Raw genomic sequence first — 57,671 nt, 5'->3', positions numbered from 1 at the left:
GCATTCGCACGGCGAATGAATGGTTCTGCTGATGCAAGCGACCTGACCATGGCTGATTTTGAAACGACTATTTCGCGTTTGGTGCCGATGAGCAAAATGCGCAAGGACGAGTTTACAAAGCTGCGTGATTGGGCCAATCAAAATGCAATCAGCGCTTCGGCTGTGGTGGCCGGTCAAAATGATACGGAGACGCAAATCGGCGGCCGGCAGATTGATTTTTAATCTGCTTGGGTTTCCTCGCTGATGACATCAGGTCCGTGGATATCAGCCCAGCAAAAGTGACCTGCCGTGGGGCGGAAAGGTGATTTCGCGTCGCTGGTGGGAATGGATATGTCCCCGTTTTTCGTACCCATGGCCTTGGTTCTCCAGGTCCCTGTATTCGGGACATATCCATTGGCGATGGCGACGGAAAGTCACCTTTCCGCTCTTACAGCGGGTCACTTTTGCTGGGCGGCAAAAGTAACCAAAAACGCCTGCGTTCCGACATCCGGCCCTACGCTGCGCTCCGGGTTCCCTCGCTCCGGCATCGCTCCATCGGGCACGCGCCGACGGGCCATCCTGGCCCAACGGCGCTTGGCGGGCATCCATGCCCGCCATCCCGATTCCGCGATACCTCCACTCGGCCTACTGACGGCCCGCGGAAAATCAAAAGCAAGATCAAAAGCCAAAGCCAAAGCCAAAGCCAAAGCCAAAGCCAAAGCCAAAGCCAAAGCGAGGAGCGAGACAGGCCCTGTGTCGGCTTTCACTCCATTGAAGACTTGTGTAGATACCGATGCATCAGCTCAGAAGCCATTTCCCACGACCGCTCAGGAAATTAAACCTCGGCGTGGATCCTGAAGCCCGCATTACTGGTGTAGTCTGACAGCAAAAAGCCATACCGCATTTCCCCAGGCGACACCCGTTTCATCAGGAAACCGCAATGTTCGAGATAGATCGCAACAGCAAAGTGCTGTTGGTGGACCAGATCCGCAACGCCATCATCGCCCGGATCGAAGCCTTCCAGTGGGTCCAGGGCAGCCGCCTGCCGTCGGTCAGGGCCCTGGCGCGGCAGCTGGGCGTGAGTATCTTCACGGTCAGCAGTGCCTACGAAGACCTGGTCGCGCAGCGGGTGATCGAGTCTCGTCCCGGCGCCGGCTACTACATCCTGCCCACCGACCCGGCAGGGGCCAAGCACCTGGAAAAGATGGTGCCGCCGTCCAGCCTGCACGCCGGTTTCCTCTACCGCGCGCTGGACCCCTCGCAATACGACACGCCGGTCAGTTCCGGCTACCTGCCGCCGTCCTGGCTGGCCGATGCGGTGCCGGCCTCGGTCACCGGCCGGCTGATCCGCAGCACCCTGTCGTGCAGCGTGCCGGCCCCGGCGGCGGGCAGCCAGGAGCTGCGTTCGGTGATCGCCAAGAAGCTGCGCGAGCTGCAGATCAATGCGTCCAGCAGCCAGATCGTGGTGAGCATCGGCGCTACCCATGCGTTTTCGCTGATCCGCAACGTCATGCTCGAACCCGGCGATTACCTGCTGGTGGAAGACCCCAGCTATCTGTTGCTGCAACTGAAGCTGATCAAGGACCGCGACTTCAACATCATCACCGTGCCGCGTACCGTCGATGGCCCGGACCTGGATGCGATGGAGGCGATGGTCAAGGAGTTCCGTCCCAAGCTGTTCCTGACCCAGACCCTGGTGCACAACCCCACCGGCGGCAACACCTCGCCGGCCAAGGGCTTCAGGATTCTGTCGCTGGCGCAGAAATACGATTTCCACATTGTCGAGGACGATATCTTCGGCGCCCTGTGCGCCCGCCAGACCCTGCGCCTGAGCAGCCTGGACGAGTGGAACCGGACCTTCTACCTCAGTGGCTTCAGCAAGGTGCTCAGCCCGGCGCTGCGCCTGGGCTACGTGGTGGCGCCGCCGGCGTTCGTCGAGCGCCTGGTCGAGCAGAAGATGTACAACGTGCTGTGCGGCTCGTCGCTGGACGAAACCATTGTCGCCTACACGCTGGAGTCGGGGCGCTACCAGCACCATCTGGATGCCTTGCGCCAACGGGTCATGCAGGAACGCACGCGGGCCCGGGAATGGCTGGGCAAGTTGGGCGTGGAGTTCGACGAGGGGGCAGCCGAAGGCCTGTTCCTCTGGGCGCGCTTCCCTGCGCAGGTGGATCTTCGCCGGCTCATCGAGCAGGCGCACGACGCGCGCATCTTCCTGGCGCCGGGGTCACTGTTCAGCAATACCCGCGACTACGACCAGTACCTGCGCCTCAACGTCAGTCACTGTAACGACCCGCGTTTCCGGCAATTCCTCGATGCCCATCTATGCAGCGAAACTGCCAGCGCTTGAAGTAGTCCGCCAGCGTGCTGACCTTGCCCAGGTCCTCATAGGAATAGATGACGCCATTGAGGATCTGCACCACGTCGTTGTCGCGCAGAGTCGGGATGAAGCTGTCTTCGAGGATCTCCGAGCCATTGACGGTCAGGCTCAGGTCATCGATCCAGTACAGCGGCTTGCCGTCCTGGCCGGACCAGATGCGGCTGTCGGCATAGAAGGACTTCAGCGCCAATCCATTGGTTTGCATGGGCATATCGTTGATCCTGGTTCGACTGATTGAAAGGTGGGTCATGGTTCACGCCTTGCGCAGCGCGCGAAAGCGCAACCGGGTCGCATCCACGGTCCAGCGCCCGCAGCAATCGAGCAGGTCGCCGACCAGTTCGTCGCTGACTTCTTCCACGAACGCCTGGCGCAGCGCTGCCGGTACCGCACTCAGGTAAGGGCTGTAGTGTTGTTCGAGCCACTCGCCGAGGGGCCGGTCCAGCGCCATCGGGCGCTCGAACCAGCTGATGTAGCTGACATGGAAACCGACCTGTTCCAGGACCCGCTGGTACTGGTGGGCGCTGGGCAGGTAGTCGTGGTCCATGCCGCGCGGGTCGATCGAGCGACGTTCCAGGGCTCCGCGCAGGGCCTGGCGAATCAGCGCGCCGTGGGCGCGGCCGGCGAACTCGCCGACGAAGCGGCCACCCGGCTTGAGGGCCATGAAGGCGCCACCGGCGACCAGCTCGGCCTGGTGCATTTCGTTCAGTGCGTCATGGCTGAACACGGCATCGAATTCCTGATGAAAATACAGCTCCTCGGCGTTGCCGCGCTTTACCTCCAGCCCACGCGAGCGGGCGGCCAGCACCCGTTCCGGACTGACATCGAAGCCCACCACTTCGGCGCCCTGGCTGGCCAGGTGCGCGCTCAGACGGCCATCGCCACAGCCGATATCCAGCACCCGCTCGCCCGCCTTGAGCGCCAGCAGGCCGACCACGCCCTCGGCGTGGTGGACGAGGCACGGTGGGAGCGGCTCTGGCGGTTCGCTGCCGGGGCGGAAAAAACTCGGAGCACTCATCAAATGAATTCCATCGGATACAGGGATGAAAAAGTGCGCGCCGGCGAGCCGACGCGCACGGTGTTCAGATGCGCTTGGACAACCACACCAGCACGATCACCACGGCGCACACCACCGGGGTCAGCCAGTTCCAGGCCTCACCCATCAGCCAGATCGAGAAGGCGAAGGTGAAGAACGGTTGCAGCAGCTGCAGCTGGCTGATGCGCTGGATACCGCCCAGGGCGAGGGCGCGGTTCCACGAGAAGAAGCCCAGCAGCGAGTTGATCAGGGCCAGGAACAGCAGGGCGGCGACGCCCTGGCCAGGCAGGTTGGCGATGGTCTCGCCGTCGTAGAGGAACAGGCTCACCGGCAGCAGCACCGGCAGGCTGACCACCAGGGTCCAGCACATGACCTGCCAGCCCGGCAGTTCCTTGGACAGCGCGCCGCCCTGGGCATAGCCGAAACCGGCCAGCAGTACGGCGCCGAGCAGGGCCAGGTCACCGATGTAGATGTCCTGCACGTCGGACTTGATCACGGTGTACGCCAGCACTACCAGGAAGCCCAGGCCCGACACCGCCCAGAACGCTTTCGACGGCCGGGTGCCGGTGATCAGGGTACCGAAGATCGCGGTGGACAGCGGCAGGGCGGCAAGCACCACGCCACCGTGGCTGACCGGGACGTACTGCATACCCAGCGCGGTGAGGACCGGGAAACCGTAGACGATGCCGGTGGAGGTCAGCAGCATGCGCTTGATCTGCGAGCCGTTGGGCAGCTTGGCGCGGCCGATGATCAAGAACGGAATGGCCGCGAACGCCGCCAGTACCGAGCGGAAAAAACCGACCTGGAGGGCGCTCAGGTCGCCGGCGAGCATCTTCGCCGCCGGCAGGGTCATGGCAAACGCCGCGACCGAGATGAGTCCGAGGAAATAGGCCTGCAGGTCCTGGTTCTTGGTGTCCTGGTAGCTGGCGACTGTACTTTGCGTCATTGCAACGGTTCCTTCTGGCTAGACCGGTAAGGCATCCGCCCGTCATGGGCGGATGCGCACGCCGGTCAGATCTGTTTGTTGTTCAGGTTCGGTTTGTCCAGCGGGCTCTTGCTGAGGAAGAACACCAGGGATGTGCGCGTACCGCTTTCCACCTTGCGCACGCCGTGGGGGATCTCGCAGCGGTTGATCAGCACGTCGGCGTAGCCGGTCTTGAGCAGGCTTTCCTTGCCTTCGTAGTCGACGAAGAACTCACCGCCGCCGTACTCCTTGCCGAACTGGATGACCACCGAGTAGCGGTATTCCAGGTTGCTGTAGGTGTCGATGTGCTTGCCGATGAAGTTGCCGGCCTCCAGCTGGTTGGCCTGGCAACGGCGGATGTAGCACTCGCCGCCCATGATCCCGTTGAAGAACTCGCGGCTCTTGCCGGAGGAGAGGATCTCCACCACTTTCTTGCCCCACGGGTCGTTGCGGTACACCGGCAACTGGCCTTTCTGGTCTTCCATGAAACGGCCCACCGAGAGGAAGTTCTGCTCGCCCACGTCACCGATCTCGATGATGGTCTTGGGGATCACCTGGCAGGCTTCTTCCATGTATGCCAGCTCTTCCCGGGTGAACAGCTGGGCGGCATCGAGGGCCGCATAGGCGCTGCTGTTCAGTTGCTGGCTTGCCGTTTGAATGGTCTCTTGCATGATCAGGCTCCTTGAGAACTGGGCGTGGAATACAGGTGGTCGTTCAGGTCGATGGCGGTCGCTTGCAGCGGCCCGAAGGGCTCGCGCACGCCGCGGCAGAGGTGATCGCGAATCAGGTACAGGCCGGCCATGAAGCCCCAGACTTCGAGGAACGGGCCGTAGCTCGACGCTTGCTCCTCGACGCTGGCGCGGTAGTTGGCGATATGCCGGTAATGCACGTTGGGGCGGCGATGGTGGGCGTCGTGGTTGGGCAGGTCCTGCGGGTACACGTACAGGCGCACCGGCACGTCCAGCAGCAGGCCCTTGAGCAGCCAGCCGGCCCAGGCAGCGATCCCGCCGTCAGGCGGTGTGCGGCCCTGGAAGCGGCCCCAGGTCAGGCGACCGTAATGCGGCTTGTCGCCACGCCCGGCTTCGCGCTGGTAGAACCACAGGTGCTCGGTGAACAGCTGCAGCCACATCGAGTGCTCGAACAGCACGGCCCGCGGGATCAGGTAGATCAGGCCGAAGGCCGCCAGGGTCCCGGTGCCCCACAGCACTGCCAGCAGCACGCCCCAGAACGCCAGGCGGAACAGCACTTCAGTGCGTGGCGGACGCACGAAGCAGTCGTTCAGCGTGGCGCGCCACTGGCGCAGCAGGTAGGTCGGCCGGAACGGTGTAGCGATCACCCGCCACCAGTACGCCAGTTCCGACATGCCCGGGTGAAAGCCCTGCGCTTCGATGAAACGCTGGTCCGGATCGATGTCGGTGCACAGCACATGGATGTTGTGATGCTCGCGCACATGGCTCTGGTTGTAGGTATCCCAGTCCTGGTAGAGCAGCGGCGTGGTCAGGAAGAAACGCGCGTAGCGCTGGGCCCGCACCTTGTCCTTGAGTACCGCGCCATGGGTCAGGTAGTGGAAGGTCGCCTGCATGCTGCGCAGGCGGTTGACCATCAAAACCCAGGCACCAAGCACCAGCAGCAGCGCCAGCAGCGGATGGAAGGCCCCGTCCAGCACCGCCTGGCCGAGCAGCACCAGGCCGATCATGCAGGCCCAGGTGAACAGCAGGTGCACCAGCAGGAACGCCTCGCCGGTCTTGTCCATCCGTGCCTTGAGGTCCTCGGCCGGCTGCGCTAGGCCCTTGCCGGTCAGCCAGGTCCACAGTGGCTGCAACGGCAGGTGGGCGTAGCTGGCGCGGACGTTGCCGCGGGGGCCGTACTGGCAGTAGTGGGTGCGCTGTTTCGCGCCTTGTACAGGGCTCATCAGTACACCCGCGTCAGGTAGAGGACCGGGATATCGCTGTACAGCCAGTAGAACGGCTGCATGCGGTTGTGGTCGGCGCCGATGACGATCGGGTTCTGCCACTGCCGGGCGAAGACCTGGCCGATGGCGGCGTACTCGGCACCCTGGGCGTAGAGGATCTGCATCAGTTCCTCGTTGCTGCGGTGCTGGTGCCAGGCCTGGTACAGCGGCAGACGGGCATTGAAGATCGCCGCGTAGTCGAGGTCGCTGTCGACGATGCAGCCGTTGTCGCGGCTGGCCAGGCGCCGTTCGGCGTCGGCGGTGAGCAGGCGCCACTGCGCTTCGCCACCGGCCGCCTCGGCGATCATGATCGACTCGGTCTGCGCGCCGAGGATGTCGAGGATCTTGTCCTGGCTGATGCGCAGCTTGCGGGCGAAGCCTTCGCGGGTTTCCTTGAGGCGGTTGAGGGTCGATTCGTCGAAGCCTTCGAAGTCGCCGGCGCCGATGGCGATGCGCGCATCGATGCCATGCTTGCGCAGAATCGCCTGCAGGGCGGGCAGGGTCTTGACCACGCGCCCGGCCACCAGGCCGATGCCTTCGCCGAGGTGGTCGAAGGTGTAGCGCAGCCGGCCGTTCTTGCTTTCGTAGCCGTAGTCCGGGCAGACCGGCGAGACCAGGGTGATGGTTTCCCCGGCCAGGCCCTTGATCAGGGTTTCGGCGAAGCGCGCCATGAAGTGCGGTGCCGAGTTGCTGAACGACAACCGCTCGAAGGCCTGTTCCAGGTCGATCACCAGGGCGTCCGGCAGCGGCGCCATGGCCGGGTAGCGGACTTTCAGCGCCGGGGTGGTGACGATATTGTCGTTGACCGCGCAGAGCAGCAGGTTGAGCAGCGAGGGACGGCTCTGGTTGATGAACGGCTTGTCGAGAATCAGGGTCTTCTTGCCGTCGCTGTTACGCACTTGCCATTGAAAACCCGGGAACTTCGACTGGATGAACCGATAGAACGGCATATACCGCGGCAAACCGGTGCGTTCATCGTCGGCCTGCTGGAAGTTGCTGTACACCGCCGACAGCCGGGAAACTTCCTCTTCGATACACAGTGCCTTGACCAGATCGGCCGGCGGTTGTTGCGCCAGGGAAATCGGCGACAACACACGCTTGCTGATCAACTTATGGGTAAGTTTGTTTCTGACGTAATACTTCGCGAGAGATTGGCTCATGGAGTCACCGGTACGAAAGTTCCTGGTCAGCAGGCGTAAGTTCGATAAGGTTGATGTTCACGTGGTCCGGCTGCTGCAGTGCCCAGAGCACCGCGTTGGCCACGTCTTCCGGTTCCAGCGGGGTCAGGCTGCTGTACACGCGGTCGGCCCGGGCCTGGTCGCCATCGCACTGCACCAGGGCGAACTCCGAGCGCGTCTTGCCCGGTGCGATGCTGGTCAGGCGGACCCGGCGGCCGACCAGTTCGGTGCGCAGGCAGCGCCCGAAGTGCTCGACGAAGGCCTTGGAGGCGGCGTAGACATGGCCGCCCTGGTAGTGCACATGGGCACCGATGGAACTCAGGTTGACCACATGGCCACGGCCACTTTCGATCAGTTTCGGCAGTACCGCGCGGGTCACGTTGATCAGGCCGTGGATATTGGTGTCGAGCATCGTGGATATATGTTCGTCGCTGATATCCAGCAAACTTCCCTGGCCCTGCAACAGACCCGCGGCATTGACGAGTTTGCCGATATCGGCGAATTCGTCGGGCAACTCATTGAATGCGCTATTCAGCGACTGGCTGTCGCGAACATCGCAGTTCAATGCGTGGAATCGGCCGTGGAATTCATCGGCCAGATTATCCAGGCGCTCTTTTCGACGTCCGATTCCGATAACGTTGCGTCCTTGCTTCATCAGCATTCTGGCGCAGGCCAGGCCAATGCCAGACGTCACCCCGGTGACGACGACCGTTTCATCAGTTCTCAATTGCTGCTCCTTTCATTGCACTGTTGGAAGGGGAAATCGCAGTGTTTCGAAGCGTCCGTGCCTGATGAACAGCTGCAGATTAAGAAGGGCGGTGGGGGATGTACCGGTACAGCGCGGGGGATGCGCGCCAAACTGTATGGTTGCGCGACCATGACAGTTGGCTGGGGGGGGGCGTTGGCGGGTGTCTGGCGAGGTGGGTGCGGGTCTCGGGGGCGCTGCAGGGGTGTCGTCATGCCCCTGGAACAGCCGCCAGATCAACGCCGAATAGATAAAGGCAAATGGCTATGAAAAAGCCGGGCGATTTTCCATGGGCTGGCTACAGTCATTCAAGCCAACCCCAGTAATGCCTTAGGGGAAACACCGTTCGCCGCGGATGTTGGCGGACGTGCAGACGCCGCTTTTTTTCCCGAGGAGTCACCATGCCCTATCAATGCATTTCGCGGATCAACACCCTGATCGCCAACGCGAGCGTGGCCAATTGTGCTGAGCTGGCGCAGTTCGAGGCCTACCTGCAAGACCAGATCTCCCTGACCGCGACAATGAGCGAGAAGGCGCTGGAGTCCGAGACCCTTCTGATTTTCGCTGCCCTGGACCGTCGCGAGGCCGCCAGGAAGAAGAAAGAGCAGGCCCTGGCCCAGGCAAGCAGGACGCTGGCGCTCGAAGCGATCGATGCGGTCGTCGATATCGCCGTGGAGACCTGCGTCATGAGCAGAAACCCCGTGTGCATCGGCTCAGCATACGGCGTGAAGGTCGTGGTCGGATCCGTGAACTTCGGGATTCAGTTGTACGACGCCAAGTCGGACACCGAGCGGGCACAAGTTGCGCTGGCCTTCACCGAAAATCGCATCGGCCTGTTCACCGACTTCCTTGACGCCAGCAAACCCAAGACGCCCGCCGAGTCCGCCAAGCGCGCGCTGGAGGCCGCGGCCAGGGTTGCCAAGACGCTGTCCGAGGCAGGCTCCGACTTCGCCGCGGCAAAGAACGATCTCGAAGCCGCCGTGAGCGAGCTGGATACCCTGCACCAGCGCTACGACGAGGCACTGGTCAGTAACGCCAGCTATCGCAAGTACCGCGCCGAAGTTCTCCAGGCACGACGCTTCCTGATCCACGTCCTGCGCGTGGCGTACCAGGGGCAGCCGGGATGCCGGATCGATACCACGCCGCCGCCGCTGCCGTGAAACACCACGCCGGCTCCCAGGCGGAGCCGGCCTTCCTGACGATCGCCCTGTCAGCCGCGCGCCCGCGCTGGCTGCCTGGCCGCGCGTTGCCCGAACCTGTGTCGAGGAACACACCATGAGCCAGAGTGAACTGTTGGAAAAGTGGCGCCGGATGATCGTCCGGCTGCAGATCGAACACGAGGTCGGCGCCCGCGACTTCGAAAAATTCAGCTGGAAGCTGGGCATTCCCTGTGTGGCGCTGTCGGCGGTGGTCAGTGCCAGCGCCTTCAGCTCGATCGCCAATTCCGAGGCGATCTGGCCGCGCTACCTGGCCGCCGGCTTCTCGATCCTGACCCTGGTGCTGACCTCGCTGCAGACCTTCCTCAACTTCGACAGCCGCGCCGCGGCGCATCAGGACGCGGCGGAGAAGCTCGGGGCCATGGCCCGGGAAATCCAGGAGGAACTGGCCAGTGGCAAGCAGGACGGCAGCCTCGGCGCCGTGGTGACCGACCTGCGCAAGCGTCTGGATGCGGTGCTGGCCGATGCCCCGACCTTGCCCAAGTCGACGATCCGCCGTCTGGGCGCGGGGGCCGGTGCGCCCGGGGATCCCGCCAGACAGGAACAGGACAGCGTTTCGGTGTGACCGCTGGCGCCCGCTGGTTGGGGCGCGCGGCAGCCAGTGGGGTCAAGGGGAGGGGGAAGCGTGGAACGTTTGATCATCGAGCGGTTCGAGAATGACCTGGTGCTGTACCTGACCCGCGAGCAGGGTCCGGGGTGGTCCGCGGTGGCCCTGGACAAGGCCGACCAGGTACGCATCGGCGCACAGTTGCCGACGCCGGTGAGCGTGCCCGAATGGGCCGTGAGGTCGGCCGACGGTGATCCGCCGCACCTTTCGGTCGATGCCGTGGGCGAAGAGATCGCCAGGCGCGGCGAGCAGGCGCGGGCCGAGCTGATCGCGGCCTTGCGGCCCCTGGAGTCGGTGCAGGTCACCTGGGGCGAGAGCAGTACCTTTCTCGATCTGAGCACCGCCACCCGTGGCGAGATCAGACTGCCGCTGGCCGACTGGTTGCAGGGCAACAGCTCGCGCATCGGCGAATTTTCCCTGCACTCCACCCTGCAGTTGCAGGGCGATCCGGCGCTGCCCTCGCTGCAGGTCAGCAGCAGCCTGTGCTGTGTGCTGTACCTGAATCGCCCGGCGCTGCTGCGGGTCGACCTGGATGAGCTGAACTTCGCCTTTCCCGAATTCGAGTTCCCCAGCCTGGACCTGGGCGACACCCTGGCCTGGCCGGGTGATGTGGGATCGTCGCCGTTGCTCGAGCGGCTTGGCAAGCTCGGCGGGTCGCTTGCCGACACGGTCAAGGTCGCGGTGGTCGCCACGTCCGGGGCGCCGCATCTGGCCATCGACCTGGCCAATGGCAAGGTGCGCTGGGCCCTGGTGGACTCGGCGGATGCGCTTGACTGGACAAATATCGAACCACGGCTTGCCCGCTTCGATGTGACGATCAGCCAGGGCGCCGCCACGCTTTCCATCGCCGAGCTGAGGGTGGCCAATACCGGCGACGGCCTGTGGCTCAAGCACAAGGACCCGTCCGGTGCGCTCAGGGTGCGCTCCGGTGATGTTGCGCAGCAGCAATTCGGGCCGCTGGGCCTCAAGGCCGATGACGTGACGGTCGATCTGCTCTGGGATGGCGCCAATCGGTGCCTGCTCGCCGACGTCACCTTCGAGCGTCTGCAACTGCGCCTGGTGGACGACCCGCAGACCTTCATCAGCCTCAGCGGACAGGTGCAGTTCACCGCCTCGGCCTCGCGCCTGGTCAGCCTCAAGCTGGTCGAGCCCTATCCGCTGGACCTGCTGGCCGACGCGGGCGCCGCCCTGCTGCGCGGTGTCGGCAACGTCATCAGCTTCCTTGCCACTCTGGACAGCCCGGACGTCACGCCGCCGCGGCTGACCCGCCTGCTGGAAATCCTCGGGCGTTTCGCCACCGCCCTGGCGAAGGCGGCGCTGTTCGTCGGCCAGGCGCTGGTCAGTGCCCTGGACGCCCTGGCCGAAGGCATCTGCGCGCTCCTCGGCCAGTTGTCCAATCCGTTCGCCCTGAGCGGGCCGGGTGCGCCGTCGCTGCCCCTGCGCTGCGAAGTGCGCATCGGCCTGGCACCGCTGCAGTTGCGCCAGGTCCTGATCATGCGCCGCGAGCCACTGTCCGGGGCGCAGCGCTGCACGGCCGCCGGGCTGGAATTGACGCTCCACAAGGATTGGCAGCCCGGCCTGCTGCTCGACCTGGTCGACAATCCCGGCGCCTACCTGCTGCTGAGCCACGCGACGCCCGCGGCGAAAACCGCGATCGCCGACCTGGGCACCGACCTGTGGCTGGAAGACAAGGACACCGGCAGCGCCGGGCATATGCCGGACGCCAGCAGCGACGATGGCGGACGCGCGGATACCCGCATCATCAGCCTGAAAACCCAGGTCAGTCCGCGGCTTCCGAACCAGCGCCTGGACGTTGTCCTGGTCGGTGTCGAGCGCGGTCGGGCGGTGTTCCTCAAGCGCCTCGAAGGCAGCCTGCGTGGCATCAGCGCGGGCGTGGCCACGGTCGCAGAACCGTGGCGGTTGACGCCGCTGGACCTGGACGCCGACGTGGAATTCGCCAAGGAGCGCCTGCTGCCGCTGCTGGGCATGGGCGAGCCGGGGATCGGCGCTCAGCCGGACGGCTTCCTCGACAAGCTGAAGGACAGCTTTGCCCAGGTGGTCTGGGTCGAAGGCTTTACCTCCACGTACCAGGCAGCGACGCGCGAAGTGGACGGCAAGCTGGCCCTGGGCATCAAGGCGGCCGGGGTCCGGAGTCGGGTCGAGCTCGGCCTGATCCTCGCCCTGGATACCCTGCGCGTGCGTCTGCGCACGCCCAAGGGGGCGGGGCTGAAGTCGCGGCGCATCGTCGAGCGGGCGCTCGGGCTGACCTGGATCATCGAGCAGCGCGACGAGAACGCGCGCGCCAAGGACGAAGAAGTCGAGATGTTCACCCTGAGCTTCCTCGACGGTGAGTCCGGGCTGGCGCTCAACCCTGAAGAGGCGCGCATGACCCTGCGCTTCGAGGGACTGTCGAGCGGCGACGACGGCATCCTGTTCGAGGTCTCGACATTCTTCGTCGGTCGCCGCGGCATCGACATCAGCGCGGCCGTCGCCGACAGCCCGGTACGGATCAATGGCCTCGACGTGCCGTTCCGGTTCCATCAGGGCCGCTTCGAAATGCGTGCGGGGCAACTGCAGGAGGCGACGGTCAGTGGCCGTGGCAAGCTGCCGCCGGCGCTGATCGGCGATGCCGAATGCAGCCTCGACCTGGCCTTCCTCCAGGAGGGCGGCAGCATCGTCCTGCGCTCGGGCAAGGTCACCCTGGACAAGAAGGGCGAGGCCATCGTCTGTCACGCCACCCGTTTCACCCTGGTGATCACCGACCTGGACCTCGGCATCCAGAAGGACGGCGGTTATCACCTCTACCTGCTGGTCACCGGCTCGCTGCGCTTCACACCCAAGGCCGGCGAATTCGAAGGCGGCCTGCTGGGCTTTCTCAAGGACATCGAAATCAACCTGGAGCGCACCCCGCTGACCGGCGATGCGCGCGTGCTGGCGCGGCACGTGTCGTTCCAGAAAGCCCTGAACCCGAAGAAAAGCTTCTCGCTGTTCAACCTGTTCACCTTCGAGCTGCGTGGCTTCGGCTTCCACCCCTCGGCGGAGCGCTTCGACGGTGCGCCGGCGATCAACCTGTCGGGGCAGATCAAGTTCGCCGAGATCGGCGATGTGATGCAGCCGAAGATCGATTTCCACGGCCTGTGGATCGCCCCGCCGGCGAATGGCGAAGCCTTGCCGCGAATCAGCGCCGAAGGCCTGGGCCTGGACCTGCAACTGGCCGGCTCGGTGAAAGTGCGCGGCGCGGTGCTGGCGGTGGATCCCTCGACCCGTACCGTCGAAGGCAGGCAGTTCGCCCCGGATGGCTACAACACCTACGGCTTCCTCGGCGAAGGCGAGGTGGAGATTCCTGGCTGGGGCGCGATGCAGGCGAGCCTGGGCTTTCTCGAAGTGGAGCGCAAGGATGTGCCGGGCCTGCGGCGCAAGGCGTTCTTCGTCTACCTGCAGAAGGACAAGCTGGCGGTGGAAGTGCCCACCGGCTTCTGGAATTTCTACATGCGCGAAGCCGGCATGGGCTTCGGTTTCCGCTACACCCTGAGCGGCATTCGCGACGCCGACGAGGCGAAGACCCCGGCCCAGCTGATCCGCGTGCTCGACGACGTGTCGAAACGCCAGGGCGACCTCGGCCGCTTCGCCGCCTGGACCCCTGATCCTGACGGCGACCGCTTCACCCTGGCCTTGCGCGCGGCGCTGCAGAGCTACCCGGCGAAGAAGGCCTGGATCGAAAAGGAAGAGGAAAAAGCGGAAAACCCGTTCTTCTTCGACATGATCGTCGCCCTGCGCTCCGACCTGACCCTGCTGGCCTCGCTGCGCGGTTGGCTGGGGGTGAACTACGCGGACTTTCGTGCCAACAAGGACAACTTCCGCGAGCGCCCCGGCCTGCGCGGCTACCTGTATATCAGCGCGCCACGTTCGGAGCTGCTGGCACGGATGATCGGCGATTCCAAAGGCTTCATCGGCGAACGCTTCGAAGGCCTGCGCACCGACCAGCCGCTGCGCCGCGCGGTGGAGTCGGTGGACTGGTCGGCGACCCTGTACATCCGCCCGGGACTGTTCCACTACGAACTGGGCTGGCCCGACCAGCTGGCGGTACGCCTGGTGGACGAGGCGAACATGAAGGTCAGCCTGCGCGGCGGGATGATCTTCCGCGCCGCCGACGATGGCCTGGTGTGGGGCTACAACATCGAGGCCGATGCCTGGCTGGCGTTCGGCGGCAGTGCCGGCAGCGGCTCGATCGGCGTGGCGCTCGAAGCCACCCTGCAGGCGCGCTTCGTCGCCCGCCTGATCGCCTACCTGAGCTGGCGCTTCAGCGGTTCGATGGTCTATGGCCTGGTCATGCTCGATGCGTCGCTGACCTTCCGCGTGCGCGCCTGGATGGAGGTGGACCTCGGCTTCAAGAGCTTCACCCTGCGCATCGGTTTCTCCTATTCGGTGCAGTTCAGCGCCGCCATCGAAATGGCCGTGACCACCTCCGGAGTGGCCGGGCGCGGCAATGCCCGGCTGGCGATCTCGGCGTTCGGCTGCACCCTTGGCGTGGGCATCGGTTTCGCCTTCAACGCCGGCGAGCTGGATGCGGCGCGAGCCCAGGTGCAGCGCTTCCTGGCCATGTCGATCAGCGCCGACCAGCCCGACCTGCCACCGGCGGCGGCGAGCAAGGACGGTGACCAGCGCATCAATGACGCTGCGCAGGTGGAGACGCTCAAGGCGAAGCCGGTCGAGTCGCAGGTAGTCAAGCGGGAACAGTCGACCAACGAGTCCCGGCCCGACCTGATCTATCCGGAGGACGCCGGGTGGCCGATCGGCAAGACGACGTTCTGGCTGGTGCTGTACCGGGCAGTGTCGCCCGATGGCGAAGACTACGCCTACGGCCTGCTGGTGCCGAAGGAGGCGAGCCATCCGCGCCGTGGCGGCTTCTATGCATCGCCACCTTGCCAGCGCGACCTGCGGCCGGGCTTTTCCTACCGCCTGAACTACTGCCGGCTGGACAACCTGCGGGATGTCCGGCGACTGGGCCCCGATGGGCTGGGCGAAAGCCTCGACAGCGAGGTCGAGTACGTGGGCAGCCGCTGGACCTCGCAGATTCCGATCGACACCCCCGGCGTGGAGTTCCGCCTCGACCAGTTGTTCGACGAATGCTTCCTGACCGACACCTCCTGGCGCCAGGAGGGCAGCGAATTCTGGCGTCAGGCGCTGCGTCGGCAGGAGCCGAAACGCCCGCGCCAGTACCGGCGCGAGGCTGCGAAGCCCAGTCGCGACGAGGCCGACCGCGCCGCGCAGCGCGATCTGGCGCAACGCGAGCACCTGGCGAACGCCGCGCGGCATCCGGCGGATGACCGGGTCTGGCAGGCGCGCTCGACGGCCATGAGCATGTTCCTCGACCAGTTCGTCACCTTCGCCAGCGGCACCCCGCGGACCAGCCTCGACGAGGCCCATGTGCTCGACCTGGGCCTGATGTTCCATGGCCCGGCCGCGCAACTGGAAGCCCTGGCCGAAGCCCTGACCGTGCACAAGTACGACCAGTCCCCGCGCGCGGCGGCTCGGGTCGAAGTGTTCAACCCGGTGCGCAGCTGGTTCCAGCACCAGGACCCGATCTTCGCCGGTTCGCGCCTGGAACTGGGCGCCAACGGCATGTGCATGGACTGGGACCTGTCGTTGCCCTGGCTGGAGGCGATCCATCCCGACCCCGACCAGTTCCTCCATCACTACGAAATCCGCCGCACCATCGAAGGCCGCGAGTACCAGCCACGGCTGGTACGGGTCAAACCCGCCGCGACCTTCGGCGCGGTGCAGGAGAAGGAGAAAGACCTGGACCATGTCGCCGTACATCCGGCGGACTGGCAGTACGTCGACGACTTCAGCGACCTGTCCGCCGAATGGCGCCGCGCCCTGTTGCCGACCACCAACGAGGCCGATGCCCTGCTGGCCACCCAGGCCTGGACGAAGCTGGAGATAGGCAGCGACGATGTCACCTTTACCTGGTCGGTGACGCCGGTGGATATCGCCGGTACCCGCGGGCTGAGCAAGAGTTTCCTGCATGTCTTCGAACGGCCGCGTCCACCGGTGCGCGCCGCGCAGGCCGAGGTCCGCGTGGTGCAGACCCTGCGCAGCAACCCGGCGCTCACCCCGGCGGACCGCGACCTGTGCTGGCAGACCCGCGCCACCTCCCCGGACGATCTCGCCGTGTATATCGCCGTGCACGACCCGGCGTGGCAGGCCCGGAAGGACCTCAAGGCCACGCGCTCCTATACCCTGATCGTCGAGCAGGAACTGATCCTGCCGGCGGGTGCCTATGCCGCCGGCGGTGCCACCGACAAGGTGCGCGGCCTGGGCAGTGCCGGGGCGCAGGCGACAGCGCCGGCGCTGCGTTTCGAGATTCCCTTCGCTGAACTGCTGCCCCTGGCTGAAGCCAACGACGCGCAGCGCGCCGCCGTGGAGGCGCTGGAACGCGACGCGGATACGCGGCAGCGCTTCGAGCTCTGGGGCGCGCTGACCCCCGAGGTCGGCTGGAGCCAGAAGCTGTTGAGCCCCGCGCGACGGGCCGAACTGCGCAAGGCGCTCTGGGTCAACCAGGATGGCCAGCGAGTCGCCGCACGCTTCTGGCTGCGCACCGATATCACCCTGGCGGATGGCGTCAGACTGAGTTCGCAACTGGTCGCGGTGCCCTGCGAACTGACCATCAAGCACCTGTACGGCGAGCGTTTGGCAGAGTCGACCAGCCTCCGCCCGGAAGTCTTCGAGTGGCCGCTGCACCTGCGTCTGCCGCCGCTGCCGCAGCACCGCCTGCGGGTGCGCAGCGGTTTCCTGCATCTGCGCATGCCGGTGCCCGGGGCCAGCCTGGGTCAATGGGCGGCGCGCGATCAGCGCTGTATCGAGGTGCAGCGCGACAGTGCGCGGCGCAGTGCAGTACACCTGGAGTTCGATGCGTTGGCGCAATGGGCCAGGGAGGTGGTCGACCCGCTGCACCAGACCAGCATCGCCGGCTTCGACCTGCACGAGCTGGACCTCGACGACCTGGCGCCGCTGGACACCCACGCGCAGGCCCTGGAAGACAGCCTGCTGACCTGGGAGCGGGCGCGGCGCATCGCCCATATCGAGCTGCTGGCGCCGGAGGAAGCCAGCCTGGTGCCGTCGAACAACGCCGACTGGCTGGGCTGGCAGGCGCATTACCCGAGTGAATCCTGGCGCGCCCTGCCGCGTCCGGGGCAGGGCGCAACGGCGCCGCGGCGGGCCTGGTACTCGGCGCGCGAGAGCACGCCGGGCTTTGCCAAACGCCTGCCGCGCCAGCGTCTGCTGTTGCAGGCACCGGAGTCGGCGATCATCGAGTTGCTGCGCAAGGGCTGGCCCGATTCGATCAAGGCACGCTTGACCATCGCCATCGATTCGCCGGCCTCGCGCACGCTCAAGGACATCTCGGCGTCGCTGCGCGTCGGACTCTGTACGCCGGTCGTCGAGCTGGCGGGCGCGGCTGCGCCCGGTACGTTCTTCGCCCTCGACAAGGAGCATTTCTCCCTGCGGCAGCCGGGCCAGTTCAGTGCCAGCGTAGTGCGCTACCTGCTGCTCAGCCTGTGCCTGCAAGGGCTGGACGATGAGAGCGCAGAGGTGAAGACGTGGCAACGCGATCCTGGCGCGCTGGACGGTCTGAACCTGGAGCTGTCGGCGCATCTCGGGAAGGAGCTGCTGACCAGCGTCCCGGTCGCGCTGGATTTCCGTTCGCCGCTGCATCCGCTGCTGGAGGAAACCCTTGCCGAACTGGCCTTGCGCGACCGCCAGGGCGAGGCGATTCCGCAGGTCTACCGCGCCTACAACGTCATGCTGCAGGCGCCGGCGCAGGTCGAGGGCAGCGAGCTGGCCGCCTGGCTCGCCGCTACTCCGCCGGCCAGCGATCCCTATGGCTGGGGCGTGCTGCAGGCCCTCGGGCTGGCGGCGACGGTGCGCCTGTACCACCTGGGCGAAGGGCGTTTCCTGCGCCCGGTCGAGGTGGCGGCGCGGGTCGACGCGGTGTTCAGCGCGGTGTTCGAACGCTGGCGCGGGCGCCTTGGCACGTCCTGCCAGCCATTCGCCGAAGTGCTGCTCAAGCCCGGTGCCAACCGGGTGGTACGGCCGTTCGACGCGGTCAGCACGGCGAGCACTGCGAGCAAGGCGTTCGAGATCGACGACGACGGCCTGGCGCTGATCCAGTTGTCGTTGCGGCCGGTGCCGGAGGCGATATGGGATTATCGCCTGTTGACCTTCGATGCTGCCGAGGCTTGTCGAGAGCGCCTTGATTGTCATGCCGGGTCCGGCGGTCAGTGGAGCCTGCAGCGGATGTCGCTGTGGTTGAAACGTGCGCACGGCGACACCAGCCAGGATGAAATCGATCTGCTCGATCCAGCGACGGGCCTCGGTGTCACGTTGGGCAGAAAGGATCCGCAGGTCGAGTTGCGACTGGCACAGTCCACGCTGGGCCAGCACCGGTTAGTGGTGCGTTGTCCTGCCGGGCGGACTGATCTGGTCGGTTTTAAAATTCGCTATGGGTTGCAGGTGACGATTACCCAGCAAGGTGGCAGAACGTTCGAGAAAACTGTCTATCTGACAGTCAGGCCCAGCCGCTGCAAGCTGCGGCGCAGCCCTCGCGTCACATTGGCCGGCCTCGATGTCTTCGAACTGTTCCCGATGCAGAACGCCAAGGCCTGGGCACAGCAGATGGGCACCGAGCAACGCCGCCTGGGCACCTTGCTCGCGCACCTGCGCGCCGTCGCGCCGAATTTCGCCGAGCCGAAGCACTATGACGACGACACCTGGACCTCGCTGATGGGCCAGTACACCGCCTGGGCCCAGCGCCTGCTGGATCACGCCGCGGCCCCAGGCCCAGGCCTGGCCGGCACCTCGTCGATCAACCTGGCGCTGGCCGCGCCGAGCCGGACCAACCCGCTGCGCCTGGCCGCCGATGGCGCCGGCTGCGTGCGCCTGTACATCCCCAGCGATGACCGCTGGGGCCATGCCCGCGCCTATGCCCTGCGCCCGGTTTCGCGCTATGCGCACCTGATGGCGGGCGTCGGCCTGCTGCCGGCGGCGGAGCGCGAACAGCTGGTGACCGAGGACATGCGCAAGCAGCCCGTCGGCCATGCCATCGCCGTGGTCCCGCGGACCGAGCGGATCGAACCGCCGGTGATCCTCGGCAGCTCGATCCAGCACGAGACCTGGGAGCTGATCCTGGCCCGCCATGGCGAGGAGTCGCTGGCCGCCTCCAATCGGCCGCTGTTCGCCCGGCTGGGCAAGCCGGACGTGCTGCTCAGCCAGTTGCGCGCCTATCGCACCCCGACCTGGCCGCAGAAGCTGGTCGCCGAATACCGCATCGACGCACCCGAACTCTATCCGCAGCGTCTGGCCGAGCATCCGCAACGACCCGCGCAGTGGGACGACCTGGGCGCTGTTGCGCCGGCACAGGCGGGCGAAGTGCGCCGGCTGACCCCGACCCGTCTGGGCGAGATGGCGACCACCCGGGCGGGGCTGTGGAAGGGCGCCGAGGTCCTCAACTTCCCGGCCATCGCGCCGCAGTACAAGGTGCTGGCGGTGGCCGCGGCGCGGGCCGGCATCGTCGTCTCCGAGCTGGTTTCGGCGCTGCAGGACGACCTGCCGCGACGTTCCTTGCGCACGCTGGACAGCGCGCAGGCATTGCTGCCGACCCTCAGCCTGGTGCCCGGAGCGCACGGCGAGACCCTGTACCGGCTCAGTCACCGCCTGCTGTCGCACCACGACCTGACCCCGGAGGTCGCCCGCGAGCGGCGCAGCGGTGGCCCGCAGGACGTGTGCTGGTGGCCCGACCCGGACATCAGCTATCAGTTGCACTTCCAGGCGTCCAGCGCTGGCATGCGGCTCAGCGAGGAGCTGTCCGACACCCGCCTGGTGGCCGAGGATGCGACGACCGCGGCGGTGGCGGTACGTTGTCGGGGCGCGCGCTGGACCACGGCGGACAGCCTGCCGCGGATTGACAGCAACCCGGTGCCGCGTGCGTTCCAGCTGGTCGTGGACTTCCGGCCGCTGGCAGCGTGGCGCGCGACCCTGGCGCTGGCCGGCAGGCCGGAGTACGACGCGCCGTTCGAGCAGGCCATCGTGCGCTTTGCCCGGGTGCTGCGCCTCAATCAGCGGTATTTCGCGCTGCAGAAAGCCGCGACCGAGACCGACGTGGACTACGCCGCGCGGATCGTCGCCTTCCCCGAGGCCTGCAAGGCGCTGGCGAGCCGCCTGGAGGCATCCGCCAGGTTCGACAGCGGCGAGTTGCTGGACGATTGCCGCATGGCCGGCGAGCGGGTGGCGCGCTGGCTTGAACAGAATGGCGGGGCGGTCGACTGGCCCGCGCTGTTCAGCCAGGCCGTCGCTGCCGGTGCACTGGCCGACCTGGACGCACCGGCCTTGCGCTGCTGGCCACGGCCGGACCCGGCGCTACCCGAGTGGGATCCGGCGCCGCTGTACCTGAGAGACGCGGACATGGCCGACATCCTCTGCCTGTGGGACATCCCCGTCGACCGCGAAATCGACGCCATCGTCGCCAGCGGTCACGCCCTGGCCGCGCAGGGTTCGCGCTTCTGGCAACTGCTGGTGCAGCGCCTCAATGGCGGCAGCGCCAGCCTCGAACTGCGCGCCATCGATGCCCGCGCCAACTGGTCGGCGCAGATGGCGCAACACCCGGGGGTCATGGCCGTTGCGGTGCAGTGGCCGAAACTCGTCAAGATGATCCAGTGAAGGTGCCTGACCATGGATAACACCACGCTTCGCCATGTCCTGCTGCGTGGCCCGTTGCTGGCCAACGGGCAACCGCTGTGGGAACTCGCGGCTGCGGCGCCCGATGCTTCCCTGCCTGGCAAGGCTTACCAGCCGGAAGACGACACCCATCCGCTGCGCGCCCTGCTGATCGACGCCGGCGGGCTCGAAGGGCAGGGCGGCTTGCGTCATCCGCAGTTGCTGTCCCTGCACCTGATCGCCGGACACGGCAGCGGCAAGTACCGCACCCGGTTCGACGCCGAGCGTGTCCAGTTCGACCCGCTGGCCGCGCTGCGCGACTACCCCGACCACTTCGCGCCGCTGCCCAAGGACGACGGCAAGAAGCGCTACAGCGTGGACTGCCGGGAAGCGCTGCGGATCAACCTGCCGGACGACAAGGGTGAGGTGCTGAGCCAGTTGCTGCCATGCAGGCGCCGCTGGACCTTCACCCCCTCGGGCAGCGGCAAGGAGCAGACCACCCCGGCCTACTTCATCAGCGGCGCGCTTCCCGCCGCCGGCGAGACCGCAGCGCAGCCCGCCGCGGCGGCCTTCCAGCACGTTCTCGTCGAACCCTGCCCGGACCTGGGTCAGCCCTGGCCGGGCAAGGTGGACAAGGCCATCGAGGTGCCGGCCTTCGCCCTGGTGGCCGGGCGTATCGAACTGGCGATGGCCTATGGCGCCTGTCCCTGGTTGGGCGCATTGCAGCCCCAGCCGCCCGCCGCGGCCAAGCCCAAGGAAATCCAGCGCTACGCCCTGGTACTCACCCCCGAAGGCATCGAGCTGGACTGCCAGGTGGACTTTCCCGGGCAGTCCGCGCCGCTGGACGGGCGTTTCCTGCTGTCGGTCGACGACCGGCGCCTGGTGCTGACCCTGCAGCCGGAGCACTTGCGCGACCCGCAGCGCAGACAGTGGCAGGAGGCCTGGGCGGCCGTACTGCCGCAGGGACGTGAGGAAGAGGCGCTGCATGGCATGCGCCTGAGCGGCGAGGTCGGGCAGATCCCGGCGTTTCGCTACGGCCTGTCGATCATCGGGCTGCCGGCCACGCATCCCAATCGCCCCGGCCTGCTGATCGACAGCAAGACCCGCTACCTGCCGGTGGAAATTCCCGCTCGGCACCTGCGCCTGAATCTGCTCAGCCCGGCCGACGAGCAGCGCGTGGACGGGGTGGTCGAGTGCACGGGCGGCCATTTCGTCCTGGGTAGCTCAAGGGCGCTGGGCAACCAGGCCGAGCGCTATTTCGGCAGCCAGGCGCTGTATCGGGCCTTCAGCGCCGGACTGGGCAGCGAGCCTGGCCTGATCCTCGCTTGGGCGTCGCCGCGCCCGCGAAATGCCGGGGAAGAAGTGGTCACGCCCTACCTGAAGCTGGAATCGAGCGCGAGCACGGTGTCGACGCCGGCGGCGTTGCACGTCGACCTGCAGACCAGCGCCGGCAAGCCCTATGCCGTGACGCTGGACGAACGCCGCCTGGCCGATACCCTGCGCCGGGCCTATGGCCTGCCCGCGCTGGTCGCCGGCCAGCCCGACCCGGCGCGGCCCTGGTTGCCCGGCTTCATTCCGCTGAGCGATGGCTGGCTGCAACTGCCGCTCGCCAACCTGCCGCCGCTGAACCCGGCACTCGACAGCGAGCTGCTGGAGGATAGGCCGGTCGCTACCGCCAATGCGCTGAATGGTTTCCTGCGTTTCCTCCCACGCGATGACCTGCCCCAGGTGCAGTCGGCGTTCGCGCCGCCCGCCACGGCTGGCCTGCCCATTCGCCAGACGCCCTGGTCGGTGACCCTGGAGGGGGCTGGTCGGCTGCGCGTGGCATTGGGCCTGGTGCCGGGCCGCGCGGCCACCGGGGCGACACTCAAGCGTGGTCAGGCGGTGGTCGATCAACCAGACCTGTCCACCCGCGGCCTGCTGTGGCTGTCCAGCGACCGGCCGGATGCCAGCGAAGCCATCCCGCGCCTGGGCGCCGGTCCCGGCGCCTTCATCGATATCGCCCTGGAGCGCAGCGAGCAGGAACGCACGGTGCTCAGCATGGCGATCGAGCAGCTCAGCCTGCTTTCGACGCTGCAAGGCCAGCAGGCGACGGTGACGCGGCAAAGCCTGGCCCTGACCATCGATCTCGAGGGCGACGGGACTGCCGCGGGCGATGGGTCAAGGCCGAAGGTGTACTACTGGTCGCGTCATCCGCACATGCCGCTCGCCGCGCAGATGCCCATGACGCGGATGCTCGCGGCCTCGGTGCGGCCTCTGGAAAGCCGCGACCTGCTGCCGTTCGAAATGCGCCATGCGGATGCTCCGGAGCAGCGCATGGCGGCGCTGGGCTGGTCGCACGAGAAGGTCTTCGCCGAGCTGCAGGGCAACTGGCGCTACTGCGTGGCCGCCCACTGGCCGTTGCCGCCGGATCCGCAAGCCCCGAATTCCCTCGAACCGCCCGATCGGGGTATCGGCCTGGTGGCCTTCGGGGTGCCCGGTGCCGAACTCAAGCCGACCCTGAACAGCTGGCAGACCCGCCGCTGGGATGAATTGCAGGCGGCCTTGCGCTTCGACCTGCCGGTGCTCGACGAAGCCTTTGCCACGGCGGCGCTGCCGCGCTCGGCCGAGGAGCCGGACGCGGCCCAGGCGGCCCGCCAGGCAGACACCGCGCCCGTCGCCACGGCCCTCGACTGGAGCGTCCTGGAACAGTTCTGGGGCGAGCAGGAGCGGCGCCTGCAACTGGCCCGGGTGGCGCACAGCTACATGGTTGGTTACCGGCCACTGGGCACGTTCGACAAGGTCGCGGTCGACGCGCTGGTCGGTGGCCTGCGCTGGAACACGGCCAATATCGGGGTCGGCCTGGACAAGACGCAGCCCCTGCCATATGGCTGGATGCAACTGGGCAGTACCGAGATGCTCGTCGGCAACCAGGCGCTGCGCGGGCTCAGCGCGACCTTCGCGGTGTCCGCGACGGAGCTGGAAATCGGCGCCACGCCCAGTGCGCAGAGCGTGCAGGTGCTGGGCAACAGCCCGAGCGCGTACCTGCGCGGCACTTATCTGGTCGATGCCCGTGGGGTCGGCGCGCAGCCACTGGATCCGCGCCATGGCTGGTGGCGCCCGCTGTCGGGTCTGCATCCGGAAGACGCGAAGGTGGCCGGACGCTTCTCCAGCCCGCAGATGTTCGCGGTGCACGCCCACGACGACCCCGGGCTGGAACTGCTGCGTTTCTGGTTCAAGGACCTGCCCTTGACCCGCGACGGTCGCTTCGAGCATTCCCCCGGGGTCGATACCTTCGCCTGGCAGGACGGTCATCTGCTCAAGGGCGGCTTCGAGTGGCGCCTGCTGCCCGCCACAGGGACGGCGACAACGTTCGCCAGCGGTTCGGAGCGCATCGCCCTGGGCGATCTGTTCATCGAGCCGTTGCGCCTGCTTGCCCTGCAGGTGCCGTTCAATGGCGGCGCGCCCAGTGCCGCGCTGCCCGACAGCCTGACGATCCTGGCGCGCCTGTCCATCGGTGACGAGCGCGAGGATGTCGACGACGGTGGCGACCTGGTCAAGCTGGTCTTCGCCGCGTCGGCGGGCCACCTGGCCTTGCAGGCGGTGCTACCCGTGCAGCCGTCGGTGCGCCTGCCGGTCATGGTCGGCACGCGCCTGGTCATGCTCGAAGCGCGCACGCTGGAGCTGGCTGGCGACAGGTTGCGCCTGCTCGAGCCAGCGTTGAGCTTCGATTTTGCCGGCTACCCGCTGACCCTGGCGTGTGCCAGGCAGAACCCGGGAGCGGTCTTCACCTGGCGCGGCGAGCCGGCGCAGTCGGGGCAACTGTCGATCACCGCGGCGAGGTTGCAGATCGGGCTGCGTGAGCAGGGCCGCCAGACGCACCTGCGCATCGCCCATGCGCTGGTGATCGATCCGGGCAAGGTGGACCAGGGCACGCCCGCCCTGCGTGTGCGCGCCAGTGGCGGGCTCGAGGACAGCCGGCATGAGGGCACGCTGAAGCTGCTGGACAGCCTGGTGCCGGTGCACGTAGAGCTGACCCGCGGTGCGCTGAGCCTGACCAGCGACAGTCCGGCCAGGGCGCTGCTCAAGGGTTTCCCCGCCAGCGGGCGCCTGCGCTTCGGTCTGCTCGCCAGCCTCGCGGCGTTCGCCGCGGGCACCCAGGCAGTGCTGCAGTCGGCGCGCTTTCGCGGTGACCTCGATCAGTTGGCCTACCCGGGGGCCGCGCCACGCTGCCGCTGCCTGCTCGATCGCGTCCTGATCGAAGGCGGCGGCACCCCGGGCGCCTGGCACGGTGAACTGAGCCTGTATGGCAAGCTCGCCGGCTGCAGTGTCATCGGCTGGCCGCGGGTGACGGCACCAAGCCCGGACGACGAGAAGATTCCCTTCCCGGAATCCGCACCCAATGGCCGGCGCACCTTGCGCATCGAAAGTGGCCCGGTGCATGCCCATCAGGTCGAGTGGCTGCTCGATGGTCATCGCATGGCGCTGGAGACCGCCCATGCCATCAACCATGCCGATCCGCTGAACGGTGTGTGGACCGCGACGGTAATGGCCCGGCACACGCTGGTGCAGGAGGACGGGGAGGCGTTTCGCTTCACCGCCGTCGACGGCATCGTCCTGGGGACCCTGGGTGCGTTGATCCCGCCGTGGCCGGGCGGCGCCGATCCGTTCAAGGAGGAGCGGCTGGCACGCAGTACTTTCGCCGCGCGCTACCGCGACGGTAACCCCGGGATGCTCTGGCCCGGGCGCGGCGGCCTCGGTTCGGTGCTGCACGGTGCCCAGGGCCAGGCGTTTCGCCAGGCGATCTACGCCGCCGGCGAGCAGGCCGGCAATGTCGTCGTGAGCGGTGGCTTCGTCGGCCTGATCGAGGATCTCGCCCACGACAGGGTGCCGTTGCTGCGCCTGCCGACGCTGATGGGCTTGTCGCCGGGTTACCTGGGCGAGGGTGAGGAACCGCTGCTGCTGCAGCATGAGCCCGCTGGCCCGATCGATCTCGACGTAGCCTGGCCGGACAGCCTGGCCGCCCTGAAAGTGGCACCGACCTTCGCGTGCGCCACCAGCCCGGCGAGCGCCACCGACGCCGACCTGCAGGCCGCGGTGCGCATCGGCTCGCGGCCGCTGCACGGTGATCCCGAGGCCCGCGGCCGGTTGGTCGGGGCACTGCTGGTCGAGCAGGCCTTTGCCACCAACTTCATTGCGCAGACCCTGGAGCGGACGCCGTACTTCTTCGCCTCGGCGGCGGCGCTGAGTCGGGTGTTGCAGGCCAGGGCCAAGGCGACCGCTATCGCCGCGGCGCGAGTCCTGTCGGTGGTCGCGCAGGTGCATCTCGACCCCGGCGGTGGACCGGCGCAGCGACGTGCGGCGGCCTTGCTGACCAGCGGCGACTGGGCGGGCACGCCGACCAGGTCGAACGACGGGTTGCCGGCTGAGGATCGTGGCGAACTGCTGGTGGCCGGTGACACGGTGCTGGCCCAGCCCTGGCCGGGGCTGGAGTTTGCCCGCCAGGCCGCGGATGGCTTCGATGCCCAGGTAGCGATGAAAGCCTACGCCCTGCACACGCGGCCCCGGGCGGCCCTGCTCTGCGACCGCAGCGGTGCGCTGCGCAGCGTGGTCTTGCCGCAGCCAACCCTGCAGCCGCGCTCACGTCCGCTGTTGTCGCGGGACTTCGCCGATGCCGGGCGCGGTTATCAACTGCCGGTGCATAGCGGCCTGGAGATGGCCGGGGTGGAAGAGGGCTTCAGCGCGGCGCTGCGCGACGATCGGCAGGATGGCAGCGGTATCGCCGCGCTGTCGCGGCGGGTCGATCTGCCCGCCCTGGCTGCGGCGCCCGATGCGGCCAGGGCGGTGTGGCTGGCCCAGCAGCGCGCGCCCTTGTACCTGCCGATCCGCTCGCGCTTCGCCAGCGAGCCGATTCCCTGGCTGGTGCCGGCCGCGCCGCGCTCGCGGGTGCCGGTCGCCGGAGTGCTCGACGCGCATCTCGAGGCGCTGGGCGGGGAGCAGGGGGCAGAGCACTGGCAGCCGCTGCTGACCGGCCAGGCCATGCTCGCGGCCATTTCCGAGCGGCCGGGCATCCTCATGGCGCGTCACCTGCGCCTGGAAATCGGCGCCGAGCAGCAGGGCGCCGCGGTCGGCGCGTTCGACCCGGCGTTCCCGCGCTTCGGCGCGCCGGCGCAGGCCAGCGCCGCGCTGCCGCGAGTGGAGCGCACCCCACGCCCCGGGCCGTTGCCGGCCAACAGCGGCTATTCGGCCTTCGACCGCCGGCCCTGCGCCTCGCCGCTGCTGCCCGGGCTCAACCACCGGGCACTGATCGGCCCGGCCGACAGCCTCTGCGGTCGCGCGCGACGCGGCGATGGCAGCCTGTTCGACTGGAGCGTGACCTTGGTCGCGGCCCCGGAAACCTCGGGCACCATTACCTCCTCGTGGGACGGCACCCTGCGCCTGATCGCCGAGATCGACGAAAGACCGGTGCTGGATGGCGACGACAAGGTGCCGCCCGCGAGCGCGGTGCCCGAGTCCTGGGCCGCTGAACTGCTGGAACTGCTGTTCGGGCCGCAGCCGTTGACGGCGGATCCGCCCTATACCGTGCAGGCTTCGGCCAGTCTGGAAATCGACGGTCATTCGCTGGCCTTCCGCAGCCTGCAGGTCTCGCCGCGGCAGGCACCGCAACCGCAGCCCGAGAGGTTCCAGCGGGGCTACGTGAGCATCGTCCTCGACATGCGCGAGTCCGCCCCGACCAACCAGGTACCCGGTCCGGTGCGGGTGGCAATCGCCGAGCGACTGGCCAACGCCGCTGGCAATCCCGCGGTGCAACTGCGCCTGATGGTGCAGCCGAGCGCGGAGGTGGTGGGCGGCAAGCGCAGCCAGGGCAACTTTGTCCTGGCTCGCGACGAGCAGGTACTGCCGTCCGGTGCTGCCAACCCACCGCTGGAGCTGCGCTTCGCCCTCTGGCCGCTGCTGCGCGGGCGCGGTGCGCTGGCCCTGGAACCCTGCTCGCTGCTGTTCTGCGACCCGGCCTACGACGCCGGACTCAGCGCGCCGCCGCACCAGGTGTCACGACGTGCCGAGCAGGATCTCTACCTGTTCGCCGCCGACCGCCAGCGGGTCAATCGACAGGGCGCGGTGACCCTGATGGCCTGGACCGAGTCGGGGCAGGGGACGGATGCGTCGCTGAACCTGACATTGCGCGCGTTGCCGCGCAGTGGCCAGCCGCGTGACCTGCGGCTGGCCGGTGCCGCCGAGGGGAAACCGGCCACGCTGCTGCGGGAGCGGGTACACCAGTTGGCGCTTGGGCGTCTGCTGGAACTCGATGGCCGTCCGGCGGACCTGGCCGCCGGCGACCTGCTGGAGCTGGCCGCGAGCTTCGCCGGCGGCCCGTTGAGCATGACCCTGATCGTCACCGACGAACCAGTGGCCGAACCGCCGCCGGGGCTGTATGCGGCGCTGACCCGGACCCCGCGTGATACCGGCATCGAGTTGTCCTTGCCGCTGTACGCGCAGTCGCCATTGCCATGGCGGGTCGACCTGCTCGATGCCGCGGCGGGTTTCCGCGCCGGACTGCTGCGACGCAGCGCGAAGTTTGTCTGGACCCTGGCCCGTCCGGCGGACGAAACCGGCGAGCGCGGCGTGTATATCGTCAAGGTCGATCGCAATGGGCAGAGCTGGTTGCCGGAGCTGGAGGAGGAGTTCATCGAGGCGCGGAGCATTGTCGAGCTGTGGGAGGATGCGCGAGGCTTGACGGATGGCCAGCGTCCGGTTGGTGAGTCTGAGTGGTGAGGTTCGGGGGCCTGGCGGGGGGCCGGACAAGGCCGCGGGGTGTTCGCCTCGATCTGCCGGGCCTCTGTTGGTCCGGCAGGCTTTTGCCTGAAGGCCATCGTTTTGCTACCGTCTCGTCGGGAAGTTGGACTCAAAGCGCACACCGAATGACGACCGGCCAGTGGCGAAGGGTTGTTCGTGTCTTACCAGGTCTTCGATGTTTCTATGGCAGATATGACATCCATCCTCTCGGCGTATGAGCGAGCGGAACCACACAGGGCACTTGGCGGTATTCATGCGTTGGCGGGTTTCGACTACCAGTTGCGCTTCTATCTGGCCGAACTCGTGGAGTCGCTTGCCGCCGGAGGGGCCGTGCTCGACGAGGTCGGCCGGCTCTTCCTCGAAGCCCTTTCCGATGTCGCCAGACAGGCCGCGAACCAGGCGCTGGTGTGCATCCAGGTCAAGCGCACCCTGACACGCAAGGCCGTCGCCGATGCCGCTGCCGAAGTCGAGACCATCCAGCGCTTCCTGACCACGCACCATCCACAGATGAGTGCGCAGGTGACGTTCAGACTGGTCGCCTCTCAAGGCGACGCCAGCCTGCAATGGACTGACGTACCGGCGGCCCACCCCGCACGGCCCACGATCGACGCGCTTCTGCGCCAGGGGCGGCTCCTGCCACCCGCCATCGAAGCGGATCCGTGGTGGCGGGCGGTGGTTGCCGTCTGGACGCACCTGAAAGACCCCTACGGCTTCCTGCGCTTCGCTCTGGAGCGGGCATTGAGCCGCGATCCATTGCCGGCGGATGCCCAGCGCATCCGCGATGACATCTGCGAACGCTTCGCCGCTGACCGGCGAGCACATGAACTGCCTGGGCAACTGCTGACGGCGGCGGACTTTCAGCGCAATGCCGTTCCCAGTCGGTCCCTGGAAATCGGCCGTGAGATCACCCTGGCGCGATTGCGCGACCAGCAGTACATGCCGCGCTCCCATCGCCTGAACGCCCTGTATGCGACGTTGCTCGAACGTCAGGATCTCAGCTTGCGAGATCTGCGAAGCGAGGCCCGGGTCTTCTGGCTGAGCGGGCGCTCTGGCGTTGGCAAGAGTGTGTTGCTGCTGCAGACCGTCGAGCGCCTTGTCGGCGAAGGCTGGAAAGTGCTTTGGCTCAAAGGCCAGGCCGAACTGCTGGAACCGGCCCTGCGGGCCATCGCCGATGCGCCGGCGCAATGGCGGCCGGATTTCATCGCCATCGATGATCTTTACGATCGCAGCGCCCGTACCCGGCTCGATCTCGGTCGCCTGGGCGAGTTCATCGACGAGCGTGGTCATCAGACCTGGCCGATGATCCTGACCTGCGGCCCGACGGAGTTCGCCGACGCTTTCAAGGAGGACTCCGCCTACCGTGGCTTCGATCTCCATCGCCAGACCATCCAGACCATCGCCGCCGACGAGGCCGCCGAGGTCGAAGCCTGGTATCGCGAGCGCACCGGTCGCGCGTCGCGGCGCGGCCCTGCGGTGTCCCAGGCGTCACAGGACGATGGCGGCCTGTTCATCTCGGTGGCGGTCGAGTTGGCGCACGGCGATCTGCACGCCTTCGCCCTGCGTTTTGGCGAGCGGGTACAGCTCAATGGCCTCGATGAGGCGCTGCGCTTGCCGCTTGCGCTGAACCGCCTCTACCTGAGTACGCCGTACGACTGGCTGAGTGACAGCGACCGCGAGAAACTGGCCACGCTCAACGGTGAAGGGGATTTCAGCCTGTTTGAAATGGGCAGCGAAGGGCAGACCGTGCGCCTGACCCATCCGCACCTGGCGGATGCCCTCTACCAGGCCTTGCGCAAGCCTGCGAACAAGTTGGCGTACACCAACGATCTGGTTACCGCCTTCCAGCGTGTACTCGCCGCCCGGGACGCGGGGTTGGTGTCCCAGTTGCTGCGTCTGTTTTCGGTAAATGAAGAAGGCCTTATCAGCGAGCGCTTGAGCATCGTGGAGCGTGGCCAGTTGGCCCGTGAGTGTGCCAAGGCCTGGTGTGGCAACCAGATGGTGCTGGATGAGGATGGGCAGGCCGATGCCTCTGTCAGTTGGGCCTGCTGGGCTACGACGGCGCCCGATATTGTCAGTGTGCTGGGGGAGGATCTGCTGGAGACGGCGCTGGCGCAACTGGGGCAGGCCTATAAAGTCTGGCCGGGGGCGTGGGGCCGGCTGATCGACTGTTATCCAGGCCATGACGAACTTTTTGTATGGGCTCGCGAGCACCTTGGAAAGCTGAGGCAGATCAATCACCCCACCTGGTCTTTCGTGTGGGAGGACTGCCTGCGATCTGACCCCAGGCATGAAGCTGTCTGGCGGAACATGGCGTTCAGCTGGTTGCAGCATCATCTGCGCCGGCCTGACTGGCATATTGTCTGGAAAAAACTGCTGCTTGATGGGACTGAGCCAGACTGGAAAGCCGATCCTGTACTGCTTCTCGGGATGCGTCGTGTGCGTGCCGAGCAGGATGGCCCTGATTGGGCTTATGTCCTTCAGGATCTTTATGCTTTAGCTGAGCGTGGCAGTCCGCAAGTGGAAGATCTGGCGATCTTGGGGACGAGATGGTTGGCAGGGCATGAGAATCGTGCCGAGTGGTCGTATGTCTGGCGCTCTTTGCTGACGCGTCCCGATGTGCTGCCTGATGCTGTACCGGCGGCTCAACTATTGCGCCGTGGTATGGAGTGGCTAACCGCGCGGGAGGATCGGGCCGAGTGGGTGTATGTCTGGCGGTTCTTGTTAACGCAGGCCGATGAGTTGTCGCTCGCTGAACTGCTGAGTCGAGGCGTTTCGTGGTTGGAGGGGCGTGAGGATCGGACCGAGTGGACGCATGTCTGGCAGGAGGTACTGAAACATGCCGACCCGCAGTCTGACGCCGTTCCGTTCGCTCAATTGCTGCACCGAGGCATTACGTGGCTGGTTGGTCGTGAGGATCAGGCTGAGTGGACATATGTCTGGAAATCCTTGCTGGTCTATACCGAAGCGCTACCTGATGCGCTACCTCGGGCTGAACTGTTGCGACGCGGTTTTGCATGTCTGGCGGGGCGCGAGGACCGGGCCGAGTGGTCGTTTATCTGGCAGGACTTGCTGAGACATGCCGATGCTCTACCTGATTCAGTGCCGATGGCTGAACTGTTACGTCGAGGCATGTCGTGGTTGGCCGGTCGCGAGGAGCGGGCCGAGTGGTCATATACCTGGAAGCTGCTGCTGGTCTACGCAGACGAGTTGCCGGACGTCGTGCCGATCACTGGGCTGATAAGTCGAGGCGTGTCGTGGTTGGCTGGTCGTGAGGACCGGATCGAGTGGTCGCATATCTGGCAGGATTTGCTGAAGCAGGCAGATGTGCTGTCTGACAAGGCAATGCTCGCTGAACTGCTGTCTCAGGCCGTTGCATGGTTGTCTGGTCGCGAGGACCGGGCCGACTGGGCGCACATTTGGCAGGACTTGCTGCGATATGCCGATGCAAGTCCTGATGCTGTGCCGCTCACCGAATTGTTGCACTTGGGCGTGGCGTGGCTGGTGGGACGGGATCTTACCGAGGGATGGAGCTTCGTTTGTGAGGCGCTGCTTGATCGACGCTTCCAGAACGCTGACCTGTTTGAGCGAACGGCCAGTTGGCTGAAGCTCACCGACACCAGGCCCGAGTGGCCGGTGCTGGCCGCCAAGTTCATCGTCGCGGCACCCTACCATGCAGCTTCAGCCGATTTCGCTTGCGCGCTGGAGCGGCGAATCACAGCCCTTCCAAACAATAAACATTGGCGCCGAACGCAAGCGTTGATCGGTGATTTGACCAGTGATAGCGAACTTCCCGAAGCGGTGCAGAGCTGGTGGCGGGCCGTGCATGAGCGCAGAAACTCATCCGCCTGGACCACTGCGCGTCGATGTCTGGATGAAGGATTGCCCATCAACGGTCAAGTGACGGTGGTCAAAGAAACGGTGTGCTCGGTCGAGCTGGAGATCGGGCTCATGGCGGTATGGGCAAATGAAAATGATCGCGCTCGCGGTACTAAAGGCCTGAAGCTGACCTTCTTTGTGCAGACATTGAATGTGGACAGCGAGGTAGTCCAGGTAGGTCTTGAGAAGCCTGTACGGCTTGTGCCCGGAGAGGTACATGAAGGTCGTGTAATCGAGAGGCGAAATTTCGGTTTGCGTGTCAGCGTCGGGGGACAGGCAGGGCTGCTGCATCGAAGCAAATGCCGGGACTGGGCGAGTCTTGCCGTAACGTATCCCGTGGGAAGCACGATCAGTGTGGAAATCCTGGAACCGACGGGAAAAGGTCTGGCGTTGCGCTACGCAGGAGTGGAAAACGATTGTGTTCCAGAGGACCTGGTGGTTGGTGGCGTCTACGACGGACATGTGACAGGGGTACAACACTACGGTGTATTTCTGACGGTCGGCTCGCATCTAGGGCTGCTTCATCGCAGTCAGCTACCTGGAGGTACCGATCTTTCCGCTCGTTACGTCCAGGACCAGGTCCTGCGGGTGCAGGTCAAGAAAATCCGCGGCGATGGGAGACTTGCGCTTTCTTTGCCTGATCAAGCTGCCGAGCCATAACAAGCCCGACGAACAGGTTGCCTGCCTCAACCAGCAACGGACCCATCACCCACACACCCGGCGATCACCCCGCGCAACCACTGATGCCCCGGATCGCGATGTACCCGCTCCGGCCACAGCATCACCATCTCGAACCCGCGCACCGCCAGCGGGGCCTCCACCACTTTGAGCCGGGGATCGCCGAGCACCAGGCGCTGCGGCACCATGGCCACCAGGTCCGAACGGGCCAGTACCGCCGCCAGCAACATGAAATGCGGCACCGACAGCACCACCTGACGGCTCAGGCCCCGTTCGGCGAGGGCGGTATCGGTCGGTCCGTGAAAGCCGCCGCCATCGGGCGAGACGATCACCTGTTCGAGGGCGCAGAACTGCTTCAAGGTCGGCTTGCGCCGCAGCTTCGGGTGATCGATACGGCCCACCAGCACGTACTGCTCGACGAACAGCAAGCGCTGGCGCAGCTGCGCCGGCGCCCGCTCGGCGATATGGAAGGCCATGTCGATCTCGCCCAGCTCGGCCTGGCGGACCATGGCCGCGGGCTGCAGGTCGAGCACGGCAAGCCGGCTGCGCGGGGCGGCGGCGCGGATCCTGGCCAGGGCCGGCAGGAGGATGGTCGATGCGCCGTAGTCAGTGGCGGCCAGGCGCCAGGTCTGCGTGGCGGCGGCCGGGTCGAAGCCCTGCGCCGGCGCGAGCGCCTGATGCAAGGCCTCCAGCGCCTGGCGCAGCGGCGCGCGCAACGCCTCGGCCCGCGCCGTGGGACGCATGCCCCGCGGACCGGGAAGCAGCAGGGGATCGTCGAGCAGCTCGCGCAGGCGCGCCAGTTGCACGCTGACCGTCGGCTGCGCCAGGTGCAGGCGCTGCGCCGCACGGGTCACATTGAGTTCGGCGAGCAGGGCATCGAGGGTGACCAGCAGGTTGAGGTCGAGGCGTCGCAGGGAATCATGCACGGCAATACCTGGCATATTGGATATTCATTTCTACTATATCGTGCGATTGCCCATCATGCGCGGCCTACCTCTTGCGGAGTACCCCCATGAATGTGCTGATCGTCTACGCCCACCCCGAACCGCGCTCGCTCAATGGCGCGCTCAAGGACCATGCGCTGGCCCACCTGCAACGCCAGGGGCATGCGGTGCAGGTGTCCGATCTCTACGCGATGGGCTTCAACCCGCTGATCGACGTCGGCGACAACCGCGCGAGCCAGCCGGGGGTGCGCTTCCGGGTTGCGGAAGATTCGCGCCAGGCCTATGCCGACGGCACCCAGAGCCTCGACATCGCCCTGGAGCAGGACAAGCTGCGCTGGGCCGACGCGCTGATCCTGCAGTTCCCGCTGTGGTGGTTCGGCCTGCCGGCGATCCTCAAGGGCTGGGTCGATCGGGTCTACGCCTGCGGTTTCGCCTACGGCGTGGGCGAGCACTCCGATCGCCACTGGGGCGACCGCTACGGCGAGGGCAACATGAGCGGCAAGCGCGCCATGCTGATGGTCAGCACCGGCGGCTGGGCCTCGCACTACGCGCCGCGGGGCATCAATGGATCGCTGGACGCGATCCTGTTTCCGATCCAGCACGGCATCCTCTTCTATCCGGGCTTCGAGGTGCTGCCGCCCTTCGTCCTGCATCGCACCAGCCGTATCGATGCCGAGGCGTTCGCGCAGGCCTGCACGGTGCTGGAGCAGCGCCTGGACGGTTTGTGGAGCGATGCGCCGATTGCCTGGCGGCGGCAGAACGGCGGCGACTACCTGATCCCTGAACTGACCCTGCGCCCCGAGCTGGCGCCGGGGGTGCAGGGGCTGGACATGCATCTGCAGGATGCCTGAGCCGTTGCGCAGGCTTCAATCGATGCGCCGCTGGCCCAGGGCGAACCCCGCCGCGGCGAGGGACAGCACGGCGAGCAGGGCGAAACCGTCGATATAGCTGAGCAAGCTGGCCTGCACGATCATCACCTGGTCGAGCTGCGCCAGGGCCAGTTCACGGGCGCTGGCAAGGTCATGACCGGCGTGCTGGAAGTGCCGGGAGAGGGTCTCCTGGACACTGCGAAACAGCGGATTGCTCAGCGACAGGTTCGGCGACAGCACGCTGCGATGGAAGTCGAAGCGATGCTGCTGCAGCACGATGATGCTCGCCGTGGCCAGGGAATAGGCGATCTGCTTGACGATGTTCTTGATCCGGTAGCTGTGCGGGTACAGGTCCATGGCGAACGACTGGAAGGCCACGTTGGCCACCGGCAGGGCAATGAACATCAGCAGCAGGCCACGCAGGATCAGTGGCGGCAGCAACCACTCGGTGCTGACGTCGGGTGGCATCCTGGCCAGCCACACGCAGATGACGGCGATCAGCAGGAAGCCGGGAACGAAGATCCACTTCTTGCGCTGCACCTTGCCGGCGTAGCGCATGTACAGCAAGGCGCCCGGCACTGCGCACAGGGCCGTGACGCCCACCAGGTGGCCGGCGTTGTCCACCGGGTAGCCGAGCCCGGTCTGCAGCAGCTGCGACACCAGGTAGGCGAGGGCGTTGCTGATGAAGTAGTACAGGGCATACAGCAGCAGGCCGCTGCGAAAGGTCGCTTCCTTCAGGGTGTGCAGGTGCAGCAGCGGGCTGGGCGCGTGCCACTGGTGCCAGACGAAACCCGCCAGGACCAGCACCCCGAGCAGCGCCAGCGCCTCCATGCCGGGGGATTCGCTGAACGGTGCGAAGCGCGACTGCTGGATCACCACCTGCAACGCGGCAAGGGCCAGCGCCGCCAGCAGCCAGGGCCACAGCGCCGTCTGCTGGCGCTCCTCGGGCAGCAACTGGCCGCTGCCGGGCACCACCATGAACACCAGCAACGCGATCAGCAGGGCCATCGGCAGGGTGCAGAGGAACACCGCACGCCAGCCGAACAGCGCGATCAGCGTACCGCCGAGCATGGGGCCGAGCGCGCTGGCGAAGAGGATCAGGATCAGGAACAGGCGCACCGCCGAGCTGCGCTGGGCAGGGGCGAAGCTGAGCTGCAGGAGAATCCGGCAGGCGCCTAGCATCGGGCCCATGGCCAGGCCCTGCAGGGCCCGGGCACCAGCCAGTTGCAGCGAGGTTTCGCTGCAGGCGCTGGCCACCGCGCCGAGGGCGAACAGCAACAGGTTGCCGGCCAGGTAGCGGCGCTGGCCGACGCGCTCGACCCACCACTGGTGCTGGAGGATGCCCAGCACCCCGGCGACGGCATAGGCGCTGGACGACCACACCAGCTCGTCCGGCGGCGCGCCGACGCCCCCGGCGATGTCGCGGATGAAGAAGGCGAAGGCGGCATTGTCGAAGTAGTCCAGGCCCACGCACAGGGCGATGGCCAGGGGAAACAGCAGGCCACGCCAGCCTCCGGCCTGGGGCGCGCCGGGGGCGAGGACGGCGGCGGAGGGCATGCTCAGAGGCCTTGCCGGGTGGCGCTCAGGCAGGCCCGGGCCGCGTCTTCCCAGCGCTCGGCGCGGCCCTGGGCGGTCGGCAGGAACACCTCGACCGCGCTGCCGCCGGGTGTGGCGTTGACCACCGCCAGGGCGATCGGCCCGGTATGCGCGGTGGCGACCTCCAGGGTGTAGCCGGTGCGGGTCTTGATCTTCGAGGCCGTGGTGCCCGGGGCTTGCCAGCGCGGTTCGAGGCACTGGACATAGGCCAGTGGCGCCTGCTCGGCGGTGGCGGAAAAGCCGCTGGCGTGGGATTCGAAGAAGCCTTTGGCGCAGCCGGTCAATGCCGCTGCCGCCGCCATTGCAACGATGATCTTCATGCAGATGCCTCCTTGGGCGGGTATTACATGTTGGGATAGTTGGGACCGCCGGCACCTTCCGGGGCGACCCAGGTGATGTTCTGTGCCGGGTCCTTGATGTCGCAGGTCTTGCAGTGCAGGCAGTTCTGCGCATTGATCTGCAGGCGCGGACGCCCCTCGTCGCTGTTCACCACTTCGTACACGCCGGCCGGGCAGTAGCGCTGCGCGGGTTCGTCGTACAGCGGCAGGTTGAGCGAGATGGGAAGCTCGGGGTCCTTCAGTTGCAGGTGCACCGGCTGGTCTTCCTCATGGTTGGTACTGGAGAGGAACACCGAGGACAGCTTGTCGAAGCTGAGCTTGCCGTCGGGCTTGGGATAGTCGATGCGCGGGGCCTTGGCCGCCGGCTGCAGGCGACTGTAGTCCGGCTGCCGGTCGCGCAGGGTGAAGGGCAGGCGGCCGGCGAACAGGTTCTGGTCGACGAAGTTGAAGGCGCCGCCGGCGATGGCGCCGAACTTGTGCAGGGCTGCGCCGAAGTTGCGGCTGCGCAGCAGCTCGTCATGCAGCCAGCTGGCCTGGAAACCTTCGACGTACTCGTGCAGTTCGTCGCCGCCGCGGCCCTGTGCCAGGGCCTGGACGATGGCGTCGGCGGCGAGCATGCCGGACTTCATCGCGGTGTGGCTGCCCTTGATCTTGGCGAAGTTCAGGGTGCCCAGGTCGCAGCCGATCAGCGCGCCGCCGGCGAAGACCATCTTCGGCAGCGAGTTGAAGCCGCCCTTGCAGATCGCCCGGGCGCCATAACTGATGCGCTTGCCGCCTTCCAGGTACTGGCGGATGACCGGGTGGTGCTTGTAGCGCTGGAACTCGTCGAACGGTGACAGGTGCGGATTGCGGTAGGACAGGTCGACGATCAGCCCGACCACCACCTGGTGGTTTTCCAGGTGGTAGAGAAACGCGCCGCCGGGATTGTCGTTGTCCAGCGGCCAGCCGGCGGTGTGCACCACCAGCCCGGGTTCGTGGCGCTGCGGATCGATCTCCCAGATTTCCTTGAGGCCCAGGCCGTAGTGCTGGGCGTCGGCGTCGCGGTCCAGGTCGAAATGCTCGATCAGTTGCTTGCCGATATGACCGCGGCAGCCTTCGCCGAACAGGGTGTACTTGCCGCGCAGTTCCATGCCGGCGGTGTAGCCCGCCCTGGGCTGGCCGTCGCGGTCCACGCCGAGCTCGCCGGTGAGGATGCCGCAGACCCGGCCCTGGTCGTCGAACAGCGCCTGCTGGGCGGCGAAGCCGGGGTAGATCTCGACGCCCAGGGCTTCGGCCTGCTGCGCCAGCCAGCGGCACAGGTTACCCAGGGAAATGATGTAGTTGCCCTCGTTGTGCAGGGTCCGCGGGACGAAGAAGTCCGGCACCTTGCTGGCCCGTTCGGCGTCGCGCAGGAAGTAGATGTCGTCGCGCTTGACCGGCGTCAGCAGCGGCGCGCCCAGCGCCTGCCAGTCGGGAAACAGCTCGTCCAGCGCGCGGGGTTCGAAGATCGCGCCGGAGAGAATATGGGCGCCCACTTCGGAGCCTTTCTCGACCACACAGACACTGATGTCCTGGCCATGCTCCAGCGCCTGCTGCTTCAACCGGCACGCGGCGGACAACCCCGCGGGGCCGGCACCGACGATGACCACATCGAACTCCATTGCTTCACGTTCCACTGCTCGACCTCTCTGTGACGATGCCTCGTCCCGCGCCTGATGGCTGGGCGGGACCCATGGAACGAAATGATTTGGCAGGCAAGCGGGGAATTCAATTTGCGAAATGCCAAGTGCCACTTCGACGTCAATGAAGGCGAACAGGCGGGATACGGCCGCGGAAAACCGCGCAATTGCAATGCGATTTCACTGAGGCGGCACTTTCGAATTCGTAAATTGAAATGAACCTTGCCTTGCCCAAACATCCCCTCAATTCGTGAACAACGACAAGAACAAGGGGATGGCGTCATGCCCATCGAGCTTGAAAAGCTGCTTGCTTATCCGATTCCTGTGGTCCGGCAGACCCTGACCCGCCAGCAGACGGCGCTGTATGCCCTGTCCGTCGGCCTGGGCACCGATCCACTGGACGAACGCCAACTGGCCTACGTCGATTTTCGCCGCGACCTGCGCGCCATGCCGTCGCTGGCCCTGGTGCTCGGTCATCCGGGGTTCTGGCTCGGCGATCCGTGTTCCGGGGTCGATCCGTCCTGTGTCGTGCATGGCGAGCAGCGCATCACCCTGCATGCCGCGTTGCCCGTCGAAGGCGAGGTGATCGGCGAAACCCGCATCGTCGGCGTGGTGGACAAGGGCCCGGGGCAGGGCGCCCTGCTCTACACCGAAAAACAGGTGCGCGACGCCGCCAGCGGACAGATGCTGGCCAGCACCCTGAGCACCACCTTCCTGCGTGGCGGTGGCGGCTTCGGCGGCGACAGCACGCCGCTGTTCGACACTCATCGCCTGCCGGACAGCGAGCCGGATTTCCGCGTGGACCTGCCCACCCGTGCGGAGCAGGCCCTCTATTACCGCCTCAACGGCGACGACAACCCGCTGCACGCCGATCCCGCGGCCGCCAGGGCGGCCGGTTTCAGCCGCCCGATCCTGCATGGCCTGTGCACCTTCGGCACGGTCTGCCACGCCTTGCTCAGCACCCTTGGCGACTACCAGGCAAGCCGTCTGCGCGGCATGGCCCTGCGCTTCTGCGCGCCGGTCCTGCCGGGCGAAACCATCCGCAGCGAAATCTGGCGCGACGGCTCGTTCCGCGCCTGGGTGGTGGAGCGTGACGTGCTGGTGGTGAGCAACGGCCTGGCGACCTTCGCCGCGTCCGACAACTGAATTCATACCAGGCCAGGAGACCGACATGCATTCGCCTGAAGAACGTTTGGAAAACATCCGCATGATCCGCGACAGCGCCGTCGCGTTCGCCCCGGCCAGCGAGTTGGCCAGGGTCCGCGGCCTGCGCTACCAGACCCCGGGGTTCGACCGCGCGGTGTGGCGCGAGATGGCCGACAACGGCTGGCTCGGCCTGTCGCTGGCCGAGGCGCGGGGCGGCATTGGCCTGGGCATGGCCGAATACTGCGCTTTGCTCGAAGTGTTCGGCGCCGCGCTGCTGCCCGAGCCGTTCGTGCCGGCGGTGCTGGCCGCGCGCCTGCTCGACGGCGAGCAACTGAGCGCCCAGCTGGGCGGCGAGCGCCTGCTGCTGCCGGCGCTGCAGGAAGAGATCGACAGCCTGAGCACCGCGGAGGGCGCGACCCATCTGCACAACGGCAAGGTCAGCGGGCGCAAGCTGTGCATTCCCATGGCCGGCGCCGCCGATGGCTTCCTGGTCAGCACGCCGGAGGGCCTGGCCCTGGTGGAGGCCAAGGCGCCGGGGGTGAAGCTGGAGATCGTCGTCACCCAGGACGGCGGCCACTTCGGCCATCTGCACCTGCACGAGGTCACCGCGGAATCGCTGCCGCTGCACCCGCCGGCGCTGGACTACGCCCTCGACGAAGCCGCCCTGGGCACCGCCGCCTACCTGCTGGGCGTGGCCGAGCAGGCCTTCGCCCTGACCCTCGACTACCTGCGCACGCGCAAGCAGTTCGGCCAGACCATCGGCACCTTCCAGGTCCTGCAGCACCGCGCCGTGGACCTCAAGCTGCAACTGGCCCTATGGCGCGCCAGCCTCGACGCCGCGGCCGCCGCCTGCGATGGCGGTGCCCCGGCCGGCCAGCGCCGCGCTGCCGTTTCCCGGGCCAAGGCGCGCGCCGCCGATGCCGCCTTGCTGGTGACCCGCCAGGCCGTGCAGCTGCATGGCGCGATTGGCTACACCGACGAATGCGACGTCGGCCTGTACCTGCGCAAGGCCATGACCCTGGCCAATCTCTATGGCTCATCCGATCAGCACCGGCGCCGCTACGACGCCTGCATGCCCCGTCTGACCAGCGTCTGAGGACCCCATCATGAGCGACACCCCGCAACTGCCCGACTTCAACGCCCTCAGCGACGACCAGTTCCGCCAGACGGTGCGCAGCTTCCTCCACGCGCACTTCCCGGAGCCGCTGCGCGACCTGCCCAAGCGCCTGCACTGGGAGGAGGTCAAGGACTGGTACATGACCCTGTCCGCGCACGGCTGGCTGTGCCCCGGCTGGCCCCGCGAGTTCGGCGGCATGGGCCTGTCGGCGGCCAAGCAGCTGATCTACACCGAGGTGTTCGAGGACCATGGCGTGGCCCGTACCCCGGACCACGGCATCATGCTGCTCGGCCCGCTGCTGATCCGCTACGGCTCGCCCGAGCAGCAGCAGTATTTCCTGCCGCGCATCCTGTCCGGCGAGCACATCTGGTGCCAGGGCTACAGCGAGCCGAACGCCGGCTCGGACCTTGCCAGCCTGCGCACCGAAGCGCTGCTCGACGGTGACGAGTGGGTGGTCAACGGCCAGAAGATCTGGACCACCCTGGCCACCGATGCCGACTGGATCTTCCTCCTGGTGCGCACCGACAAGACGGCGAAGAAGCAGGAGGGCATCAGTTTCCTGCTGGTGCCGATGGACAGCCCCGGGGTGACCGTGCGGCCGATCCTCAACCTCGATCTGCACGACGAGCTGTGCGAGGTGTTCTTCGACGACGTGCGCGTGCCCAGGGCCAACCTGGTCGGCGAGATGAACGCCGGCTGGACCATGGCCAAGGCGCTGCTGGGCTTCGAGCGGATCTTCCTCGGTTCGCCCAAGCAGTCGGCCAATGCCCTGACCCGCCTGGCCGTGCTCGGCCTGCACCTGGGCCTGTGCGACGACCCCGGTTTCCGCGACCGCCTGACCCGCCTGCGCCTGGACCTGGACGACCACAAGCTGCTGTTCGAGACCTTTGCCGAGCGCCTGCGCCGCGGCGAGAACCTGGGGGCCGACGTGTCGCTGCTCAAGGTGCACCAGACCGAGCTGTTCCAGCGCATCACCGACTACATGCTGGAGATCGCCGGGGAGTACGCGGCGTACCTCGAACCCATCGAGGGCAACGGCAACCTCAACCCCACCGGCCTGTTTCTCCAGGCGCGCCCCGCGACCATCTACGGCGGCAGCTCGGAGATCCAGCGCAACATCCTGGCCAAGGCAATGCTCGGCCTGTAAGTGAACGACGGAGAGAACGACATGCTCGACAACAAAGTGGTGGTGGTCACCGGCGCCGGCGGCGGTATCGGCCGGGCCCTGGCGGTAGCGATGGCACAGGCCGGCGCCGCGGTGGTGATCAATGACGTGGGTGTGTCCCTGGGCGGCGAGGGCGGTTCGGCGAGTCCGGCCCAGGAGACCCTGAAGCTGATCGAGGACGCCGGTGGGCGCGCGGTGATCAACACCGACAGCGTCGCCGACTGGAACGGCGCGCAGCACATCATCAACTGCGCCATGGACAGCTTCGGCCGTCTCGATGGCGTGGTGAACAACGCCGGGATCATCCGCGACACCATCTTCCACAAGATGAGCGTGGAGGACTGGCAGTCGGTGATCAACGTGCACCTGAACGGCAGTTTCTACGTCAGCCGCGCCGCTGCCGAGCGCTTCCGCGCGCAGAACGGCGGGGCCTTCGTGCACATGGTCAGCACCTCGGCGCTGATCGGCAACGTCGGCCAGGCCAACTACTCGGCGGCCAAGCTGGGCATGGTGGCGCTGAGCAAATCCATCGCCCTGGACATGCAGCGCTTCAACGTGCGCTCCAACTGCCTGGCGCCGTTCGCCTGGAGCCGCATGACCAGTGCGATTCCCGAGACCACCCCGGAAGAGAAGGCACGGGTCGAGCGCCTGAAGCAGATGACCCCGGAGAAGAACGCGCCGCTGGCGGTGTACCTGCTGTCGGACCAGGCCAGGGAAGTGAACGGTCAGGTGTTCACCGTGCGCCGCAACGAAATCCTCCTGATGAGCCAGAACCGCCCGCTGCGTTCGGTGCAGCAGGGCGAGGGCTGGACCGCCCAGGCCATCGCCGAGCACGGTATGCCGGCGCTGGCCGCTTCCTTCACGCCGCTGCAGGTCAGCGCCGACGTGTTCACCTGGGACCCCGTCTGATCCCACCGCCGTTAACGGATACATGAGGTTGAGCGTTATGAGTGCTACGAGTGCCCACGCGGGCTACCAGGAAATTCGCGATGGCGTGCGCGCCCTGTGCGCGGAGTTTCCCGCCGAATACTGGCGCCGGATCGACGAAGAAAAGGGCTTTCCCGAAGCCTTCGTCAAGGCCATGACCGAAGCCGGCTGGCTCTCGGCGATGATCCCGGAAGAGTACGGCGGCTCGGGCCTGGGCCTGGCCGAGGCGTCGCTGATCCTGGAGGAGGTCAACCATTGCGGTGGCAACTCCGGGACCATCCACGGGCAGATGTACAACATGTTCACCCTGCTGCGTAACGGCAGCGAGGCGCAGAAGCGCTACTACCTGCCGAAGCTGGCCAGCGGCGAACTGCGCCTGCAGTCCATGGGCGTCACCGAACCCACCACCGGCACCGACACCACCAAGATCAAGACCACCGCCGTGCGCCGTGGCGACAAGTACGTGATCAACGGCCAGAAGGTATGGATCTCGCGAGTCCAGCATTCCGACCTGATGATCCTCCTGGCCCGCACCACGCCGCTGGCCGAGGTGAAGAAAAAGGTCGACGGCATGTCGATCTTCCTCGTCGACCTGCGCGAAGCCATCGGCAACGGCCTGACCGTGCAGCCGATCGCCAACCTGGTCAACCACGAGACCAACGAGCTGTTCTTCGACAACCTGGAGATCCCCGCCAGCAGCCTGATCGGTGAGGAAGGCAAGGGCTTCCGCTATATCCTCGACGGCCTCAACGCCGAACGCACGCTGATCGCCGCCGAATGCATCGGCGACGGCCGCTGGTTCGTCGAGAAGGCCAGCCAGTACGCCCGCGACCGCGTGGTGTTCGGCCGGCCGATCGGGCAGAACCAGGGCGTGCAGTTCCCCATTGCCGAAGCGCATATCGAGATCGAGGCGGCCGACCTGATGCGCTGGCGCGCCTGTGAGGAATACGACAGCGGACGCAATGCCGGGGCGGCGGCGAACATGGCCAAGTACCTGGCGGCCAAGGCGTCGTGGGAAGCGGCCAACGCCTGCCTGCAGACCCACGGCGGTTTCGGCTTCGCCAACGAATACGACGTCGAGCGCAAGTTCCGCGAGACCCGTCTGTACCAGGTGGCGCCGATCTCCACCAACCTGATCCTGTCCTACGTCGCCGAGCACCTGCTGGGCATGCCGCGCTCCTACTGAGGCCAGGACCATGAGTGATAACGATCTGGGTCAATTGCAGCAGTGGCTGGGCCGCGAGGAGCGCTGCGAGGCGATCATCACCACGCAGATGCTCGACGCCTACCGCGCGACCCTGGCACCGCACCTGTGGGAGTCGGAGGGCTTCGCCCCGCCGGGCCTGCACTGGTGCCTGGCGCCGGGCCCGGCCCTGGCCGGCATGGCCGAACTGGGTGAGGACGGTCACCCGCGCCGCGGCGGTTTCCTGCCGCCGGTGCTGCTGCCGCGGCGCATGTGGGCCGGTGGCGAGGTGCAGACCCTGGCGCCGTTGCCGATCGACAAGCCGATCCAGCGCCTGTCGACCATCCGCGACATCCGCTTCAAGGACGGGCGCAGTGGCAAGCTGTGCTTCGTCACCGTCGAGCATGAACTGTCCTGCGCCGGCCGCCTGGCCATCCGCGAGCGCCAGGACATCGTCTACCGCGGACCGTCCGAGGCTGGTGCGGCACCGGCCGCTGGCGTCGAGCGCAGTGGCGAGCTGGAGCACTGGGTCGAGACACCGCCGACCTTGCTGATGCGTTACTCGGCACTGACCTTCAATGCCCATCGCATCCATTACGACCTGCCCTATGCCACCCAAGTGGAGGGCTACCAGGGCCTGGTGGTGCACGGGCCGCTGCAGGCCAGCCTGCTGTTCAACCTGGTGGCCCGGCATGCCGGGCGGGTGCCGGCGCGTTTCGCCTATCGCGGCCAGGTGCCGTTGATCGCCGGACGGGTGTTCCGCGCGGCGGCCTCCTGGAGCGTACCGGGCGACACCCTGCAGGCCTGGACCCAGGATGCCGACGGCAACCTGAACATGGAGGCGAGCGCGACATGCTGACTGAATTCCGTGCACCCCTGGCCCCGCTGTTCGTCCCGGGGGACCGTCCCGAGCGTTTCGCCAAGGCTGCCGCCAGCGGCGCCGACGCGGTGATCCTCGACCTGGAAGACGCCGTGGCACCCGAGGCCAAGGCCCTGGCCCGCGAAGCGGTAGCCCGGCATGGCATCGAGCGGGTGCCGGTGATCCTCCGGATCAACGCCAGCAGCAGCGACGCCTTCCAGGCCGACCTGGCCGCCCTGCGCCAGACGCGGTTCGCCGCGTTGATGCTGGCCAAGGCCGAGACGGCCGCGGACATTCGCCTGATCCATGCCCTGATGGGGCGCCAGGTGCCGGTCATCGCCCTGGTGGAAAGCGCGCCGGCGTTCCAGGACCTCGGTGCGCTGCTCAACGAGCCGGGGGTGGTGCAGGCCGCCTTCGGCTCCCTGGACCTGGCCCTGGACCTGGGCTGCCAGCCGAGCTGGGAGGCCCTCGGCCATTGCCGCGGCATGCTCGTCCTGCAGTCGCGCCTGGCCGGCCTGCCAGCGCCGCTGGACGGGGTCACGCCGAGCTTCGACGACCCCGCCGCGGTCCAGCAGGACGCCCTGATCGCCAGCCACCTGGGCTTCGGCGGCAAGCTGGCGATCCATCCGCGCCAGGTCGCGCCCATCAACCAGGCCTTCCGCCCCGATGCCCAGTCCGTGAGCTGGGCGCGCCGGGTGCTGGAGGCCGTGCGTGGCGGCGGTGCCGTGCAGGTCGACGGGGCGATGGTCGATCGCCCGTTGATCGAGCGTGCCCGCCGCATCCTTTCCCGTTCCAGCCCCGTTGGAGAATCCCAAGCATGAAAGTCCTCGTTGCAGTGAAACGAGTGGTCGATTTCAACGTCAAGGTCCGCGTCAAGGCGGACCAGACCGGCGTCGAACTGGCCAGCGTGAAAATGGCCCTCAATCCGTTCTGCGAAATCGCCGTGGAAGAGGCGGTCAGGCTCAAGGAACAAGGCATCGCCAGTGAAGTGGTGGTGGTCACGGTCGGCGCTGGTGTGGCCCAGGAGCAGCTGCGTACCGCCCTGGCCCTGGGCGCCGACCGCGCGATCCTGGTGGAAAGCGCCGACGAACCCGGTTCGCTGGTGGTGGCCAAGGCGCTCAAGGCCGTGGTCGACCGCGAACAGCCGCGCCTGGTGATCCTCGGCAAGCAGGCCATCGACAGCGACAACAACCAGACCGGGCAGATGCTCGCCGCGCTCAGCGGCTACGCCCAGGGCACCTTCGCCTCGAAAGTCGAGGTGGCCGGCGACACGCTGAACGTCACCCGCGAGATCGATGGCGGTCTGCAGACCGTGGCGCTGAACCTGCCGGCGGTGGTCACCACCGACCTGCGCCTGAACGAGCCGCGCTATGCCTCGCTGCCGAACATCATGAAAGCCAAGAAGAAGCCGCTGGAGGTGCTGACGCCGCAGGACCTCGGGGTGTCCACCGCCACGACGCTGAAGACCCTGAAGGTCGAGGCGCCGGCGGTCCGCAGTGGCGGCATCAAGGTGCAATCCGTGGCCGAACTGGTCGAAAAACTGAAGAACGAAGCGAAGGTGATCTGATGGCCGTCCTGGTAATCGCTGAACACAGCAATGGCGTCCTCGGCGCCGTGACATTGAACACCGTGGCCGCTGCCTGCCGGATCGACGACAACGTCGCCGTGCTGGTGGCCGGCCATCAGGTCGGCGCGGTCGCCGAGGCCGCGGCGCGTATCGTTGGGGTCAGCAAGGTGCTGGTCGCCGACGCTGCCGCCCATGCCCACCTGCTGCCGGAAAACCTCGCGCCGCTGCTGGTCGGGCTCAGCCAGGGCTTCAGCCACCTGCTGGCGCCGGCCACCAGCAATGGCAAGAACTACCTGCCGCGGGTCGCGGCGCTGCTGGATGTGGAGCAGATCTCCGAGATCATCGAGGTGGTCAGCGCGGACACCTTCAAGCGTCCGATCTACGCCGGCAATGCCATCGCCACCGTGCAGTCCAGCGCGCCGGTCAAGGTCATCAGCGTGCGCGCCACCGGCTTCGACCCGGCGGCGGCGGAGGGGGGCAGTGCCAGCATCGAGGCGGTGGACGCCGGTGCCGACCAGGGCCTGTCGCGCTTCGTCGGCGAGCAGTTGGCCAAGTCCGACCGGCCGGAACTGACCGGGGCGAAGATCGTCGTCTCCGGTGGTCGCGGCATGCAGAGCGGCGACAATTTCGGCCTGCTCTACAGCCTCGCCGACCAGCTCGGCGCCGCGGTGGGGGCGTCCCGCGCGGCGGTGGATGCCGGCTATGCGCCCAACGACATGCAGGTCGGCCAGACCGGCAAGATCGTCGCACCGCAGTTGTACATCGCCGTCGGCATCTCCGGGGCGATCCAGCACCTGGCGGGGATGAAGGATTCCAAGGTGATCGTGGCGATCAACAAGGACGAGGAGGCGCCGATCTTCCAGGTCGCCGACTACGGCCTGGTGGGCGATCTGTTCGAGATCGTGCCGCAACTGCAAGCCGCACTGTGAGGAGCACCGAGATGAGAAGAGCAGCGATCGTGGCGCCGCGCCGCACCCCGGTGGGCGCCTTTGGCGGCAGCCTGCGCACGGTGCCGGTGGAGCGCCTGGGCGCGGCGGTGGTCAACGCCATCCTGGCGCAGACCCGGCTGGACCCCGCGCGTATCGACGACGTGGTGTTCGCCCAGTCCTATGCCAGCTCGGAAACCCCCTGCGTAGGCCGCTGGATCGCCCTGGAGGCCGGCCTGCCGGTGAGCGTGCCGGGCATGCAACTGGACCGCCGTTGCGGCGGTGGCCTGCAGGCCCTGCTCAGCGCCGCGATGATGGTGCAGACCGGCGCCGCCGATGTGGTCCTGGCCGGCGGTGTGGAGAGCATGAGCAACATCGAGTACTACAGCACCGACATGCGCTGGGGCTCGAAAGCCGGGTCGGTGACCCTGCACGACCGCCTCGATCGCGGCCGCGAGCGCTCGCAGCCGGAGCACCGCTTCGGGCGCATCTCGGGAATGATCGAGACCGCCGAGAACCTGGCCCGCGAGTACGGCATCAGCCGTGAAGCCTCCGACGCCTTCGCCGCGCGCAGCCAGCAACGCGCCGCGGCGGCCTGGGAAGCCGGGCACTTCGACGCCGAGATCGTCCCCCTCAGCGTGCCGCAGAAGCGCGGCGGGCCGTTGCTGGTGAGCCGTGACGAGGGCGTGCGCGGCGATACCACGCTGGAGAAGCTGGCGGCGCTGCGCACGCTGGCCAAGGACGGCACGGTCACCGCCGGCAATGCCTCGCAGCAGAACGACGCGGCGGCGGCGTGCCTGGTGGTGGCCGAAGACAAGCTGGACGAGCTGGGCCTGGAGCCGATCGGCTACCTGCACAGCTGGGCGGCGGCCGGCTGCGAGCCGGCGACCATGGGCATCGGTCCGGTGCCGGCGGTGAGCAAACTGTTCGCTCGCACCGGCCTGGGCTTCGAGCAGATGGACCTGGTGGAGGTCAACGAGGCCTTCGCCTGCCAGGTGCTGGCGGTACTCAAGGGCTGGGGCTGGAACGACCCGGACCGGCTCAACGTCAACGGCTCGGGGATTTCCCTGGGCCATCCGGTGGCGGCCACCGGCATGCGCATCATGACGTCGGTGCTGCACGAGTTGCAGCGTCGCCAGGGGCGCTATGCCCTGGAGACCATGTGCATCGGCGGCGGCCAGGGCCTGGCTGCCATCTTCGAACGCGCGGGTCGATAGGCAGGGCGACCTTCGGGATTCAACACGCTTCGGTTTGCCACTTGGCTGGACCCGTCCCGGCGGGGTCCAGCGCACAACAAAAACAATCATCGCAATGCCGGGTCCGCCCAGCGTTGTCCTTCGGGGCGGCGTCGGTGCGGGCCTGGCGGGAGGCAAGCGCACATGAAACAAAGCAACGTATCGGCCCGCAGCGGGCTGTGGGTAGTGGTCCTGTGTTTCCTGACGATCGTGGCCGACGGCTATGACCTGATCATCTATGGCGCCACGGTACCGAGCCTGATGGAAGAACCTGGCTGGAACATGACCCCGGCGGTGGCCGGCATGATCGGCGGCTGGACCCTGGCCGGCCTGATGGTGGGCTTTCTCCTCACCGGTTGGCTGACCGACCGCCTGGGCCGGCGCAACCTGATCATGATCGGCGTGCTGTGGTTCTCCGTGGGCTCGGCGCTCTGCGCCGTCGCCCAGACGCCGCAGATGCTGGGGATCTTCCGCTTCCTCAGCGGCATCGGCCTGGGTGGCGTGGTGCCCTGCGCCGTGGCCCTGACCATCGAGTACGCCCCGCGGCAGCGCCGCCAGCTCTACAACGGCCTGATGCTCACCGGCTATTCGGTGGGCGGCATCGTCTCGGCGCTGGCGGCCCTGGCGCTGTTGCCGGAGCACAGCTGGCGCACCCTGTATGCCATCGGTGGGCTCTACGTGCTGATCCTGCCGGTGATGTATTTCCTCTTGCCGGAGTCGGTCAACTACCTGGTCGGCCTTGGCCGCCATGAAGAGGCGCGGGCCTTGGCGCAGCGCTATGGCATCGACTTCGAGCAGGTCCTGCAGGAGCTGGCGACCCAGCACAAGGTGCAGCCCGATGTGCAGGGGCTGTTGGGCTACCGCTTGCTGTTCTCGGCGAATTTCCGTGGTGCGGCGCTGCTGTTCATCCTCGGCATGTTCTGCACGCAGCTGATCATCTACGGGCTCAATACCTGGCTGCCGCACCTGATGCGCAGCGCCGGCTATGCCCTGGGGTCGTCCCTGCAGTTCCTGCTGGTCCTGCAGTTGGGCGCGGTGGTCGGCACCCTGGCCGGGGCCAGCTTCGCCGACCGTGTCGGTTCGAAGAAAGTGGTGGTGCCGTTCTATCTGATCGGTGCGCTGTCGTTGCTGGCGCTGAGCCAGAAACCGGATGCCGGCTGGCTGATGTGTGCAGTGTTCGGCGCAGGGCTGGGGACCATTGGTTCGAGCACCCTGATGTACGGATTCCTCGCTGCCTATTTCCCCACCGCCTGTCGCGGTGCGGCGGTAGGTGCGGCACTGGGCATCGGCCGGGCGGGGGCAATCCTGGGGCCGATGATCGGCGGCTGGATCGTCGGTGCCAACCTCGATCACCAGTGGAATTTCTATGCCTTCGCCTTGCCCGCGGTACTGGCGGCGATGTTCGCCAGCCTGATCCCGGCGAGCGGTTTGCGGCGTGAGGGGGTACAGGCACTGGACAAGGATTGCCAGAAGGTCTGACGGCTTGCGCCGACGCCCCGGGGATTTACCCGGGGCGTCTTTTTTTGCAGCCGTGGTCGGGATCGCAAGGTATGCAAGCCATCCGATCGAGAGTGCTGAAGGAGGTTCAGAGTGGGAATTTTCCCAAATTTCCCAGGGAAATTCTGAGCGTCGGTTTTCGGGTCGAAATCCCCAAGTCAGATGTTTTACTGTCCGCGCCGGAAATTTGAATCGATCCGGCAGGAATTTCATATAAGTTTGCGCTCAAATTGTTCAATTTGTTTCGGTGTTGGCGCCGACTTCCCAGGCGATGGTGTTTTCAGTAAAAAATCGCGGTTTCAAGGGCTGAAGTTCATTGCTGGATATTTCTTCGGAAGCTTTCAGCAGGACTGCCCATGGGAAAAATCGTCAGCCGTTACCCACCGCCCAAGCACCGCAATCCCTACGACCTGCGCGTCCGCGACCTGGACGACAAGTTCCTCGATGTCTACGCCTTCGAGGGCCAGGAGTACCTGAGCAAGCCGTTCCGCTACACCATCCGCTTCACCTGCGGCGAGCCGCGGGAGGTGTTCAACGGCGTGGTCAGCATGACCCAGGAGCAGTTCCTCGCGCGCAACGAGCGCAAGAACTCGCCGCTGGACCTGGACATGCCCAGCATCCTCAACCGCACCGCGCGTTTCGCCATCTATGGCAAGCCGCCGAAGGTATTCGCCTGGCGGATCAAGAACGAGATCCACGAGCCGCTGCGCGAGCTGTTCGGCCTGATCACCGGCTTCCAGCGCATCGGTGGCTCGGTGGACGAAGGTCACTACGAAATCACCCTGGAGCCGCGTCTCGTGCGCCTGGCCCGGGGCAAGCGCTACCGCATCTTCCAGCACCAGTCAGTGCCGCAGATCGTCCGGCAGATCCTCGAGGACCATGGCTTCTTCGTGAACAGCGCCTTCCGGTTCGACCTCAAGCGCGAGTACCCGCGGCGCCGGCAGGTGATGCAGTACGGCGAGAGCGACCTGGCGTTCATCGAACGGCTGCTGGCCGAGGTCGGCATCTGGTACCGCATCGTCTTCGTCTCGGAACTGAAGGTCGACCAGGTGCGCTTTCATGACTGGCAGTGCCACCTGGATTTCGGTGTCGAGCTGCCTTGCCTGACCCCCAGCGGGCTGTCCAGCAGCGATGCCGACGCGGTGTGGCAATTGCGCACGCAGCACCAGGTGGTGGAGAAGGAAGTGTTCTTCCGCACTTACGATCCGCGTCAGGCCAATCTGCGGCTGCAGGGCGAGGTCAGCCGGCCGCCGGGTTTTTCGCTTCCCGAGATCCGTTATGGCGAAACCTACGAGTACGCCATGCCCTACACCGAAATGGGCACCCAGACGATGCATGGCTATGGCGCGGAAACGGAGTCCGGGCATTTCTTCGCGCGGCTGAGCCAGGAGCGCAGCCTCAACCAGCGCGTCCTGTTGAGTGGCACCACCTGCAGTCCGACCCTGATGCCGGGGCAGGTCCTGCGGGTAACCGGGAATGCGCCGCAGGACTTCGCCAACCGGGTGCTGGTCCACACCATCGATGTCAAGGGCGCGCGTAACAAGCTGCACACGGTCGAGTTCAGCGGAATTCCCTACGACGAATACATCTGCTTCCGACCGCAGCTCAAGCCCAAGCCGAGCATCAGCGGCACGCTGCCGGCGCGTATCACCAGCCAGAACGACGATGATCTCTACAGCCATATCGATGACGAGGGGCGCTATCGGGTCAGGTTTCTGTTCGACCGCGACGAATGGGATGCCGGCAAGGAAAGCGTCTGGCTGCGTTTGGCCCGACCCTACGCCGGCGCGACCTATGGCCTGCACCTGCCGCTGGTGCAGGGCACGGAAGTGGCAGTGGCGTTCGAGCAGGGGGATCCGGACCGGCCCTACATCGCCCATGCCCTGCACGACAGCCAGCATCCCGATCACGTGGCCAACCGCAACAACCGGCGCAACGTGCTGCGCACTCCGGCGAACAACAAACTGCGCATGGAGGATGAACGCGGGCAGGAGCACGTCAAGCTCAGCACCGAGTTCGGTGGCAAGAGCCAGTTGAACCTGGGGCATCTGGTGGACAGCCAGCGCAGAAAGCGGGGTGAAGGTTTCGAGCTGCGCACCGATCACTGGGGCGCATTGCGGGCAGGCAAGGGCTTGTTCATCAGCGCCGATGCCCAACCTGGGGCGCAGGGGCAGGTGCTGGACATGGCTGCTGCGGTCGACCGGTTGCAACAGGCAGGCGACCAGCTCCAGCAACTCTCCACCGACGCCCAGACCTGCCAGGCCGAGCCGGCGGATGTGCAGGCGCAGTTGAACCTGCTCCGGCAGGACCTGGAGCAGTTGAAATCTTCGGTCCTCCTGCTCAGCGCCCCGCAGGGCGTGGCGGTGACCAGCGGCAAGCACCTGCAACTGGCGGCGCAGGACAACCTGATGCTCAACGCCGGCGGCGAGGCGGACCTCAGCGTGATCAAGCGCCTGTTCATCTGCGTGGGGCAGGGGGTGAGCCTGTTCGTGCGCAGGCTGGGCATCAAGCTGATCGCCAACCAGGGCCCGGTGCAGATCCAGGCGCAGAACGACACCCTGGGGATCATGGCGCGGCAGGGGCTGGAGATCACCAGTACCGAGGATGAGATCAAGATCGTTGCCAAGAAGAAGATCACCCTCAATGCCGGTGGCAGCTATCTCGTTCTTGACCCTTGCCGCATCGAAGCCGGGACCGAGGGGGACTACAACGTCAAGGCCCCACGGGTGGAATTCACGGGTGCGGCGAGCATGAGTGCGGCGCATCCTGAGTATCCGTTGAGCCAGTTCAGGCAGCCGTTGCGGTTCACCATCGATCAGGTTCCGAACGCTCCGGACTTTGGTTGGGCGGGCATGCCTTATCAGCTGTTTGCCGGAGCGACGCTGCTCGGTGAAGGGGTACTGGATGAACGTGGGCAGATCCAGATCGACCATGAGGTGGTTACCCATTCTTACCGACTGCAAATGAACAACGGCATCAGCTACCAGTTGCCGGTACCTGGCGAGTACAGCAATCCGCAACAGGCTTATCTCGCAAACGACGGTTTGCAGAACCACAGCTTCAAAACCGGAAACGGCGTTATTGCACCCATGGCTCATACAGAGCTACGGGGGCTTTATGCCGAGCTGCTGAACGGGTCAGACAACACACAAGGAGAAAGCTGATGACGCAGGACGCCATTGTGGTCCCGATCTGTCTCAAGCACACCAACAAGGCCAGATGCACTTCGCCGTGGTTCGTGCAGGACACTGAATACCATCCGGTCAAGGCCACGTTTCAACCTTTGGTCAATGGCGAGGAGGCGTTCAGAGCCGTGCACGAGGCCATCGCCAAGGCCCGGAAAACGATCGATATCAGTTGTTGGGGCTTTCAGCCGTCGATGTACTTCATCCGTGACGGCAAGTCCCCCTGCATCGGCGAACTGCTTCGGCACAAAGCCAGGGAAGGAGTGCGGGTACGGATTCTGGGCTGGGAATTTCCGTTCAACAGTGCGGGTGTAGGTGGCGAGGCAAACCTGCCCGGCAAAGGCAATCTGCGCATTCAGAATCGGGCATTGCAGAGTTCGACCGAAGAGCAATATGCCTACGATCGCCAATGGTTCGCAGATTGCTCGATTCATGATCAGAAGGCATTAGCCAAGGCTGACAACGGCATTCCTCTGTTCGTCAGTCGTGGCTTCACAGCGGCGGAGCGCAACAGGATCTTCAGGGATGTCGATCAGAACGCGCTGGACCAGGAACTTAGCCTGGAAACCAAGAGCGTGATGGCCGCTACGGTGACCCACCATCAGAAGACGGTGCTGGTCGATTACGAGGAACCTGAAGTCGCTGTCGGTTTTGTCATGGGGCACAACATGCTCGACGAGTACTGGGATACCGATCGGCATTCGGCCCGTAACCGGACAGCGCAAAGCAAGCCCGCCCCTGATCGGGGACCCCGGGGCGAGACACCTCGTCAGGATATTTCCAGTCGATTGACAGGGCCGATCCTCGAGCACCTTCACCACAACTTCGCCCACTCCTGGTTCATGGAGACCGGTGAGGAGTTATTGGGTCTGAGATCGTCACAGGAGCTGGCAAGAGCGCTCAAATGTGGCAATGGAACACCACAGCTGGCCCAACTGTTGAGGACGCAGGCTCAGGCCGGCGTTCGCGATATCGAGCGTATGTACATGCAGGCGGTCAACAACGCTACACAGTTCATCTACCTGGAGAACCAGTACTTCCGCTGGCCACCGCTGGCCGAGAAGATCAAGGAAATCGCCGCCAGACAGACCGCTGGAGGACGTGACCCGGGCAAGCATGGTGACCTGCATCTGTTCGTGCTCACCAATGCCGATACCGCCGGAATCGGCCCGGGCATCCTCAATACCCAGCGCATGGTCGAAGGCCTCGGTCGTGCCGATACCATGCCCGCAGTGACCAAGTTGCGACGAATCAAGAAAGCGATCAGCGATGCTCCACCTCCCTCGGACCCGCGTGACCGTGTCGGCAAGATCAAGCTCGATCAGCAGATTGAAGAAATCGAAAAGGACACGCTACGTCCCGAAGCCATTCCCGGGCTCAAAGTGCATATCTGTTCACTGGTCGCGCCCGACACCACGGACTGGCAGGACTGGGTACCGGTCTATATCCATTCCAAGTTGATGATCGTCAACGATGTTTTCACCACGCTCGGTTCGGCCAATATCAATACCCGCAGCATGCAGGTGGATACCGAGATGAATGTTGCGCATGAGTGGATGAGTGTTACGCGGGATTTGAGACGGCGGTTGTGGACGTTGCACACGGCAGGAAGGGGCGCGCAGGACAACCCGGCTGAAGCGTTCGAGGAGTGGCAAAAAATAATCGATGAAAACAAAAGACGGCAAAAAAATAAGCTCGGACCATCGGCGCCGCTCATTGAATTCTATTTTGGTGATTCGGACATTAAGGACCAGGACTGATGCGGTTGATTTTTATTTTGCTCTGTCTGTTTGTTTCGGCTTGTGATCGTGACGGAAATTTTGTGTTCTCAGAGAGGAAACCTAGCATGCCACCGTTGAAACCTGTAGATGAAAGGCTTGCGTTTTCATGCAGGCACGAAGTCTTTCCTGAAGTCAGTGAGGAAACGGACAGTCTTTTTAAGTATGCTCGATGGCTGCAGAAGAATAATCTGCTGAAGAAAGATGAATTGGTTAATCGTGAGATAGAGCGACTTTATAGGGTTGCCGCAGAGAATGGTCACGCTAAAGCCAATATAAATCTGCAGAATGGCAGTATGCGGAAGCACTTCAGGCTATTGGGGGATGAGCATTTGCGTCTCAGCCAAGGCCTGATCGATAGTGGTGTTGCGACGGGATATTATTTTGTTGCTATTTTTCTTCAGCAGGGCTCTGCGGGACTGGAGCTAGACAAGGATATGGCTTTTCGTTACTTCTACAAAGCTGCGGAGGAAGGAAATGCGCAAGCTCAGTTATATATGGGTGACAAGTTGTCGCCAATTGAAATCGCCCCAGAAACGGCTTCTCGAATGTACCGCTGTGCAGCAGAGCAAGGAGAAGGAAAGGCTGCGGTTTATTTGGCGATAGATTTGAAATATCAACGTTCTTATGAGGAAGCCGTGCAGATACTCCAGATGGGAGTAAAGGCAGGTAACTCAAGTGCAGCAAGTCGCCTGGAAAAAGCTTTTCGCAACCCTGATCAATCTGATGAATTTAACTTCTTGAACCAGAAAGAAGACACGGAACGCGCGGACCGCTACAAAAAAATCTGGCGCATTCTCGCCAACTATTCCTACGCCAGCCCAAAAGTCCCGGAAATCGACGAAATCGTCCCACTCCCTCCCGCCAAACTCCCCCCATGGGACGGCAAACTCCAATGGCTGGAAGAACGCCTCGCCAATATCCCCCCACCCAAGCCGGATGAATGGTTGATCGAAAAACTGGCCAAGGAAAAAGGCCTCGACCCGAAAACCGGAAGACCCAAACCCGGCTCTCCGGTTTTCCGTGCCGAGTACTTCCCGGCGGACACCTGTGAAAGCGGCCAGCCCTGTCCGCAGGAGGGCTATTGGAAAGTCATGTGGTCGGAAAGCTGGGTGCGCAACGAAGAGGTTGTTCAGCACTTCAACGAAGGTGATCTGATGCCCCATCCGGAGGGCAACTACTACCTGTACCGAACCTGGCCGTTGCCAAAAAAACTCATGACAGGACCGATCTTCGTGAAGTGGGGACTGTTGGGATGAGGCGCTTCCAATACATGCCTGGCAAGGCCTCGTCAGCGACGGCTTCAAGGAGGTCGCGCCATGCCCGTCGACCTGCATGAACTGCCGGAAAAACTCAATCCGCCCCCACCTCCAGGCACATTGCGCTGGCTGTTGCTGATCCTCCTGTTTACCGCTGCAGGCGCCGCCGTGGTCCTGCTGTTCTGGCCCGGAGAACTGCAGCCGCGTTCGCCGTGGTTCTGGAGTTGCGTCCTGCTGTTTCCGCTGTCCGGCGCGGTCATCCTGTTCGGGCTGCGCCTGTTCGCCCATGAGAACCGCGAAACCTACGTCGACAGCTGGAACGCCGCACGGGCGGACGTTGAAGCGGAGCTGACAGCGCAGGGCCGTCAGGCGATTGCCTTGCTGGCGACGTCCTACTGCACGCCCGTCGGTAGCGAAAAGTTCGCCGCGAAGCTGCGTGGCGGTGACAAGCCCCTGCAGACGATCTTCCTGCCCGTCAGCAGCACGACGCTGCGCTGGAGCCCGCTGGTGGATGAGGACCCGAAGGTTGCAGAGGACTGTTCGCAGCGGTTGCAGGGCTTTCTCGATCGTCTGCTGGCAAGTCCGGATGTCGATCTCAACCGCCTGTTCCCCGGGCAGCCGGTTCGCGTCCGGATTCGCCACAACCAGGTACTGACTGACGATAAGGTCCTCGCGATCTGGGCGTCATGCGCGCAACGCCAGATGCTCAAGACCGAAACGGTGAGCGTCGCGGCGCAGGATGACGGCGTGCTCTGGCTGGATGACTGGCTGGATCAGCCCAAGGCGTTCCCGTTGCTGCTGTCGGTTGAATTCAATCTGTTCACGAAACCGGTCGCCGAGCAGGCCGAGTCGGTCTCGGTGGTGCTGTTGGCCCGCTCCGAATACTGCCGGGACAAAGACCTCCAGCCGGCCGCCTGGATCCATCGGCCGCTGGCGATGAGCTGCGATCCCCACTCCGTAGGCGACGTTCTGTTGTGGGGCAGCGTCAGTGAAGACTGCCCCTTGTTCGCCTGGCAGGCTCAGGTTCCGACGGACCGACTGCGTGAACTGTCCATGGCCTTGGGCAATCAGGGGCACCCGCTGGATCGTCAGGCCTCTCTGCGTCTGGACGACACCCTCGGTGCTCCGGGCTGCGCGGTGGGCAATATCGCGCTGATCCTCGGCAGCGAGCAGGCCGCGGCGGACCAGCAACCACAACTGCTCATGCTGCAGGATGCAACGCCGCAATGGTGCGTCGTCCGGCCAGCGCCATGACTGTGTTCAAGGAATATCGATGAATAAGAATCTTGCGGTCTGGATTCTGGTGGCCGTCCTGTTTCTGGTCGGCA

General features: G+C 65.9%; 34 protein-coding genes and 1 pseudogene (2 of these 35 cut by a window edge). 24 read left to right on the top strand and 11 right to left on the bottom strand.

All coding sequences use genetic code 11. The annotated features are described in order from the left end of the window. On the top strand, window positions 1-222 hold the final stretch of the coding sequence (locus tag RTI28_RS22265; protein WP_316922444.1) for an AAA family ATPase. 1,389 nt of this gene lie to the left of the window's left edge; only the last 222 of its 1,611 coding nucleotides appear in the window; its start codon lies beyond the left edge, outside the window; the stop codon is at window positions 220-222. Between the two features lie 697 nt (window positions 223-919). Next, window positions 920-2,329 carry a PLP-dependent aminotransferase family protein gene (locus tag RTI28_RS22260; protein ID WP_316922443.1) on the top strand — a complete coding sequence of 470 codons (1,410 nt, stop codon included), beginning with the start codon at window positions 920-922 and terminating at the stop codon, window positions 2,327-2,329. On the opposite strand, the gene RTI28_RS22255 is transcribed toward RTI28_RS22260, so the two are convergent. From RTI28_RS22255 to RTI28_RS22225, 7 genes are all read right to left on the bottom strand, one after another. Then, a complete protein-coding gene (locus RTI28_RS22255) occupies window positions 2,256-2,570 on the bottom strand; it encodes a hypothetical protein (RefSeq protein WP_316922442.1) in 315 nt (104 codons plus the stop codon). The two genes, RTI28_RS22260 and RTI28_RS22255, sit on opposite strands and share 74 nt — an antisense overlap. 42 nt (window positions 2,571-2,612) lie before the next feature. After that, the gene (locus tag RTI28_RS22250) at window positions 2,613-3,374 is read right to left on the bottom strand and encodes a class I SAM-dependent methyltransferase (RefSeq protein WP_316922441.1); all 762 of its coding nucleotides are present in this window, start codon (window positions 3,372-3,374) and stop codon (window positions 2,613-2,615) included. 64 nt (window positions 3,375-3,438) lie between these two features. Beyond that, window positions 3,439-4,338 (bottom strand): DMT family transporter, encoded by a 900-nt coding sequence (locus RTI28_RS22245; protein WP_316922440.1) that lies wholly within the window; start codon window positions 4,336-4,338, stop codon window positions 3,439-3,441. Between the two features lie 65 nt (window positions 4,339-4,403). After that, window positions 4,404-5,027: a 2OG-Fe(II) oxygenase gene (locus tag RTI28_RS22240; protein WP_316922439.1), complete on the bottom strand. Its 624-nt coding sequence runs from the start codon at window positions 5,025-5,027 to the stop codon at window positions 4,404-4,406. A 2-nt stretch (window positions 5,028-5,029) separates the two neighbouring features. Further along, window positions 5,030-6,268, bottom strand: a complete 1,239-nt coding sequence (locus RTI28_RS22235) for a hypothetical protein (protein WP_316922438.1) — start codon at window positions 6,266-6,268, stop codon at window positions 5,030-5,032. Next, a complete protein-coding gene (locus RTI28_RS22230; protein WP_316922437.1) occupies window positions 6,268-7,467 on the bottom strand; it encodes a hypothetical protein in 1,200 nt (399 codons plus the stop codon). Before RTI28_RS22230 ends, RTI28_RS22235 begins: the two co-directional genes overlap by 1 nt. 4 nt (window positions 7,468-7,471) lie before the next feature. Continuing rightward, window positions 7,472-8,140, bottom strand: coding sequence for an SDR family NAD(P)-dependent oxidoreductase (locus RTI28_RS22225; protein ID WP_316922473.1), 669 nt, complete (start codon window positions 8,138-8,140; stop codon window positions 7,472-7,474). 491 nt (window positions 8,141-8,631) lie between these two features. Between RTI28_RS22225 and RTI28_RS22220 the strand changes: the two genes are divergently transcribed. The 5 genes from RTI28_RS22220 to RTI28_RS22200 all read left to right on the top strand — a co-directional run bounded on the left by RTI28_RS22220 (window position 8,632) and on the right by RTI28_RS22200 (window position 33,076). Continuing rightward, complete coding sequence (locus tag RTI28_RS22220; protein WP_316922436.1) at window positions 8,632-9,390, top strand: hypothetical protein; 759 nt, start codon at window positions 8,632-8,634, stop codon at window positions 9,388-9,390. Between the two features lie 115 nt (window positions 9,391-9,505). Continuing rightward, window positions 9,506-10,012, top strand: a complete 507-nt coding sequence (locus tag RTI28_RS22215) for an SLATT domain-containing protein (RefSeq protein ID WP_316922435.1) — start codon at window positions 9,506-9,508, stop codon at window positions 10,010-10,012. Window positions 10,013-10,072: 60 nt separating this feature from the next. Next, window positions 10,073-20,770 carry a hypothetical protein gene (locus RTI28_RS22210; RefSeq protein WP_316922434.1) on the top strand — a complete coding sequence of 3,566 codons (10,698 nt, stop codon included), beginning with the start codon at window positions 10,073-10,075 and terminating at the stop codon, window positions 20,768-20,770. Between the two features lie 12 nt (window positions 20,771-20,782). Beyond that, window positions 20,783-28,519 carry a hypothetical protein gene (locus RTI28_RS22205; protein WP_316922433.1) on the top strand — a complete coding sequence of 2,579 codons (7,737 nt, stop codon included), beginning with the start codon at window positions 20,783-20,785 and terminating at the stop codon, window positions 28,517-28,519. Between the two features lie 177 nt (window positions 28,520-28,696). Further along, on the top strand, window positions 28,697-33,076 hold the full coding sequence (locus tag RTI28_RS22200) for a hypothetical protein (protein ID WP_316922432.1): 4,380 nt from the start codon (window positions 28,697-28,699) through the stop codon (window positions 33,074-33,076). A 26-nt stretch (window positions 33,077-33,102) separates the two neighbouring features. Here the strand turns inward: RTI28_RS22200 and RTI28_RS22195 are convergent, their stop codons facing one another. Then, window positions 33,103-34,035: a LysR family transcriptional regulator gene (locus RTI28_RS22195; protein ID WP_316922431.1), complete on the bottom strand. Its 933-nt coding sequence runs from the start codon at window positions 34,033-34,035 to the stop codon at window positions 33,103-33,105. A gap of 71 nt (window positions 34,036-34,106) precedes the next feature. Here RTI28_RS22195 and RTI28_RS22190 point away from each other — a divergent pair, with 71 nt between their 5' ends. Continuing rightward, a complete protein-coding gene (locus RTI28_RS22190) occupies window positions 34,107-34,889 on the top strand; it encodes an NAD(P)H-dependent oxidoreductase (RefSeq protein WP_316922430.1) in 783 nt (260 codons plus the stop codon). Window positions 34,890-34,904: 15 nt separating this feature from the next. On the opposite strand, the gene RTI28_RS22185 is transcribed toward RTI28_RS22190, so the two are convergent. The 3 genes from RTI28_RS22185 to RTI28_RS22175 are packed head-to-tail and all read right to left on the bottom strand — an operon-like array spanning window position 34,905 to window position 38,496. Then, window positions 34,905-36,464: an MFS transporter gene (locus RTI28_RS22185; protein WP_316922429.1), complete on the bottom strand. Its 1,560-nt coding sequence runs from the start codon at window positions 36,462-36,464 to the stop codon at window positions 34,905-34,907. Between the two features lie 2 nt (window positions 36,465-36,466). Next, window positions 36,467-36,823, bottom strand: a complete 357-nt coding sequence (locus RTI28_RS22180; protein WP_316922428.1) for a hypothetical protein — start codon at window positions 36,821-36,823, stop codon at window positions 36,467-36,469. 23 nt (window positions 36,824-36,846) lie between these two features. Next, the gene (locus RTI28_RS22175) at window positions 36,847-38,496 is read right to left on the bottom strand and encodes an electron transfer flavoprotein-ubiquinone oxidoreductase (protein ID WP_316922427.1); all 1,650 of its coding nucleotides are present in this window, start codon (window positions 38,494-38,496) and stop codon (window positions 36,847-36,849) included. 285 nt (window positions 38,497-38,781) lie between these two features. Between RTI28_RS22175 and RTI28_RS22170 the strand changes: the two genes are divergently transcribed. From RTI28_RS22170 to RTI28_RS22095, 16 genes and pseudogenes are all read left to right on the top strand, one after another. Next, on the top strand, window positions 38,782-39,645 hold the full coding sequence (locus RTI28_RS22170; RefSeq protein ID WP_316922426.1) for a MaoC family dehydratase: 864 nt from the start codon (window positions 38,782-38,784) through the stop codon (window positions 39,643-39,645). Window positions 39,646-39,670: 25 nt separating this feature from the next. Beyond that, window positions 39,671-40,741, top strand: coding sequence for an acyl-CoA dehydrogenase family protein (locus tag RTI28_RS22165; RefSeq protein ID WP_316922425.1), 1,071 nt, complete (start codon window positions 39,671-39,673; stop codon window positions 40,739-40,741). Between the two features lie 28 nt (window positions 40,742-40,769). Continuing rightward, complete coding sequence (locus tag RTI28_RS22160) at window positions 40,770-41,909, top strand: acyl-CoA dehydrogenase family protein (RefSeq protein ID WP_316922472.1); 1,140 nt, start codon at window positions 40,770-40,772, stop codon at window positions 41,907-41,909. 21 nt (window positions 41,910-41,930) lie between these two features. Further along, a complete protein-coding gene (locus RTI28_RS22155) occupies window positions 41,931-42,836 on the top strand; it encodes an SDR family oxidoreductase (protein WP_316922424.1) in 906 nt (301 codons plus the stop codon). A gap of 37 nt (window positions 42,837-42,873) precedes the next feature. Further along, entirely contained in the window at window positions 42,874-44,040 is a 1,167-nt protein-coding gene (locus RTI28_RS22150) for an acyl-CoA dehydrogenase family protein (protein ID WP_316922423.1), read from the top strand. A gap of 10 nt (window positions 44,041-44,050) precedes the next feature. Next, window positions 44,051-44,896, top strand: a complete 846-nt coding sequence (locus tag RTI28_RS22145; RefSeq protein WP_316922422.1) for a protein dehydratase — start codon at window positions 44,051-44,053, stop codon at window positions 44,894-44,896. Further along, a complete protein-coding gene (locus RTI28_RS22140; RefSeq protein ID WP_316922421.1) occupies window positions 44,890-45,717 on the top strand; it encodes a CoA ester lyase in 828 nt (275 codons plus the stop codon). Before RTI28_RS22145 ends, RTI28_RS22140 begins: the two co-directional genes overlap by 7 nt. Further along, window positions 45,714-46,463 carry an electron transfer flavoprotein subunit beta/FixA family protein gene (locus tag RTI28_RS22135; RefSeq protein ID WP_316922420.1) on the top strand — a complete coding sequence of 250 codons (750 nt, stop codon included), beginning with the start codon at window positions 45,714-45,716 and terminating at the stop codon, window positions 46,461-46,463. The genes RTI28_RS22140 and RTI28_RS22135 overlap by 4 nt, the downstream gene beginning before the upstream one ends. Next, window positions 46,463-47,392 (top strand): electron transfer flavoprotein subunit alpha/FixB family protein, encoded by a 930-nt coding sequence (locus RTI28_RS22130; protein WP_316922419.1) that lies wholly within the window; start codon window positions 46,463-46,465, stop codon window positions 47,390-47,392. Before RTI28_RS22135 ends, RTI28_RS22130 begins: the two co-directional genes overlap by 1 nt. 11 nt (window positions 47,393-47,403) lie before the next feature. Beyond that, window positions 47,404-48,606 (top strand): acetyl-CoA C-acetyltransferase, encoded by a 1,203-nt coding sequence (locus RTI28_RS22125; RefSeq protein WP_316922418.1) that lies wholly within the window; start codon window positions 47,404-47,406, stop codon window positions 48,604-48,606. A gap of 162 nt (window positions 48,607-48,768) precedes the next feature. Then, window positions 48,769-50,103 (top strand): aromatic acid/H+ symport family MFS transporter, encoded by a 1,335-nt coding sequence (locus tag RTI28_RS22120; protein ID WP_316922417.1) that lies wholly within the window; start codon window positions 48,769-48,771, stop codon window positions 50,101-50,103. Between the two features lie 374 nt (window positions 50,104-50,477). After that, window positions 50,478-53,285, top strand: coding sequence for a type VI secretion system tip protein VgrG (locus RTI28_RS22115; RefSeq protein WP_316922416.1), 2,808 nt, complete (start codon window positions 50,478-50,480; stop codon window positions 53,283-53,285). Continuing rightward, window positions 53,285-55,066: a phospholipase D-like domain-containing protein gene (locus tag RTI28_RS22110; protein ID WP_316922415.1), complete on the top strand. Its 1,782-nt coding sequence runs from the start codon at window positions 53,285-53,287 to the stop codon at window positions 55,064-55,066. The genes RTI28_RS22115 and RTI28_RS22110 overlap by 1 nt, the downstream gene beginning before the upstream one ends. A gap of 86 nt (window positions 55,067-55,152) precedes the next feature. Then, window positions 55,153-56,343 (top strand): sel1 repeat family protein, encoded by a 1,191-nt coding sequence (locus RTI28_RS22105; protein WP_316922414.1) that lies wholly within the window; start codon window positions 55,153-55,155, stop codon window positions 56,341-56,343. Between the two features lie 60 nt (window positions 56,344-56,403). Continuing rightward, on the top strand, window positions 56,404-57,597 hold the full coding sequence (locus RTI28_RS22100; RefSeq protein WP_316922413.1) for a hypothetical protein: 1,194 nt from the start codon (window positions 56,404-56,406) through the stop codon (window positions 57,595-57,597). Window positions 57,598-57,616: 19 nt separating this feature from the next. Next, window positions 57,617-57,671: pseudogene (locus RTI28_RS22095) on the top strand (ImcF-related family protein); it runs 3,222 nt beyond the window's last position.

The sequence above is a fragment of the Pseudomonas sp. zfem002 genome (genome assembly GCF_032621685.1).
In the GTDB taxonomy this organism is placed as follows: Bacteria; Pseudomonadota; Gammaproteobacteria; order Pseudomonadales; family Pseudomonadaceae; genus Aquipseudomonas; species Aquipseudomonas japonica.
The sequence above is the reverse complement of the archived record's forward strand: the minus strand, read 5'-3'. Positions and strand labels throughout refer to the sequence as shown.

What these genes read in the sequence shown, in the direction of transcription:
- RTI28_RS22255 (WP_316922442.1), bottom strand. Translation starts at nt 2,570, where the DNA reads ATGCCCATGCAAACCAATGGATTGGCGCTGAAGTCCTTCTATGCCGAC.
- RTI28_RS22115 (WP_316922416.1), top strand. Translation starts at nt 50,478, where the DNA reads ATGGGAAAAATCGTCAGCCGTTACCCACCGCCCAAGCACCGCAATCCC.
- RTI28_RS22230 (WP_316922437.1), bottom strand. Translation starts at nt 7,467, where the DNA reads ATGAGCCAATCTCTCGCGAAGTATTACGTCAGAAACAAACTTACCCAT.
- RTI28_RS22185 (WP_316922429.1), bottom strand. Translation starts at nt 36,464, where the DNA reads ATGCCCTCCGCCGCCGTCCTCGCCCCCGGCGCGCCCCAGGCCGGAGGC.
- RTI28_RS22105 (WP_316922414.1), top strand. Translation starts at nt 55,153, where the DNA reads ATGCCACCGTTGAAACCTGTAGATGAAAGGCTTGCGTTTTCATGCAGG.
- RTI28_RS22250 (WP_316922441.1), bottom strand. Translation starts at nt 3,374, where the DNA reads ATGAGTGCTCCGAGTTTTTTCCGCCCCGGCAGCGAACCGCCAGAGCCG.
- RTI28_RS22205 (WP_316922433.1), top strand. Translation starts at nt 20,783, where the DNA reads ATGGATAACACCACGCTTCGCCATGTCCTGCTGCGTGGCCCGTTGCTG.
- RTI28_RS22195 (WP_316922431.1), bottom strand. Translation starts at nt 34,035, where the DNA reads ATGCCAGGTATTGCCGTGCATGATTCCCTGCGACGCCTCGACCTCAAC.
- RTI28_RS22215 (WP_316922435.1), top strand. Translation starts at nt 9,506, where the DNA reads ATGAGCCAGAGTGAACTGTTGGAAAAGTGGCGCCGGATGATCGTCCGG.
- RTI28_RS22220 (WP_316922436.1), top strand. Translation starts at nt 8,632, where the DNA reads ATGCCCTATCAATGCATTTCGCGGATCAACACCCTGATCGCCAACGCG.
- RTI28_RS22260 (WP_316922443.1), top strand. Translation starts at nt 920, where the DNA reads ATGTTCGAGATAGATCGCAACAGCAAAGTGCTGTTGGTGGACCAGATC.
- RTI28_RS22225 (WP_316922473.1), bottom strand. Translation starts at nt 8,140, where the DNA reads ATGAAGCAAGGACGCAACGTTATCGGAATCGGACGTCGAAAAGAGCGC.
- RTI28_RS22120 (WP_316922417.1), top strand. Translation starts at nt 48,769, where the DNA reads ATGAAACAAAGCAACGTATCGGCCCGCAGCGGGCTGTGGGTAGTGGTC.
- RTI28_RS22125 (WP_316922418.1), top strand. Translation starts at nt 47,404, where the DNA reads ATGAGAAGAGCAGCGATCGTGGCGCCGCGCCGCACCCCGGTGGGCGCC.
- RTI28_RS22100 (WP_316922413.1), top strand. Translation starts at nt 56,404, where the DNA reads ATGCCCGTCGACCTGCATGAACTGCCGGAAAAACTCAATCCGCCCCCA.
- RTI28_RS22155 (WP_316922424.1), top strand. Translation starts at nt 41,931, where the DNA reads ATGCTCGACAACAAAGTGGTGGTGGTCACCGGCGCCGGCGGCGGTATC.
- RTI28_RS22190 (WP_316922430.1), top strand. Translation starts at nt 34,107, where the DNA reads ATGAATGTGCTGATCGTCTACGCCCACCCCGAACCGCGCTCGCTCAAT.
- RTI28_RS22165 (WP_316922425.1), top strand. Translation starts at nt 39,671, where the DNA reads ATGCATTCGCCTGAAGAACGTTTGGAAAACATCCGCATGATCCGCGAC.
- RTI28_RS22170 (WP_316922426.1), top strand. Translation starts at nt 38,782, where the DNA reads ATGCCCATCGAGCTTGAAAAGCTGCTTGCTTATCCGATTCCTGTGGTC.
- RTI28_RS22240 (WP_316922439.1), bottom strand. Translation starts at nt 5,027, where the DNA reads ATGCAAGAGACCATTCAAACGGCAAGCCAGCAACTGAACAGCAGCGCC.
- RTI28_RS22130 (WP_316922419.1), top strand. Translation starts at nt 46,463, where the DNA reads ATGGCCGTCCTGGTAATCGCTGAACACAGCAATGGCGTCCTCGGCGCC.
- RTI28_RS22180 (WP_316922428.1), bottom strand. Translation starts at nt 36,823, where the DNA reads ATGAAGATCATCGTTGCAATGGCGGCGGCAGCGGCATTGACCGGCTGC.
- RTI28_RS22150 (WP_316922423.1), top strand. Translation starts at nt 42,874, where the DNA reads ATGAGTGCTACGAGTGCCCACGCGGGCTACCAGGAAATTCGCGATGGC.
- RTI28_RS22245 (WP_316922440.1), bottom strand. Translation starts at nt 4,338, where the DNA reads ATGACGCAAAGTACAGTCGCCAGCTACCAGGACACCAAGAACCAGGAC.
- RTI28_RS22110 (WP_316922415.1), top strand. Translation starts at nt 53,285, where the DNA reads ATGACGCAGGACGCCATTGTGGTCCCGATCTGTCTCAAGCACACCAAC.
- RTI28_RS22145 (WP_316922422.1), top strand. Translation starts at nt 44,051, where the DNA reads ATGAGTGATAACGATCTGGGTCAATTGCAGCAGTGGCTGGGCCGCGAG.
- RTI28_RS22235 (WP_316922438.1), bottom strand. Translation starts at nt 6,268, where the DNA reads ATGAGCCCTGTACAAGGCGCGAAACAGCGCACCCACTACTGCCAGTAC.
- RTI28_RS22135 (WP_316922420.1), top strand. Translation starts at nt 45,714, where the DNA reads ATGAAAGTCCTCGTTGCAGTGAAACGAGTGGTCGATTTCAACGTCAAG.
- RTI28_RS22140 (WP_316922421.1), top strand. Translation starts at nt 44,890, where the DNA reads ATGCTGACTGAATTCCGTGCACCCCTGGCCCCGCTGTTCGTCCCGGGG.